Here is a 56,486-nt window from a genome sequence, read left to right as displayed (position 1 = left end):
GTCGACCACCAGCAGATGCACCGTGTTCGAACCCACGTCGAGGACACCGAGTCTCATGTACGGAACGCTACTGCCACCCGGCGCCTCCTCCGCCCCCGGAGCCCGGACCGGTACGGTCCCGCGCCGGGGGCCGGGCGGCTTACCCTGGACGCGTGCCAAAGACGAAAAAGGCGAAGACCGATAAATCGGCGGCTGCGGTGCCGGCGAAAGCAGCGAAGCCGAAGAAGCCGAAGAAGAAGGACTCGCGGTCCGACGAGAAGGGACTCGACTTCGCGCGCGCGTGGGTGGAGTTCCCGGATCCGGCGGACGGCGAACAGGTCTTCCGCTGTGATCTGACATGGCTGACCTCTCGCTGGAACTGCATCTTCGGAAGCGGCTGCCAGGGCATCCAGGCGGGCCGCGCGGACGACGGGTGCTGCACGCTGGGCGCGCACTTCTCCGACGAGGACGACGAGAAGCGGGTCGCGGAGCACGTGGCCAGGCTCACTCCGGACATCTGGCAGAACCACGCCGAGGGCACCGCCCACGGCTGGGTCCTGGAGGACGAGGAGGGCTCCCGGCAGACCCGCCCCTTCCAGGGCTCCTGCATCTTCCAGAACCGGCCCGGCTTCTCCGGCGGCATGGGCTGCTCGCTGCACATCCTGGCGCTGCGGGAGGACCGGGAGCCGCTGGAGACCAAGCCGGACGTGTGCTGGCAACTGCCGGTCCGGCGGACCTTCGAGTGGATCGACCGCCCCGACGACACGCGCGTGCTCCAGGTGTCGATCGGCGAGTACGACCGGCGGGGCTGGGGCCCGGGCGGCCACGACCTGCACTGGTGGTGCACCTCGGCGACCTCGGCGCACGGAGCGGGCGACCCGGTCTACGTCTCCTACCGGGCCGAACTGACCGAACTGATGGGCAAGGCCGGCTACGACCGTCTGGTCGAACTCTGCGAGCAACGTCTGTCCTCCCGGCTGCCCCTGCTGGCACCCCATCCGGCGGACCCCGCCTGAGCGGATGGCTGCCCGGCCGGCGCATCCCAACGCCCCGGCAGGGCTCGCCCCGCCCATGGGCCCACCACCGCGGCGCGCCCTGCCCATCGGTCCGCGCCCGGGTCCCCCGTCCGGGCCCTGTCCCAGTGCTGCGACCGGAAGGGTTCACCGGCTCGCGGCGTCCGGTGCGGCACCTCGCCGCGTTGCCGCAGCACCCGAGTACATCCGGTACGCGGGCGATGCTCCGCCCTGCGATGCACCGCACCGGACGCCGCGGGCTTTCCGGCAAACCCATCCGGCCACAGCACTAGCCGGCCGACGGGCTCGGGGCCTCGGTGTGCTCGGGGGGTGGTGTCGAGCCGGCCGGGCCGGACGGGGAGGGGGCCGTGGGTGTGGGGGCCGGGTCGGACGACGGCGGATCGCTCGGTGACGGGTGCGAGGGGGCCGTCGGCGTCGGGGTGGGGTGCGGGCCGGACGTCGGGGGCGGGGCGGTCGGGTGGCCGGTGGGGGCGGGGGCCGTGCCGTAGCCGTCGAGGGAGACCACGGCCCCGGCGGGCGCGATCGCCACGCGCGCGCTCCAGTGGCCGGACGGCTCGCGCAGTTGGTCGACGTACACCTTGATCGTCAGCGATTCGCCGGGCTCGAGCGTTCCCGACGCCCGGCTCAGGTACAGCCAGGACGCCCCGGTGGACGCGGACCAGTGGACCGGTTCGGGTCCCGACGCGGTCAGGGTGACGAGCGTGGTGTCGCCGGTTCCGGCGGCGGTCACCGTCAGGTGACCGGTCTCGTGCCCGGCGCCCGCGACGCTGACGACCTCCACGGAGACGTCCGGTCTGCCGCCCTCGCGGAAGGAGGCGCCCGGTCCGGGCCGGGCGTTGCCGGCGTTCTCGTAGCCGCCGCCCGCGGCCTCCCCGCCCAGGACGCCGGAATCGTGCGCCTCGTGCGCGGTGGCGGAGGGGCTGCCCGGGCCCTCGGCGGTCGGGGCGCCCCGGTAGGCGGCCCACAGGGCCAGTACCGGCGCGGCGACCACGGTGGCGACCACCGTGGTCGTGACGGCACGCGCGCGCAGCCGGTCCCTGCGGGCCGCGTGGTCCTTGGGGTCCATGGGGAAGCCCCGCCGGTCGAAGCGGGGAGCGGTGCCCCGCGCGCGCGGGTGGTGCGCCATCGCGATGTGCAGGGCCGCGCGGGGCGCCGCGAGGACGGGCAGCTCGGCGGGCGTGACCGTGGCCCCGGGCCACCTGCCGGGCATCGCGCGCTCGGCGGTGCGGCGGCAGCGCGGACAGTCGTCGACGTGGCGGACCAGCTCGCTCCGCAGCGCCGTACTGAGCACGAGCCGGCTGTCCCCGGTGAGGTGGGCCACACTCGGGCAGCTGCCGGTCTCGACGACGGCGAGCGCCGCGCGGGTGCGCTCCACCTCGCAGGCGGCGGAGGCGAGCAGTTCGCGGGCGGCGGCGGCGTCCATGCCGAGGACGGCCGCGACCTCGTGGGCCGAGAGGTGGTGACGTACGGCGAGTTCGAGCGCCTCGCGCTGCTCCGGGGTGGTGCCGGCGGCCTCCGGCCAGGCGAGCAGGGCGAGTTCGCGCCGCCGCTCCTCCTGGGCCCGGTCGGAGACGGGCAAAGCGGCGGACCGGGACGTCCGCTGCCGGTCGTCGCCGGGGCGGCCCGCGGCGTGTTGTGCGGCCTGCCGCCGCTGCTTGGCCTCGGCGAGCTTGCGCAGGCACGCCCAGCGGGCCAGCGCGTACAGCCAGGCCCGCCGCTCCCCCGCGCTCGCGGGCACGCGCTGCCCGCGCCGCTCGGCGAACACCAGCGCGTCCCCGAGCGCGGTGGTAGCCGCCTCGTGGTCGCACAGCACGGACAGGCAGTAGGTGAACAAGCCGTCGAGATAGGGGTCGTAGCGTGCGGGCGGACGCTGCGCCAACGTGCGCGCGGCAGCGCGGTCGCGCGCCTCGCGGTGCGCCCGGTGTGCACCGGTCGTGCGGGTCGAGGACTCCGGACTGCTGCTCATCACCCGTGCGACCGTAGGCGGCGGGGGATCGCTCGTTCCTGCGCCTTGAGCACATTTAATTCGTACGGGTGAAACGATCCCTCATAAGGGGACAGGAACCTTTCGTTCCATGGCTCGTTCGGGCGTCGGCCGCCCGGCGGTGACCCCGCCGTGGGCGTCCGGCGTCCGCGTTGTCAGTGCCGGCGGCTACGGTTTCGTGCATGGCTGCCCGTACGAAGACCACCAAGGACCGCCCGTCCTACCGCTGCACCGAATGCGGCTGGCAGACGGCCAAGTGGCTCGGCCGCTGCCCCGAGTGCCAGGCCTGGGGCACGATCGAGGAGTACGGCGCGCCCGCGGTCCGTACGACGGCGCCGGGCCGGGTCACCACCTCCGCCGTACCCATCGGCCAGGTCGACGGCCGTCAGGCCACCGCCCGCCCCACCGGTGTGCCCGAGCTCGACCGCGTCCTCGGCGGCGGGCTCGTCCCCGGGGCGGTCGTGCTGCTCGCGGGCGAGCCCGGCGTCGGCAAGTCCACGCTGCTGCTGGACGTGGCGGCCAAGTCGGCGAGCGACGAGCACCGCACGCTGTACGTGACGGGAGAGGAGTCCGCGAGCCAGGTCCGGCTGCGCGCCGACCGCATCGGCGCCATCGACGACCATCTGTACCTGGCCGCCGAGACCGACCTGGCCGCCGTCCTCGGCCACTTGGACGCGGTGAAGCCCTCGCTGCTCATCCTCGACTCGGTGCAGACGGTGGCCTCCCCCGAGATCGACGGCGCGCCGGGCGGCATGGCGCAGGTGCGCGAGGTGGCGGGCGCGCTGATCCGCGCCTCCAAGGAGCGCGGGATGTCCACGCTCCTTGTGGGACACGTCACCAAGGACGGCGCCATCGCGGGCCCGCGCCTGCTGGAGCACCTGGTCGACGTCGTCCTGCACTTCGAGGGCGACCGGCACGCCCGGCTGCGCCTGGTGCGCGGCGTCAAGAACCGCTACGGCGCGACGGACGAGGTCGGCTGCTTCGAACTGCACGACGAGGGCATCGTGGGCCTGACCGACCCCAGCGGCCTGTTCCTGACCCGCCGCGACGAGCCGGTTCCGGGCACCTGCCTGACCGTCACCCTGGAGGGCCGCCGTCCCCTGGTCGCCGAGGTCCAGGCGCTCACCGTCGACTCCCAGATCCCCTCCCCGCGCCGTACGACGTCGGGCCTGGAGACCTCCCGGGTCTCGATGATGCTGGCCGTGCTGGAGCAGCGGGGCCGGATCAGCGCGCTGGGCAAGCGGGACATCTACTCGGCGACGGTCGGCGGCGTGAAGCTGTCCGAGCCCGCCGCCGACCTCGCGGTCGCCCTCGCCCTCGCCTCGGCGGCGAGCGACACCCCGCTGCCGAAGAACCTGGTCGCGATCGGCGAGGTGGGGCTCGCGGGCGAGGTCAGACGGGTCACGGGCGTCCAGCGCAGGCTCGCCGAGGCCCACCGCCTGGGCTTCACGCACGCCCTCGTGCCGGGCGATCCGGGCAAGGTCCCGACGGGGATGAAGGTCCTGGAAGTGGCCGACATAGGGGAGGCGCTGCGGGTGCTGCCGCGCTCCCGTCGCCGAGAGGCCCCACGGGAGGAGGAGGACCGCCGGTAGACTTTGCCCTGGTCTCGCCCGTCCGTACGAACCGAGGGTGCGAAACGGGAGCGCCAGAAGAACCTGCGACCGGAGGAGTGCAGTGGCAGCCAACGACCGGGCAGCAGCTCCCGGAAAGTCCGGCGGGAGTTCCGGTGCCGATGGCCTGATGCGCGCCTCACTGAGCGCCGTGGCACCCGGTACGGCCCTGCGGGACGGTCTCGAGCGGGTACTCCGCGGCAACACCGGCGGGCTCATCGTGCTCGGCTCCGACAAGACCGTCGAGGCGATGTGCACGGGCGGTTTCGTCCTGGACGTGGAGTTCACGGCCACGCGGCTGCGGGAGCTGTGCAAGCTGGACGGCGGCATCGTGCTGTCCTCGGACCTGGGCAAGATCCTGCGGGCCGGCGTGCAGCTGGTCCCGGACCCGACGATCCCGACCGAGGAGACCGGCACCCGGCACCGCACCGCGGACCGGGTGAGCAAGCAGGTCGGCTTCCCGGTGGTCTCGGTCTCGCAGTCCATGCGGCTGATCGCCCTCTACGTCGACGGCCAGCGCCGGGTCCTGGAGGACTCCGCGGCGATCCTCTCGCGCGCCAACCAGGCCCTGGCCACCCTGGAGCGGTACAAGCTCCGCCTGGACGAGGTCGCGGGCACGCTGTCGGCGCTGGAGATCGAGGACCTGGTGACGGTCCGGGACGTCTCGGCGGTCGCGCAGCGCCTGGAGATGGTCCGCCGGATCGCCACCGAGATCGCCGAGTACGTGGTGGAGCTGGGCACCGACGGCCGCCTCCTGGCGCTCCAGCTGGACGAGTTGATCGCGGGCGTGGAGCCCGAGCGCGAGCTGGTCGTGCGGGACTACGTCCCCGAGCCCACCGCCAAGCGCTCCCGGACGGTCGACGAGGCCCTCGCCGAACTCGACGCGCTCAGCCACGCCGAGCTGCTGGAGATGTCCACGGTGGCCCGCGCCATGGGCTACACGGGCTCCCCCGAGACCCTCGACTCGGCCGTCTCCCCCCGCGGTTTCCGACTGCTCGCCAAGGTCCCGCGGCTGCCCGGCGCCATCATCGACCGCCTGGTCGAGCACTTCGGCGGCCTGCAGAAGCTGCTCGCGGCCAGCGTCGACGACCTGCAGACGGTGGACGGCGTCGGCGAGGCCAGGGCGCGGAGCGTCCGCGAGGGCCTGTCGCGGCTGGCGGAGTCGTCGATCCTGGAGCGGTACGTCTAGGACCTGGAGCGGTACCTCCGACGTCCAGGGCCCCCAGTGGTGCGTCCGGAGCCGCCTGCAGCCGTACGCCGGGAGCCTGCCGGGTGGTGGCACTGCCGGCGGCTCCCAGTGTGCTCAGTGCGCTCAGTCCGCCGACAGCACGAACGAGGTCTGCTGCTTCCCGTAGCCCGGCACCTTCGCCTCGACCAGGTACGTGCCCGTTCCGGCCGATCCCGCCGGGGGTGTCGCGCACTGGGGGGCGCTGGGCCTGCGGTCCCACTGCACCGTGTACGTGATGCTGCTGCCCGCCGGCACCCGGTACAGCAGGCTTCCGGCCGTCTTCGGGCAGTCGGCCGAGGACCAGTAGTCGTCGCTGCTGTCGGCCTTGCTGATCGTGACCACCGCGGACTTCGGCCCGAGGTCGACCTTGCAGTCGCTGCCGGAGGAGTTCTTCGCGGTCAGTTCGAACGTGGGCTTCGTACCGGGCCCGTAGGAGTTGTGCGCACTGCGCAGGCTCAATGTGACGGCGCCGGAGGTGCAGTTGGGCAGCGTGGTGTCGGCGGGCAGGGTGGCACCCGTACCGCCGCCCTGGGCGCCGTCGTCCGAGCCCCCGGCGGACCCGCCGGAACCCGAACCCGAGCCGGACCCGCCGCTCCCGCCGGAGCCACCGGCGCCGCCCGGGCCGGACCCGGAGCCGGACCCGCTGGAGTCCCCGCCGCCGGACTCGTCACGTCCGCCCGGGTGTTGGCTGATCGCGGGGCCGGACCCGGACGGGCCCGGCGTGATGGTCGAAGGCGTGGGATTCTTGGCGTCGGACCCGCCACCGTTGTTCTTGTGGCCTCCGCCGCCCAAGGTGACGATCCAGGTGATCAGCAGCGCCAGCAGGGCGACCACGGACAGCAGTACGACCCTCCGGCGCCAGTAGATGGAGGGGGGAAGCGGCCCAACGGGTTTGCGCAGAGATCCCACGGCCCAAACTGTACGAGAGATCGTCGCCGTGCCTTGCCCCACCCGCCGCTCCGACCACAACTTTTCCGGATCATCATTCCGGCAACGCCCTTGCGGGCGGCCCTTCTTGCGACGGCGTGACCATCCGGGCACCATCCGTCACCGCGCATCCCGGCGCAGACCATCCGCGCCGCATCCCGCTGCCTCCCACGGCGGCCCATCCCCACGTGGCAGGATCGGAAGCGTCATGACTGCGCCCACACTGCCCCCACACAGCAGCCCCACCGCCCCGGCCCCCGCCACCGACGCCCCCGGCACCCCCGGGACCTCCGGCGGCCCGCTCGGCCAGACCCTGCACACCCAGGTCATCGGCTGGTTCGACGACAACGCCCGCGACCTGCCCTGGCGACGTCCCGAAGCGGGCGCCTGGGGAGTGATGGTCAGCGAGTTCATGCTGCAGCAGACCCCGGTCAGCCGTGTGCTGCCGGTGTACGAGCAGTGGCTCGACCGCTGGCCCCGCCCGGCCGACCTCGCCAAGGAGGCGCCGGGCGAGGCCGTCCGCGCCTGGGGCCGGCTCGGCTACCCGCGCCGCGCCCTGCGCCTGCACGGCGCCGCGGTCGCCATAACGGAACGGCACGGCGGCGACGTACCGACCGCCCACGGGCAACTGCTCGCCCTGCCCGGCATCGGCGAGTACACGGCCGCGGCGGTCGCCTCCTTCGCCTACGGGCAGCGGCACGCCGTCCTGGACACCAATGTGCGCCGCGTGTTCGCCCGCGCGGTCACCGGCGTGCAGTACCCGCCGAACGCCACCACCGCCGCCGAACGCCGGCTCGCCCGCGCCCTGCTGCCCGAGGAGGAGCGGACCGCCGCGCGCTGGGCCGCCGCCTCCATGGAACTCGGCGCGCTGGTGTGCACGGCCAAGAACGAGTCCTGCCAGCGCTGCCCGATCGCCGCGCACTGCGCCTGGCGGCTCGCGGGCAAGCCCGAGCACGACGGGCCGCCGCGCCGGGGACAGACGTACGCCGGCACGGACCGCCAGGTCCGCGGCAAACTGCTGGCCGTCCTGCGCGAGGCCCACACGCCGGTTCCGCAGGCGGTGCTCGACCGGGTGTGGCACGAGCCGGTGCAGCGGGCCCGGGCCCTGGACGGGCTCGTCGCGGACGGTCTGGTGGAGCCGCTGCCGGGCGGGCTGTACCGGCTGCCGCTGACCTGACGACCGGTCACCTCACAGCCGGGTCACAGCTTCAGGGGGCGCCGCGGGCGTCCGTGTCACACATCCGCGCGCCGCCCAATGGGGCAAATCACCCCAAACAGGTACCAACTGGAGCGCCCCCTTACCCCGTTCCCGCTCCCGTTACACAACCGACGCACAGCCGAGGGCTAGCCGCAGGCTGCTTCGGACAACGCCGTGACAACCCCTCCGTACCTTCATTTGCGTGCCCGACAGGCACCGGACGGCTGCAGACCACAGCCGGTCCGCATCACAGGCTTTGAACCGGCAGCAGGCAGGTCGGAAAACGGGGATCGGAGGCGGTTGAACATGACGCAGGGCGAGGTGCTCGAGTTCGAGGAGTACGTGCGCACCCGGCAGGACGCGCTGCTGCGCAGCGCGCGCCGGCTGGTGCCGGACCCGGTCGACGCCCAGGACCTCCTCCAGACGGCGCTGGTGCGGACGTACGGCCGCTGGGAGGGCATCGCGGACAAACGGCTCGCGGACGCCTACCTTCGCCGCGTCATGATCAACACGCGCACCGAGTGGTGGCGGGCCCGCAAGCTGGAGGAGGTCCCCACCGAGCAGCTCCCGGACGCCTCGGTCGAGGACTCCACCGAGCAGCACGCCGACCGCGCGCTTCTTATGGACATCATGAAAGTTCTCGCTCCCAAGCAGCGCAGCGTCGTCGTGCTGCGACACTGGGAGCAGATGTCCACGGAAGAGACGGCCGCAGCCCTCGGCATGTCGGCGGGAACGGTCAAGAGCACGCTGCACCGGGCGCTCGCCCGGCTCCGCGAGGAGCTGGAGGCCCGCGACCTGGACGCACGCGCGCTGGAGCGTGAGGAGCGGGAGCGTTGCGCGGCCTGACCGGCCCCGGGCCCAGCCGGGCCCAAGACACCCTTCAGGCGGCGATCACGGCGGTGGCCGTGCTCGCCGCCCTCGCCCTTTTGGTGTCCGCCTGCGGCACCGGCGGCACCGGCGCCCGCGACGAGGGCCCGGCCCACGCCAGCTCGGTGGCGGGCGCGGCCACCACGCCCTCACCCAGCCCCACCGACACCCCCCAGCGGGTGGACGCGGTCCGGCTCATCCAGGAAGACCCGAAGGTCTCGGCCGCGGTCAAGCGCGGCCTCAAGCCCTGCGCGGCCGACGAGTATCCCGTCGACGTCTCCTACGGAGCCCTGACCGGCGGCCCCGTCGACGACATCGTCATCAACGTGCTGACCTGCGGGGACGCGGTGGGCGTGGGCGCCTATGTGTATCGCGAGCAGGGCGACAGGTACCAGAATGTCTTCAAGGCGGAGGAGCCCCCCGTCTACGCCGAGATCGACCGCGGCGACCTCGTGGTGACCAAGCAGGTGTACGAGAAGGGCGACCCGGTGTCGAATCCGTCCGGCGAGGACGTGATCACGTACCGCTGGACCGCGGGCCGGTTCACCAAGGAGTTCAGCACGCGCAACCAGTACAGCAAGGCCGTCGGAGGAGGGGCGACACCGGCCCCGGACAACTGAGCGCGAGAGAATTCCCCCGGCGTGAACCGATCGGGCCCGGCGATCCGATCCCATGGTGAACCGGTCACGAGTGAACGCAATCGGCGGCAGCCGCGTCCACACAGTGAGCACGTCATGCGAGGACGCCTACGCCGGGTGACCGCACGGCACCGAGAACGCACCACGAGAAGCACACGAGGACTGAGAGCACCGGGATGGCAGAGCAGACCCACGTCCTGTTCGTCGAGGACGACGACGTCATCCGTGAGGCCACACAGCTCGCCCTGGAGCGGGACGGCTTCGCGGTCACGGCCATGCCCGACGGCCTGTCGGGCCTGGAGGCGTTCCGGGCCGACCGGCCCGACATCGCCCTGCTGGACGTCATGGTTCCCGGCCTGGACGGCGTCAGCCTGTGCCGCCGCATCCGCGACGAGTCGACGGTGCCGGTGATCATGCTGTCCGCGCGCGCCGACTCCATCGACGTCGTCCTGGGCCTGGAGGCGGGCGCGGACGACTATGTGACCAAGCCGTTCGACGGCGCCGTCCTGGTCGCCCGGATCCGCGCGGTACTGCGCCGCTTCGGGCACGCCGGCGGCGACCGGGCCGAGGCCGCCTCCGCGGAGGTGGACGGCGGGGTGCTGACCTTCGGCGATCTGGAGGTCGACACCGAGGGCATGGAGGTGCGCCGGGCCGGGCAGCCGGTGGCGCTGACCCCGACCGAGATGCGGCTGCTCCTGGAGTTCTCCTCCGCACCGGGCACGGTCCTGTCCCGGGACAAGCTCCTGGAGCGCGTCTGGGACTACGGCTGGGGCGGCGACACCCGGGTCGTCGACGTCCATGTGCAGCGGCTGCGCACGAAGATCGGCCAGGACCGCATCGAGACGGTCCGCGGCTTCGGCTACAAGCTGAAGGCCTAGGCGGGTCGGGCCATGCGGGGGATCACGCGGCGTCTGCTCCCGGGGCGCCTGGAGCACGCGGACATCCGTACGGGACTGCGGTGGAAGCTCAGCGCGGCCATCGCGCTGGTGGGCGCGCTGGTGGCGGTCGCGCTGAGCCTGGTGGTGCACAACGCTGCCCGGGTGTCGATGCTGGACAACGCGCGCGACTTCGCGGACCAGCGGCTCGTGCTCGCCCAGAGCATCTACGAGCGCCCGGGCCGGAGGCCCAACTTCGCCGACGCCAAGATCGACGACCCGCTGCTGCCGGCCGCGCTGCGGGAGAAGGTCCGCGAGGGCCGGCGGGCCACCTATGTCTCCGACCACCGGGGCAACGTGCCGGACATCTGGGCGGCCGTGCCGCTCAAGGACGGGCATGTGCTGTCGCTGCACACCCACTTCACCGACCGCAGCACCAACATCCTCAAGGACCTCGACCAGGCCCTGGTCATCGGGTCCATCGCGGTCGTGCTCGGCGGCAGTGCGCTGGGTGTGCTCATAGGGGGTCAGCTCTCGGGCCGGCTGCGCAAGGCCGCGGCCGCCGCGAACCGGGTCGCCCGGGGCGAGGCGGACGTACGGGTGCGGGAGGCCATCGGCGGGGTCGTACGGGACGAGACCGACGACCTGGCACGCGCGGTGGACGCGATGGCGGACGCGCTGCAGCAGCGGCTGGAGGCGGAGCGGCGGGTCACGGCGGACATCGCGCACGAGCTGCGCACCCCGGTGACGGGACTGCTGACGGCCGCCGAGCTGCTGCCGCCGGGCCGCCCCACGGAGCTGGTTCTGGACCGCGCCAAGGCCATGCGCACGCTGGTGGAGGACGTACTCGAGGTGGCCCGGCTGGACGGCGCCTCCGAGCGGGCCGAGCTGCAGGACATCGTGCTCGGCGAGTTCGTCGCGCGGCGGGTGGCGGCCAAGGACCCGGACGTCGAGGTGCGGGTGGTGCACGAGTCGATGGTCACGACCGACCCGCGGCGCCTGGAGCGGGTGCTGTTCAACCTGCTCGCCAACGCCGCCCGGCACGGCAAGCCGCCGATCGAGGTGACCGTCGAGGGCCGGGTCATCCGGGTGCGGGACCACGGCCCCGGCTTCCCCGAGTCCCTGCTCGCCGAGGGCCCGAGCCGCTTCCGCACCGGCAGCGCTGACCGGGCGGGCCACGGCCACGGCCTCGGCCTGACCATCGCGGCCGGTCAGGCACGCGTGCTGGGTGCCCGCCTGACCTTCCGCAACGTACGGCCCGCCGGCGCCCCGGACCACATCCCGGCCGAGGGGGCGGTCGCCGTCCTGTGGCTGCCGGAGCACGCGCCGACGAACACGGGCAGCTATCAGATGCTGCCGGGGCGGTGACCCCGGTGGCGACCTGACCCCGGTGACGGCCCTCGGCCTGACGTTCAGGCCCTCGGGGGTGTCGGCGCGTCCGGGATCGCGCTGTCGTGCCGGGCCCGCGCCGGGCCTCGAATCCGCCTGAGAAGGCCGTACGCCCCGCCGGCTCCGGGATCCCCCTCTGCCCCGTTCCGGGCACGGCGAAGGCCCGCTCCAGGCACGGCGAAGGCCCCCGGGGCGGACCTTAGGTTCCAGCGACCGTCGCAACACCCCAGCTCAAGGGGTGCGATGTTCGAGATCCGCAAGACCCGGACGGTGGCTCAGACGGCCTCCGCCACGCCCTCACGGGCCACCGCGTCACTCGCGGCGTCCTGGTCCTCGGGCTTGGCCGGGGCCGGTCCCGCGCCCCTGAGCGGCACCTCCTTGACGAACAGCGCCGCGATCAGCGCGACCACCGCCACCACGGAACCCAGCAGGAACGCGGAGTGCGTACCGGCGGACACCGCGTGCTGGTATGCCTCGCGGGCCACCACCGGCAGCTTCTGCAGGCTCTTCGCGTCCAGCTGCGCGGACTGCTCGGTGATCTTGGAGCCCAGCGCGCCGGCCCGCTCGGACATGACGTGCTGGACCCGGTTGTTGAACAGCGCGCCCATGATCGCCACACCGAAGGACGAGCCGAGGGTACGGAAGAGGGTGGTGGACGAGGAGGCCACGCCCATGTCCTTCATCTCCACGCTGTTCTGCGCCACCAGCATGGTGATCTGCATCAGGCAGCCCATGCCCGCGCCCAGGACGGCCATGTAGAGACCGGAGGTCAGACGGGTGGTCCCGGTGTCCATCAGGGACAGCAGGTACAGCCCGGCGATCATCAGGACACCGCCGACGACCGGGAAGACCTTGTAGCGGCCGCTGTTGGTGGTGACCCGGCCGGCGATCAGCGACACGACCATCATCGCGCCGAGCATGGGCAGGAGCAGCAGACCGGAGTTGGTCGCGGAGGCGCCCTGGACCGACTGCTGGTACAGCGGCAGGAAGAGCACCGCGCCGAACATCACGAAGCCGGTGATGAAGCCGATCAGCGACATCAGGCTGAAGTTGCGGCTGCGGAAGATGTGCAGCGGCACGATCGGCTCGGCAGCCTTGGTCTGCCAGAACACGAACCCGACCAGCGCGGCCACGCCGATCGCGATCAGCTCCATGATCCGCGCGGAGGTCCAGGCGTACTCCGAGCCGCCCCAGGTGGTGACCAGCACGATGGAGCTGATGCCGACGGTGAGCAGCGCGGCGCCCAGGTAGTCGACCCGCGCCTGCGCGCGCTTCTTCGGCAGGTGCAGTACGGCACTGATCGCGACGAGGGCCACCGCGCCGAGCGGCAGGTTGATGTAGAAGGCCCAGCGCCAGCCCCAGTTGTCGGTGATGGTGCCGCCGACCAGCGGGCCGCCGATCATCGCCAGCGCCATGACGCCGGCCATCATGCCCTGGTACTTGCCGCGCTCCCGCGGCGGGATCAGGTCACCGATGACGGCCATCACGCCGACCATCAGACCGCCCGCGCCCAGGCCCTGAATCGCGCGGAAGCCGATCAGCTCGCCCATGTTCTGCGCCATGCCGCTCAGTGCGGAACCGGCCAGGAAGATCACGATCGAGGTCATGAAGGCGCCCTTGCGCCCGTACATGTCGCCGAGCTTGCCCCACAGCGGAGTGGACGCGGCGGTCGCGAGGGTGTACGCGGTCACCACCCAGGACAGGTGCTGGAGGCCGCCGAGCTCGCCGACGATCGTCGGCATCGCGGTGCCCACGATCATGTTGTCGAGCATCGCGAGCATCATCGCGATCATGAGGGCGAGCAGGACGACCCGCACGCTCCTCGGCTTCTTGCCGGCTTGCCCGGCGCCCGTCTCCGCCATCGCCGTGTCCGCCATCGCTCCCACTCCCCCAGCCATGCCTACTTACTTGCCGCCCGGCAAGCTGACTACACTCCGGAAGGTAGACCTCTTACTAGCCGGGCGTCAAGTAAGTTTTACTGACCGGTCGACAGGTAAGTTTTCTGGTAGCGCGAGGAGTACGAGGATGGGCGGCACCATGGACGGCACCAAGCAGCAGCGCCGCGGAAACACCCGCCAGCGCATCCAGGACGTGGCGCTCGAACTCTTCGCCGAGCAGGGCTACGAGAAGACCTCCCTGCGCGAGATCGCCGAGCGCCTGGACGTCACCAAGGCGGCGCTCTACTACCACTTCAAGACGAAGGAAGAGATCCTCGTCAGCCTCTTCGAGGACCTGACGCAGCCGATCGAGGAACTGATCGAGTGGGGCCGGCGGCAGCCGCACACCCTGGAGACCAAGCAGGAGATCGTCCGCCGCTACGGGCAGGCACTCTCCGGCGCGGCGCCGCTGTTCCGCTTCATGCAGGAGAACCAGGCGACGGTGCGGGAACTGCGCATCGGGGACACCTTCAAGGACCGGATGCTCGGGCTGCGGGAGATCATCATCGACCCGGAGGCGAGCCTGGCCGACCAGGTCCGCTGCATCAGCGCGCTCTTCACACTGCACGCCGGGATGTTCGTGATGCAGGACCTCGAAGGCGACCCCGAGGACAAGCGCAAGGCCGTGCTCGAGGTCGCCATCGATCTGGTCACCCAGGCACACCGGGGCACGCACGGGCCCTGACGACGGCACACCGCCGCCCCGCTGGACTCACCGGGGCGGCGGTGTGGTGCGCACAGCGACCGTCGGGCCGTCGTTCAGACCGTCAGGCCGTGGGCGCGCAGGAAGGCGACCGGGTTGACGGCCGAACCGTAGTTCGGGGTGGTGCGGATCTCGAAGTGCAGGTGCGGACCGGTGGTGTTGCCGGTGTTGCCCGACAGGGCTATGTGCTGACCGGTGGCGACGACCTGGCCGACCTTCACGTCGATGCGGGAGAGGTGGGCGTACTGGGAGTACGTCCCGTTGCCGTGCTTGATGACGATGGCGTTGCCGTAGGCGGGGCCGTCGCCGCCGCCGTTGGGGCCGGCCTTGACGACCGTTCCGCCGTGCGCGGCGACGACCTCGGTGCCGACCGGCACCGCGAAGTCCTGGCCGCTGTGCTTGTGCATCCAGTGGCTGCCGGCCTGGTCGAAGCCGGCGGTGAGGGTGTAGTGCTTCACCGGGTCGACCCAGGCGGCGGCCGACTTGGCGACGGTGGCGGTGGGGGCCGCCGCGGTCTCGGCGGCGGACGCTACTCCCGCGCCCATGGCGGCCGCGACCCCCAGGCCGGCGGCCAGGACGGCGGCACGGGTACGGAGCTTGGTCGCACGGGCGGAACGGGACGTGGCGCGCTGGAACATCGAAACCTCTGGGGGTGGGGGACATGAGGACCACCCGGAGGCTTGTGCCTTCGCCGGGCGGGCCATCCCTTGGTAGCCCAACCGGACATTGCGCCTCAAACACCCCTACTACGACGGAAAGTAGTAAATGGTGAGCGTGTTCTACGTCTCTTGACAGCCCACCCATCTGGGACAAATTGCCTGTAAACACCCCATGACCGACCGCCCTCTTGAGCGAAATGTCCGATTTCTTATTTCTCATCCCCCACTAAGTGGGCTAGTACCGGACAAATCGCCTGTGCGCCATGTCACCGATGGACGCGATGGGCGCCCCCTGCCGTGTGACGGACGCCATGTGGTCCGCGTCTCAACACAGTTACCGTCAAGTAATCATCCGGTTCCCTTCCCGCCACCGTGCCGCACGAGCATGCTCACAACAAAGCCCGCAGCGTTACGGACGCGAGAGGACCCCCCACCCATGACCAGAGGCACCTGGACGCGCCGCCTCGGCACCACCGCCGTCGCCACGTTCGCAGCCACGGCGCTGGCCGTGCCCGTCGGCGCGCAGGCCACGACGGACACCACGGCCGCCGTCACGACGGGAACCGCCGCCACGGCCACCGCCACAGCGTCCGGGAAGGTCGACTACGCCACCTGGCAGAAGGACTGCCAGGCCGTGATGGACCAGGCCCTGCCCTATCTGCAACAGCGCATCGCGAACGCCGGGCCGGGCGAGAAGCAGGCCATCGTGTTCGACGTCGACAACACGACCCTGGAGACCGACTTCGGTTTCAGCTACCCCCAGCCGGCCAACAAGCCCGTGCTGAAGGTGGCGCAGTACGCCCAGGAGCACGGCGTCTCGCTGTTCTTCGTCACGGCCCGCCCCGGCATCATCGAGGAGCCGACGGAGTTCAACCTCGAGTACGACGGTTACGACGTCGACGGCCTCTCCGTCCGCGGCCTGTTCGACCTGTTCAAGAACGTCGCCGACTACAAGACCGCCAGGCGCGCCGCCATCGAGGCCAAGGGCTACACGATCATCGCGAACATCGGCAACAGCGCCACCGACCTCTCCGGCGGCCACGCGGAGAAGACCTTCAAGCTGCCGGACTACGACGGGCAGCTGTCCTGACGAAGCGCACCGCAAAAGGGGCTGCCCCGGGACTCAGGTCCCGGGGCAGCCCCCTTCGGTTCAGGCCGAGCGCGGCGGTCAGGCGTCCTTGCTCAGGTTCGGCCCGGCTCCGCCGGCCGCCTGCTCGATCGGCGGGACGTCCGGCAGGGCCGACTTCTCCTCACCCCGGAAGGTGAAGGTCTTGGTCTCGCCCTCGCCCTCGGTGTCCACGACCACGATGTGACCGGGGCGCAGCTCGCCGAAGAGGATCTTCTCCGAGAGCGAGTCCTCGATCTCGCGCTGGATCGTCCGGCGCAGCGGCCGGGCGCCCAGGACGGGGTCGTAGCCCTTCTTGGCCAGCAGCTCCTTGGCGGACTGGGAGAGCTCGATGCCCATGTCCCGGTCCTTCAGGCGCTCGTCCACCTTGCCGATCATCAGGTCGACGATCCGCAGGATGTCCGCCTGGGTGAGCTGCGGGAAGACCACCACGTCGTCGACGCGGTTGAGGAACTCGGGGCGGAAGTGCTGCTTGAGCTCGTCCGACACCTTGTTCTTCATGCGCTCGTAGTTGGTCTTCGTGTCACCCGAGGCCGCGAAGCCCAGGTTGAAGCCCTTGGAGATGTCCCGGGTGCCGAGGTTGGTCGTCATGATGATGACCGTGTTCTTGAAGTCCACGACCCGGCCCTGGGAGTCGGTCAGGCGGCCGTCCTCCAGGATCTGCAGCAGCGAGTTGAAGATGTCCGGGTGGGCCTTCTCCACCTCGTCGAAGAGGACCACCGAGAACGGCTTGCGGCGCACCTTCTCCGTCAGCTGGCCGCCCTCCTCGTAGCCCACGTAACCGGGGGGCGAACCGAAGAGACGGGAGACCGTGTGCTTCTCGCTGAACTCCGACATGTCAAGGGAGATCAGCGCGTCCTCGTCGCCGAAGAGGAACTCCGCGAGCGCCTTGGACAGCTCGGTCTTACCGACACCGGACGGGCCGGCGAAGATGAACGAGCCACCCGGACGCTTCGGGTCCTTCAGACCCGCGCGCGTACGGCGGATCGCCTTCGACAGCGCCTTGACGGCGTCGTTCTGGCCGATGACCCGCTTGTGCAGCTCCTCCTCCATGCGGAGCAGGCGGCTGGACTCCTCCTCGGTCAGCTTGAAGACCGGGATGCCGGTGGCCGTGGCGAGGACCTCGGCGATCAGCTCGCCGTCGACCTCGGCGACGACGTCCATGTCGCCGGCCTTCCACTCCTTCTCCCGCTTGGCCTTCGCGGCCAGGAGCTGCTTCTCCTTGTCGCGCAGGGAGGCGGCCTTCTCGAAGTCCTGCGAGTCGATCGCGGACTCCTTGTCCCGGCGGACGGCGGCGATCTTCTCGTCGAACTCGCGCAGGTCCGGCGGCGCGGTCATCCGGCGGATGCGCATCCGGGAACCGGCCTCGTCGATCAGGTCGATCGCCTTGTCCGGCAGGAAGCGGTCCGAGATGTACCGGTCGGCCAGGGTGGCGGCCTGGACCAGCGCCTCGTCGGTGATGGAGACGCGGTGGTGCGCCTCGTAACGGTCGCGCAGGCCCTTGAGGATCTCGATCGTGTGGGGCAGGGACGGCTCGGCGACCTGGATGGGCTGGAAGCGGCGCTCCAGGGCCGCGTCCTTCTCCAGGTGCTTGCGGTACTCGTCCAGGGTGGTGGCACCGATGGTCTGCAGCTCACCGCGGGCCAGCATCGGCTTCAGGATGGAGGCCGCGTCGATGGCGCCCTCGGCGGCACCCGCACCGACCAGCGTGTGGAGCTCGTCGATGAACAGGATGATGTCGCCGCGGGTGCGGATCTCCTTGAGCACCTTCTTCAGGCGCTCCTCGAAGTCACCGCGGTAGCGGGAGCCGGCGACCAGGGCGCCGAGGTCCAGGGTGTAGAGGTGCTTGTCCTTGAGGGTCTCGGGCACCTCGCCCTTGACGATGGCCTGAGCGAGGCCCTCGACGACGGCGGTCTTGCCGACGCCGGGCTCACCGATCAGCACCGGGTTGTTCTTGGTACGGCGGGAGAGCACCTGCATGACCCGCTCGATCTCCTTCTCGCGCCCGATGACCGGGTCGAGCTTGGACTCACGAGCGGCCTGGGTGAGGTTCCGGCCGAACTGGTCGAGGACCAGGGACGTCGAGGGGGTGCCCTCGGCAGGGCCGCCGGCGGCGGCGGTCTCCTTGCCCTGGTAACCGGAGAGCAGCTGGATCACCTGCTGCCGCACCCGGTTGAGATCAGCGCCCAGCTTGACCAGGACCTGGGCGGCGACGCCCTCGCCCTCACGGATCAGGCCGAGCAGGATGTGCTCCGTGCCGATGTAGTTGTGGCCCAGCTGAAGGGCCTCGCGGAGCGACAGCTCCAGGACCTTCTTGGCACGGGGGGTGAAGGGAATGTGCCCGGACGGGGCCTGCTGGCCCTGGCCGATGATCTCCTCCACCTGCTGGCGGACCGCCTCGAGCGAAATCCCGAGGCTCTCAAGGGCCTTGGCGGCGACACCCTCACCCTCGTGGATCAGGCCCAGGAGGATGTGCTCGGTGCCGATGTAGTTGTGGTTGAGCATCCGGGCTTCTTCCTGAGCCAGGACGACAACCCGCCGCGCGCGGTCGGTGAACCTCTCGAACATCGTTAATCGCTCCTCAGAGCGGTCAGGCAGTGGGGGGAACTTCCCCTCCCTGTCCTTCCGCAGCTTAGTCCCGCAAGCGGGGACCGCTCATTCCAACTGCCGACACCGTCGATGGCCTCCTGACCCCGAACGCCGACATCTGCTCCAACCCGATGGTGCGAGACGATGTTCCCGCAGGCCAGGCAGTTACCCCAGTCGCCAGTACGCCGATGGCGAACGTGAGACTCCTTTGCCCGGGTGCGGCCTGCGTGTCGCCCCCTCCCACTAGGGATGTCTTACCCGTACGGACTGACACTCCATGCCGCGCACCCCGGTTCCCTCCGCTATGGGCGAACAACCTTGCGCCCCCTCCCACCCCCGCACGCCCCCGCGTTCGATACTCTGCGAACTCGAACAGCAACCCAGCGTAACCTGCGGCCGTTTTCGGCGGTTGCGCTTGGCATGGTCGGCAGCCTCTCCACGGTTCCTCTCCCGATTCCTCTTCCACGCCAGCCGCCCGATCCCGACGACCGGGCGCGGCACTGGTACGAGAACGAACTGGGATGGACGACGGTGCCCGGAGCGCCGGTACGACTTGTCGTGGGCCGCCGCTTCGACGTCCTGGACCTGCCGGTAGAGGCGGGGCGGGCGGCGCTGCGCCACCTGGAGCCCGGCTCCCCGGTGGCCGTGCAGGCGGACCGGATGCGGCTGCTGGTGGCCGCGGGCAGCGCGGAGGAACTGCCCGGGCTGCTCGAGTGGCTCGAGTGGGGGGCGCTGGACCTGGACCTGGTGGCGCTGGGCGCGGGCACGCTGATGGACGCGCCGCCGCCTCCCGGAACGGGGGCGGCCGGAGCGCGGCCGCTTCCCCGGGGCAGCCGGGGTTCACAGGGGGCCGCCGTATGGCTGCGGCCCCCCGAGCCTGGGTGCGAGGTCGAGGCCTCGCTGCCGACGCTGTCGGCCGCGGGGAGCCTTGGGGGCGTCCCCGATCTCGTGCGACTGGTGGCCACGGCCGCGACACAGTGCCACCGGGCCCGGCTGCTGCGCGCGTGCGCCCAGCCGCTCGCTTTCTCCTAGGCCTTTTCGCCGGCCGTGCGTCAGCCGTTGGCCTTCTCGTAGGCCTCGCGGATGGACGCGGGAACACGGCCGCGGTCGTTGACCTCGTAGCCGTTCTCCTTCGCCCAGGCGCGGATCTGCGCGGTGTCCTGGCTGCCGCCCGCAGAAGCACGTGCCTTTCCACGGCCGCCAGAAGCGCGGCCTCCGGTACGACGGCCACCCTTGACGTACGGCTCGAGAAGGCCACGGAGCTTGTCCGCATTGGCGGTGGTGAGATCGATCTCGTACGTCTTGCCGTCCAGCGCGAACGTCACGGTCTCGTCCGCCTCGCCGCCGTCGAGGTCGTCGACAAGAAGGACCTGAACCTTCTGTGCCACCGGATTTCCTTTCATCGATAACGTGAGGGCCGGGGCTGCTCGGCGTCCGCCGTTTCGCCATCCCCTGTTATATGCAGTACTGCAGTACGTCGGAAAGCAAACCGCTTTTGCGGGAAAAACACAAACCCCTGGGGAGAGACCGGCCTCTCACCGCGACCGGAAACATGCGCGTTTCGGACATAGGGAACGCGGGCATGGCCGGCCGGGCGGAATACGGCTTGCACCGGCTTGCCGATGCGGATGCCCGGCGGTCCTTGACGATCACAGATGCAGAAGCATCCGGCTGTTGCCCAAGGTGTTCGGTTTCACTCGTTCGAGACCGAGGAACTCCGCGACGCCCTCGTCATAGGAACGCATCAGCTCCGCGTAGACATCGGTGTCGACGGGCGTCTCGCCGATCTCCACGAAGCCGTGCTTCCCGAAGAAGTCGACTTCGAAGGTCAGGCAGAAAACGCGGCGAACACCGAGCCAGCGCGCGGTCTGCAGCAACTTCTCCAGCAACTGGTGGCCGACGCCGGCGCCCTTCAGCCCCGGCTTCACGGCGAGAGTGCGCACTTCCGCCAGGTCTTCCCACATGACGTGCAGCGCGCCGCAGCCGACGACCTCGGCGTTGTCGTCCCGTTCGGCGACCCAGAACTCCTGGATGTCCTCGTAAAGCGTCACCGTCGCTTTGTCGAGCAGGATGCGCTCGCGGGCGTAGGCGTCCAGCAGCCGGCGCACGGCCGGAACATCGCTGGTCCTGGCCCGCCGGACGGTGACGGCTTTTGCGGTGGCTTCGGGACGCTCTGCGGACATGGGCGGACGCTATCGCCCGCGGCCGCCCTGCGCTGAGCCGGGGTTCTCGTCATGGGTTTCGGCGGCTCGGGCGGTATCCGGGCCGAGGGTATCCGGGACTTCGCCCGTCACTTCGCCGCCGGTCACTTCGCGCGTCACTTCGCCGGCGTCTTCGGCGCCGCCGTCGGTTCCGGCTTCGGTTCCGGCTTCGGTTCCGGCTTCGGTCGCGTCTTCGGTCGCGTCTTCGGTCGCGCCTTCGGGGGTCGCTTCGGTGATGCCCGTGGTGGTGCCTTCGACGATCCGCACCGCGTCCCGCAGTGCCTGCCGCTGTTCGTCGCTCATCATCCCGAAGAAGGCAACGAGGGCGGCCGCGGCGTTGTCGCTCTGGGACCAGGCGTCGTTCATCAGTGCGGCCGCATAGGCGGCCCGGGTGGAGACCGCCTCATATCGATAGGCCCGGCCCTCGGCTTCGCGGCGCACCCAGCCCTTCTGATGGAGGTTGTCCAAAACGGTCATCACCGTGGTGTACGCGATGGACCGCTCCCGCTGAAGGTCTTCCAGGACTTCTCGAACGGTCACCGGGCGGTTCCACTTCCACACCCGCGTCATGACCGCGTCTTCGAGTTCTCCCAATGGGCGAGGCACAGCTCAGAACAATAGTGGGAGATGTCCACAATGGCGTGCCGGACGGGCACTTTCAGCAACAAACGCGAACAAAAGGGGCGTACGGCTCCCTGGCACGGTGGGCCCGTGCGGAAGCCGTACGCCGGGTCAGGCGTCGGTGGGTGCGGTGCCGCCGGTGGCCTGCGGGCCGCTCTGCGCACGCGCGATGGCGGCGTCGACGGCCGCGTCCTCCTTGGCCTTGGCGGCCCCGCCCTGGGTCTTCACGATCACCCTGACCAGAGCGACGAAGAACACGGCCATGACGACCGGCGGGACGAGTGCGGAGACGTAGTCCATGGCTCCAGAGTAGCCAGGGCGGCGGGACGAACAGGGGCGGGGTGGCCCGGGCGCTACACGGCGGCGAGTCGCTTCCGCACGCTTCCGGACGGCGGGGCGGGCTTGCGGCGCGGGAACACCTCGCCCGGCGTGGGGATGGGGCGCCGGGCCGGCTTAGGGGTTCCCGGGGCGGGCGCCGGGCCGGGCTGCGCCGGGGCCGGACGCTCGGCGGGCTTCGGCGCCGGCTTCTTGGCGGGCTCCTTGCCGGAATCGCCGTCCTCGGCCGTCCGGGCCGTCTGGACCGCCCGGACGCCCGGCAGACCACCGAGGAGCCCCTGGAACGGCTGGACGCAACGAGCGGGCCGGACCGGCTGGACGGGCCGCAAGGGGCCGCGGGAGGCCGGAACCGTGGGGACGGGGGCCTGGGCGGGGTCGGGGTCGGGGTCGGGGAACGGGCCCGGGGCGGGAAGGGCGCCGGGGACGGCTGAGGTGGCCGGAACGGCCGGCGGGTCGGATGCGGCCGGCGGGTCGGACACGGCCGGCGCGGCAGGCGTCCGGCAGCGGCGCAGGAGCGCGGCCGCGGTCGGGTTGCCGCGCAGGGCACGCAGGGCGGCGAGGTCGTCGGGGCCGGGCTCGTGACCGGCCTCCAGCGCCTCGGACAGGAGCGCGAAGTACCCGGCGGCCGTGCCGGGGAGGGCGTCGCGGTACCGGGCGAGGTCGGCGACCAGGAACGCACGCAACCGGGCACCCTCGCGCATCGCCTCGTCGAGCGACTCTGCGAGCCGGAGACAGTCCTGCACGTCCTCGGTGCGGACGGGACGGGAATGAAGGGCGAGGGCGAGGGCGCGGCGGAGCACACGCAGCTCCTCCGCGCCGAACGCCATGCCGCCGCGGGTTCCGTATGGCGTGGGCATAGGGGCGACGATACGCGCTAATCAGACAAATTCGACATAAGCGCGGGCGTGGCGTGCGGTGTGGCGTTCGCGTGCGTGTGCGTGTGCGTGTGCCGGCCGCACCCCGGACGTCTCACATGCGCGAGACGTTCCGCTCGTAGACCAGCCGCAGTCCGATGAGCGTGAGCCACGGCTCGTGCTCGTCGATCACGGAGGACTCCCCGAGCACCATCGGCGCCAGCCCGCCCGTCGCGATCACCGTCACGTCGTCCGGGTCGCCGGCCAGCTCCCGGGCCATGCGGCTCACGACCCCGTCGACCTGCCCGGCGAACCCGTAGACGATGCCCGCCTGCATGGCCTCGACCGTGTTCTTGCCGATCACGCTGCGCGGCCGGGCCACCTCGATCTTCCGCAGCTGCGCGCCCTTGACGCCGAGGGCGTCGACGGAGATCTCGATGCCGGGGGCGATGACGCCGCCGACATACTCCCCGCGCGCGGACACCGCGTCGAACGTCGTAGCCGTACCGAAGTCCACGACGATCGCGGGACCGCCGTAGAGCTCGACGGCCGCGACCGCGTTGATGATGCGGTCCGCGCCGACCTCCTTGGGGTTGTCGGTGAGGATCGGCACACCCGTCTTGACGCCCGGCTCCACCAGGACGGCCGGCACGTCGCCGTAGTAGCGCCGCGTCACCTCGCGCAGCTCGTGCAGCACCGACGGCACGGTCGCGCAGATCGCGATGCCGTCGATGCCGTCGCCCAGCTCGTCGCCGAGCAGCGGGTGCATGCCCATCAGGCCCTGCAGGAGCACGGCCAGTTCGTCGGCCGTGCGGCGGGAGTCCGTGGAGATGCGCCAGTGTTCGACGATGTCCTCCCCGTCGAACAGGCCGAGGACCGTGTGCGTGTTGCCGACGTCGATCGTCAGGAGCATGGCCGCTACTCCGCCTCGCGCAGGTCCAGGCCGATGTCCAGGATCGGCGAGGAGTGGGTCAGGGCCCCCACGGCCAGGTAGTCGACGCCGGTCTCGGCGTACGCCCTGGCGTTGTCCAGGGTGAGCCGGCCCGAGGCCTCCAGCAGCGCGCGGCCGTCGACGATCGCCACGGCCTCCTCGCACTCGCCGGGCGTGAAGTTGTCCAGCAGGATCAGGTCGGCGCCGGCGTCGACGACCTCGCGCAGCTGGTGCAGGGTGTCGACCTCGACCTCGACGGGCACCTCCGGGAAGGCCTCCCGTACGGCCTTGAAGGCCGCTGCGACGCCGCCGGCGGCCACCACGTGGTTGTCCTTGACCAGGGCCGCGTCGGAGAGCGACATGCGGTGGTTCGCGCCACCGCCGCACCGGACGGCGAACTTCTCCAGGGAGCGCAGGCCCGCGGTGGTCTTGCGGGTGTCGCGCACCTTGGCCTTGGTGCCCTCCAGTGCGTCCGCCCACGCGCGCGTGGCGGTCGCGATGCCGGACAGGCGGCACAGCAGGTTCAGCGCGCTGCGTTCGGCGGTCAGCAGGTCGCGCGTGCGCGTGGTGACCGACAGCAGCTTCTGCCCGGGCTGCACCCGGTCGCCGTCGTCGACGTGCCGCTCGACCTCGAACTCGTCGGCGCAGACGACCGAGAGCACGGCCTCGGCGACGCGCAGACCGGCCACCACGCCCGCCTCGCGGGCGGTGAAGTCGCCGGTGGCGACGGCGGTCTCGGGGATGGTCGCGACCGTCGTCACGTCCACGCCGTGGTCCAGGTCCTCCTGGATGGCGACGTTGGCGATGTCCTCGACCTCCACGGGGTCGAGTCCGGCGTCGGCCAGGAGCTGGGCGAGCGCGGGGTCGAGCCCGCACTCCAGGTACTCCTCGTCGGCGTCCGCGCCGCAGGCGCAGCCGTCGCCGCCGCAGCAGCCGCCGTTCGAGGCGAGGGGAAGGTCTTCGGTGCTCACTTGTGTCACTGCTCCTGGGGACGCCGGGGCGCGGGGGCCCCGGGGCGGGTCGGGGGGAAGTCCGCGGTGTCCGTGGTGTGCACGGCGAATTCAGCGGATGCGGCGCGATGGGGGCGCCCCGAGGCGTCAGGCACCGGGGGAACCTCGTTGGAGGGATGATGGCGGGAGACGGGCGCGAGGCCCGGGTTCAGCCGTACGACGATGTGGCGGCGCCAGTGCACGTCGTCGCGCTCGGCGTGGTCCTCGCGCCAGTGGCAGCCGCGGGTCTCCTCGCGCAGCTGGGCGGCGGCGACCAGGACGCGGGCCACGCACAGGAGGTTGGTGGCCTCCCAGGTGTCGACGCCGGGTTCGGCGGTCTTGCCGTTCTCGTCGAGGGCGCCACGGGCCTCGGTGTGCAGCAGCCGGAGCTGCCCGGCGGCCTTCTCGAGGGACTCGGCCGAGCGCAGCACGCCCGCGCCCTCCGTCATGATCCGCTGGATCGTGAACCGGGCCTCGGGGGCCAGCAGGGGGTCCGCGGGCTTCTCGGAGTACGGAACGGGCTGCGGCACGCGCGCCTGCAGGCCGTTCTCCGACTGCTCCCGCGCGATGTCCACGGCGATGCGCTCGGCGTAGACAAGGCCCTCCAGCAGGGAGTTGGAGGCGAGCCGGTTGGCACCGTGCACGCCGGTGCAGGCGACCTCGCCGCACGCGTACAGGCCGGGCACGGTGGTGCGGCCGTGGGAGTCGGTGCGCACGCCCCCGGAGGCGTAGTGGGCGGCCGGGGCCACGGGGACGGGCTCGGTGACGGGGTCGATGCCGTTGGCCCGGCAGGCGGCCAGGATCGTCGGGAAGCGGTGCTCCCACATGTCCGCGCCGAAGTGCCGGGCGTCGAGGAACATGTGCTCGGCGTCCTGCTCCTGCATCCGGCGCATGATGCCCTTGGCGACGATGTCCCGGGGCGCCAGTTCGGCCAGTTCGTGCCGGCCCACCATGAAGCGCACGCCGTCGGCGTCGACCAGGTGGGCGCCCTCGCCGCGCACCGCCTCGGAGACCAGGGGCTGCTGGCCCTCGGCGTCCGCGCCGAGGAAGAGCACGGTCGGGTGGAACTGCACGAACTCCAGGTCGGAGACCTCCGCGCCCGCGCGCAGGGCGAGGGCGACGCCGTCGCCGGTGGACACCGAGGGGTTGGTGGTGGCCGAGAAGACCTGGCCCATGCCGCCGGTGGCGAGTACCACGGCGGGCGCGCGCACGGCGCCCACGCCGTCGTGCTGGCCCTCGCCCATGACGTGCAGGGTCACGCCGGCGGTACGGCCCTCGGCGTCCGTGAGCAGGTCCAGGACGAGCGCGTTCTCGATGGTGCGCAGGCCACGCGCGCGTACCGCCTCCACGAGCGCGCGGGAGATCTCCGCGCCGGTCGCGTCGCCGCCCGCGTGGGCGATGCGGCGGCGGTGGTGGCCGCCCTCGCGGGTGAGCTGGATGTCTCCCCCGTCGTCGGTGTCGAAGTGCGCGCCGGTGGAGATGAGCCGCCGTACCGCGTCGGGGCCCTCGGTGACGAGGATCCGTACGGCCTCCTCGTCGCACAGGCCCGCGCCGGCCACCAGGGTGTCGTCCAGGTGCTGCTCGGGGGTGTCGCCCTCGCCGAGGGCCGCGGCGATGCCGCCCTGGGCCCAGCGGGTGGAGCCGTCGTCGAGGCGGGCCTTGGTGACGACGACCGTCGTCAGGCCGGCGGCCTCGCAGCGCAGGGCCGCGGTCAGGCCGGCCACGCCGGAGCCGACGACCACGACGTCCGCTGAGATGGACCACCCGGGCGCGGGCGCGTGCAGTCGTATGCCTGTGCTGGTCACGAGGCGGCTCCGAAGTTTCCGAAGGTGAGGGGCAGGTTGTCGATCAGCCGGGTGGTGCCCACCCGGGCGGCGACGGCGAGGACGGCCTCGCCGGTGAAGTCGTCGTCGATCTCGGTGAAGTCCGACGGGGCGACGAGCGCCAGGTAGTCGAGTTCGAGAGGCGGGTCGAGACGGGCCGCCTCGTCCAGGACGAGGCGGGCGGCCGCGCGGACGGCGGCGGCCGCACCGGGGGACGCCTTGGCGACGGCGGCGGCGTCGGCGGCGGCGCGGGACTCCCCGAGCGCGCTGAGCGCCTCGGCACGCGCACGCGTGGAGGGCACTTCGCGGGCCCTCGCGCGCAGCGCCTCCTGGGCCGCGTGCCGGTCACGGCCCGCGAACAGGGCCTGGGACAGGGCGAGGGCGGTGCGCCGCTCCCGGGCCGAGAGGTAGCGGTTGCGGCTGGACAGGGCCAGGCCGTCGTCCTCCCGCACGGTCGGTACGGCGACGATCTCCACGCCGAAGTCGAGATCGCGCACCATGCGGCGGATCAGGGCGAGCTGCTGGGCGTCCTTCTGGCCGTACAGGGCCACGTCGGGGCGGGTGAGGTGCAGCAGCTTGGCGACCACGGTGAGCATGCCGTCGAAGTGGCCGGGGCGCGAGGCGCCCTCCAGGCGTTCGCCCATGGGCCCGGCGGTGATGCGGACCTCGGGCTCGCCGCCCGGGTAGACCTCCTCGGCGGCGGGGGCGAACACGGCGTCGGCACCGGCCTGTTCGGCGACCTTGAGGTCGGCGTCCAGGGTGCGCGGATAGCGGTCCAGGTCCTCGCCCGCCCCGAACTGCAGCGGGTTGACGAAGACGGTGACGACGACCTCGCCCTCGCGGCCCGCGATCTCGCGGGCCGCCCGGATCAGGGTGGCGTGGCCCTCGTGCAGGGCGCCCATGGTCATCACGACGGCACGGCGGCCGGTGCGCACGCGCGCGTGCAGCTCGTCGGCGGTGCGCAGCAGAACTGTGGTCATCGGGCGTCTCCGTTCCCGGGCGCCGGTGTCACCGGGCGGCCCTCCGGTGCGTCGGCCGGCGCCACCCGGCTCGTCGGGTGCCCGACGCGTGCGGGGCCCGCCGGGCTTCCGGCGTCCGCGGGACCTGCCGGGTTCCCGGCAGGTGCGCGCACCACCCCGCTCGTCGCGTGCGCAGCGCGGGTCATCGGCCCTCTCCTTCGCCGCCGTCGGTGCGGTCGGCGCTGTCGCCGCCGTCCGTGCGGTCGGCGCTGTCGGTGCCGTCGGTGCCGCCGGCGGGGCCGGCGGGGCCGGCGGGGCCGGGGCCGCCCTCGCTGTCAGTGCCGGGGCTGCCGCCGGTGCGGTCGGTGCGAGCCCCGCCGGTTCCCCCGGCCCTGTGCCCCTCACGGGTTCCGGCGGCCCCCGCCGCCCCGTCCGCGAGGACATCCAGCAGGTCCTCGGCCAGCTCGGGCACCAGCAGGCCGTGGGCGAGCGCGCGGTCGGCGGTGGCGCGGGCCATCGCCAGATAGCCGGCCACGGTATGCGGGGCGTGCCGGCGCAGCTCGGTGACATGGGCGGCGACCGTGCCCGCGTCCCCGCGCGCGACGGGGCCGGTCAGGGCCGCGTCGCCGGAGCGCAGGGCGTTGTCCAGGGCGGCGCCGAGCAGTGGGCCGAGCATCCGGTCGGGGGCCACGACGCCCGCCGCGCGCAGCAGCTCCATGGACTGGGCGACCAGCGTCACCAGATGGTTGGCGCCCAGCGCGAGCGCCGCGTGGTAGAGCGGCCGCATCTCCTCGGCGATCCACTCCGGCTCGCCGCCCATCTCGATGACCAGCGCCTCGGCGGCCATCCGCAGCTCCCCGGGAGCGGTGACCCCGAAGGAGCAACCGGCCAGGCGCTGCACGTCCACCTGCGTGCCGGTGAAGGTCATCGCGGGGTGCAGGGCCAGCGGCAGCGCGCCCGCGCGCAGGGCGGGGTCCAGCACCTTCGCGCCGTACCGTCCGGAGGTGTGCACGAGAAGCTGTCCGGGCCGCACGGCGCCGGTCCCGGCGAGGCCCTCGACCAGCCCGGGCAGGGCGTCGTCGGGGACGGTCAGGAGCACCAGGTCGGCCCGCTGGAGCACCTCGGCGGGCGGCACCAGGGGGACCTCGGGGAGCATCAGCCCGGCGCGCCGTCTGGAGGCGTCGGAGACCCCGGAGACGGCCACCGGACGGTGCCCGGCGAGCTGGAGGGACGCGGCGAGCGCGGGGCCCACCCGGCCGGCGCCGACGACGCCGACGGTGAGCCGCGCGGGACGGTCCCTGGGGTCTGGCTGTTGGCTTGTACTCACGCGACGGTGGCCTTCCCGTTCCAGTCCGCTCCGGGTACCGGACGATTTCTCGTCATGTTAACGCTATCGGTCCGGGCGGGGTTCGGCCGTCCACAGGCTGTGGGGTACCGCACTCCTCGCGGCACCGGAAACCGCGGCACCCGAGATCGCGGCACCGGAAATCCGTGTGCCGGGCCCGGCCGGCACACGCGATGATCCGGAACATGAGCGATACGGCGGAGCAGGGCGCAGGACAGGAAGAGCGGGTCCCGGACGAGGAACGGCGCGAGCGGCTTCGCGAGCGGCTTCGCGAACGGCGCACAGGCGCGTACCGGAGCGCGGAGCGTGTGCTCGCGCGCCCTGGGTACCTGGGGACGCTACGGGAGCGGCTCGCGCTCCTGGACGGTGCGGCGGACCTCTACGACCTCGACGAGTCGTCGGACATGTACGGCAACGGCGTCGTCGAGGCCCTCGAGGAGAAGGTCGCCCACCTGCTCGGCAAGGAGGCCGCCGCCTTCTTCCCGACCGGCACGATGGCCCAGCAGGTCGCGCTGCGCTGCTGGGCGGGCCGCACCGGCAACCCGGCGGTCGCGCTGCACGCCCTGGCCCATCCCGAGGTGCACGAACGGCATGCCTTCAGCCAGGTCGCCGGTCTGCGCCCGGTACGGGTGACGAGCGAGCCGCGGCTGCCGACCGCCGAGGAGGTGCACGGCCTCGACGAGCCCTTCGGGGCGCTGATGCTCGAACTGCCCCTGCGGGACGCCGGTTTCCTCCTGCCCTCCTGGGAGGAGCTGGTGGCGGTCGTGGAGGCAGCACGCGAGCGGGACGCCGTGGTGCACTTCGACGGGGCCCGCCTGTGGGAGTCCACCGTCCACTTCGGCCGTCCGCTGACGCAGATCGCGGACCTCGCCGACAGCGTCTACGTGTCGTTCTACAAGTCCCTCGACGGCTACGGCGGCGCGGCGCTCGCGGGCCCGAAGGAGCTGGTCGAGGAGGCCAGGGCCTGGCGGCACCGCTACGGCGGCAACGTCTTCCAGCAGTTCCCGACGGCCCTGTCGGCCCTGGCCGGGCTCGAGCGGGAGCTGCCCCGCCTGCCCGGCTACGTGCGGCACGCGCGCGTGGTGGCCGCCGCCCTGCGCGAGGGGTTCGCGGCGGCCGGGCTGCCCTGGACGCGTCTGAACCCGGCCGAACCGCACACCAACGAGTTCCAGGTCTGGCTGCCTTACGACCCCGACATCCTCGCCCGGGCCGCGATCCGGACGGCCGAGGAGACGGGGACGATGCTCTTCGCGGCCGGCTGGGAGGCCAGGGGGCCGGGGCTCGCCTTCACCGAGGTCCATGTGCGGGCCGCCGGCCTGGAGTGGACGGCGGACGACGTGCGGGCGGCGGTCGCGGAGTTCGCCGCCCGGCTGAGGCAGGACGCGGGCGAGGAGGTCAGCGAGTAGCCCGCGGCCGCGGGCGCGCCCACCGGCCCAGGGACCGGCGCAGCCGGCCCTGGGCCGGGCGGCCCGCCAGTACCGCCCGCAAGCGCCGGTGGTCGCGCAGTCCGCGCACCACCTGCCGGTCGTGGGCGCCGGGCGCGGGCGGGGCGGGCTCGCCGTGCTGCCGGGCGCGGTGGACGTCGAGGGCGTACTGCTGGGTGATGCTCATGCCGTCCCAGGTTGCGCCAGTGCGCCGCCGAAGTCCCGTCGATCGACGGCCGCCGTCAAACGACGGCCGCGTTGTCAGTGGGGGCGTGCACCATGGGGGCATGAGCGTGCGCATCGACATCGCGGGGCTGCGGCCGGAGAGGGTCGCCGTCGTGACCTCCCCCCTGGCCGAGCTGTGCATGGCGCTGCACGCGCTGTCCGAGCCGGGGCACCACCCCGGGCTGCAGGGCTGGGTGACAGGCGTGACCGCCCGGCTGGACTCGCACCTGGCGGACCGGATGTGCGAGGCCGACTTCCTGTGGCGGGCGACGTTCTCGGACCTCTTCCTGCCGTACGCGGGCGTGCCCGGCGGGACCGCCCTGCCCGGCCAGAACCTCGCCGAGGAGCTGGACCTGCTCGACAAGCTGTCGGACGAGCAGTTCGTGGACGCGGCCCTGGAGTTCACCTGTGCCCTGCCGTACGGCGCTCCGGGCCCCGGCCCGCTCGCCGACTCCGCGCTGCGCCGCCGCGCCCTGGAGCTGGCCGCCGCGCGCGGGCCGCAGCAGGTGCGCTTCAGCGAGCGGCTGCTGGCCGACCCGCCGCGCATCCGGGCCTGGCTGCGGCAGTTCCTCCAGGACTGCGACGAGGCGTTCTTCGCCGAGACCTGGTCCCGGCTGCGGCACCAGCTCGCGGCCGACGCCCGCCACAAGACGGAGCTGCTGCGCCGCAAGGGCCTGGCCGAGGCGCTGGCGGCGGTGTCCCCGGCGGTCGCCCTGGACGAGGCGGCCGACCGGATCACGGTCGACAAGCTCGGCGAGGGCCGTACGGCCACGGCGGACGGCGGCCTGCTGCTCGTCCCCACGAGCCTCGGCTGGCCCCATCTGATGGTCCTGCACCGCTACGGCTGGCAGCCGGTGCTGCACTACCCGGTGGGCTCCCCGGAGCTGACCTCGCCGCCCTCGGTGGAGCAGCTGACCCTGCGGATGACCGCCCTGTCCCACCCGGTGCGGATGCGGCTGTGCCGCAGCCTGGCGCGCAGTGCGTTCACCACCGGCGAGCTGACCCAGGTGCACGGCATGACCGCGCCCGAGATATCCCGGCACCTGAGCGTGCTCAAGAAGGCGGGTCTGGTCAGCACCCGGCGCCGGGGGCGGTATGTCTACCACCAGCTGGACGTGGCGATGGTGGCCCGGCTGGGCAGCGACTTCCTCGAGGGGATACTGCGCTGACGGCTTGGCGCGTCCGGGTCGGTCGAACCGGATGTGCCGGACGCCGATCCGACGGATCGCCGCCCCCGAAGGGGCCGTTGATCCACAGGAGCATGCGGAGACCCTACCGACGCCACCGGCACCCGCGCGGGCGGTCAGCCGTGTCCGCCGGCCCGGACGAGCCCCGTCTCGTAGGCGAGGACCACGACCTGTACCCGGTCCCTGAGGCCCAGCTTGGTCAGGATGCGGCCCACGTGGGTCTTCACGGTCGCCTCGGACAGCACCAGCCGGGCGGCGATCTCGCCGTTCGACAGGCCCTGCGCGACCAGGATCATGACCTCGCGCTCGCGCTCGGTGAGCCGCTCCAGCTCCTTGTGCTGGGGCTCCTTGCCGGCGGTGGGCAGCATCGGCGCGAACCGGTCGAGCAGCCGGCGGGTGGTGGAGGGCGCGACGACGGCATCGCCGCTGTGCACGGCACGGATCGCGGCGAGCAGGTCGCCGGGCGGCACGTCCTTGAGCATGAATCCGGAGGCGCCCGCCTTCAGCCCGGAGAAGGCGTACTCGTCGAGGTCGAAGGTGGTCAGTATCAGCACCTTCGGCGGGTCGGGCTCGGAGCAGATGCGGCGGGTGGTCTCCACGCCGTCCAGCTTCGGCATGCGCACATCCATCAGCACCACGTCGACGGCGGTCGCGCGGAGCACCTGGAGGGCCTCGACGCCGTCGCCCGCCTCGGCGACGACCTCCATGTCCGGCTGGGCGGCGAGCACCATCCGGAATCCGGTGCGCAGCAGCACCTGGTCGTCGACGAGCATCACGCGGATCGTCATCGGGGTCCTCTCGTTCGTCATCGGCGGGTGCCGTTCGTTGTCCGGTCGGGTGCGGTTCGTCATCGGCGGGTCGGGTTCTTCCTCACCAGCGCGCCCGGCGGAGGCGTGACAGGCGTCAGCAGGGACGTGCATCGGCGTCAGTGCGCCGGTTTGAGCGGCAGCAAGGCGCTGATGCGGAAGCCTCCACCGGGGCGGGGGCCCGCGTCCAGCGTGCCGCCGACCATGCCGACGCGTTCCCGCATGCCGATCAGGCCGTGGCCCCGGCCGTCGGCGCCGCCCTCCTCGTACAACTCGTGCGGGGCACCCTTGCCGTCGTCCTCGACGAGCAGGCCGAGACCGTCGTCGAAGTAGACCAGGCGCACGCTCGCACCCGCGTTCGGCCCGCCGTGCTTGCGGGTGTTGGTGAGGGCCTCCTGCACGATGCGGTACGCGGTGAGCTCGACCCCGCTGGGCAGCGGGCGCGGGGTCCCCTCGACCTTGAAGTCCACGGGCAGTCCGGAGCCCCGGCACTGCTCGACGAGATCCTCGATCTGCTCCACGTCGGGCTGCGGCACGTACTCGCCGCCCTCCTGGTGCTCGCCGGTGCGCAGCACGCCCAGCAGGCGGCGCATCTCGGCAAGGGCCTGGCGGCCGGTTGAGGAGATGGTCTCCAGGGCCTTCTTCGCCTGGTCGGGCGCCGCGTCCAGGACGTAGGCGGCGCCGTCGGCCTGGACCACCATCACGGACACGTTGTGCGCGACCACGTCGTGCAGCTCGCGCGCGATCCGGGCGCGCTCGGCGGCGACCGCCACCTTGGCCTGCGCCTCGCGCTCCTTCTCCAGACGGGCGGTGCGCTCCTCCAGCTGCGCGAAGTAGGCGCGACGGGTGCGCATGGAGTCACCGAGCACCCAGGCGAGGGCGAAGGGCACCGTCTGGAAGACGGCTATCGCGACGTTGCCCACGGCGCTCGAGTGCTGCTGCGGCCAGCGGATCTGCGCGAGAGTCGCCGCGCACAGCCCGCCCACCAGGGCGAACCGGGAGGCCCAGCGGGCGCCGATGGCGGCGACCGTGTAGATGATCACCAGCATGGCGAAGTTGGCGACCGTCGTCTCGACGTCCAGCACCAGCTGCGCCACGCCCGTCGCCGCCGCCAGCAGCAGCATCTTCTCCGGCATCCGGCGGCGCAGTGCGACGACCGCGCCCAGCACGACGGACACCGCGAGTGCGGCACCGAGCGATCCGTGGTGGTCCGGCGCCCCGTTGACGCTCGATACGCTCACGCCGGAGATCCCGAGCAGGACGAGGGCCCAGGAGCCGTCGACCCACATCGGGTGCCTGCGGAGGAAGTCATAGAGGCGCTGCACGTAACCCAGAGTAGGGAAGCGAGATAGGTGCAGGGGTCAACCGGAGGACCGATCCGCGCTCGGCCCTCGTACTCCCCAAGGTGGAGGCTGTGATCACCTGTGCGCCTAGTCTGGCGGGGTGGCGGACGACACAGAGGGCGACGCGGCGGGCGGCGCGGCCGGCGGCGTGACGGACGACTCGGCGAACGGCGGGGCGGACGACTCGGCGAACGGCAGGGCGGGCGGCACCGCGGCCGACGCGGAGGACGAGTGGCGCGGCTGGCGGGCCGCGGCCGAGGAGGCGCTGTACGGGCCGGACGGCTTCTACCGGCGTCCCGAGGGACCGGCCGGTCACTTCCGTACGTCCGTGCACGCCTCGCCGCTGTTCGCGGGGGCCGTGGCGCGGCTGCTGTGCCGGGTCGACGGGGCGCTGGGACGCCCGGCCAACCTCGACTTCGTCGACATGGCGGCCGGGCGGGGCGAGCTGGCCGCCGGGGTGCTGGCCGCGCTGCCCGCCGAGGTGGCCGCACGCGCGCGCGTGCATGCCGTCGAGATCGCCGGCCGCCCGGAGGGTCTGGACCACCGGATCGAGTGGCGGGCCGAGCCCCCGCGCGGGATCACCGGACTGCTGTTCGCCAACGAATGGCTGGACAACGTGCCGGTGGAGGTGGCGGAGGTGGATTCCGCCGGCGTCACGCGGCGCGTTCTGGTACGGCGGGACGGCACCGAGCGGCTCGGTGGGCCGGTGGCGGGTGCCGAGGCAAAGTGGCTGGCGCGTTGGTGGCCGCTGCCCGCCGAGCAGGGCCTGCGCGCGGAGATCGGACTGACCAGGGACGCCGCCTGGGCCGAGGCTGTCTCCCGCGTGGAGCGGGGCCTCGCGGTCGCCGTCGACTACGCGCACACCGCCGGGGCGCGACCGCCGTTCGGTACTCTCACCGGCTTCCGGGAAGGACGCGAGACCGCTCCCGTTCCGGACGGATCGTGCGACATCACGGCGCACGTCGCCCTGGACGCGTGCGCCGCGTACGTGCCCCCGGGCGCCCGTCTCCTGACCCAGCGCGATGCCCTGCGCGCCCTCGGTGTCACCGGCGCACGCCCCTCGCTCACCCTCGCCTCGACGAGCCCCGCGGAGTATGTACGCGCCCTCGCGCGCGCCGGTGAGGCCGCCGAGCTCACCGCGGCGGGGGGACTCGGCGACTTCGGCTGGCTGCTGCAGCCGGCCGGCGTCCCGGCAGGGGACGCGGCGGCCCTATTTGTCGATGTCCCCGACCACGAAGAACATTGACCCCAGGATCGCCACCATGTCCGCCACCAGCGTCCCCGGCAGCAGCTCGGCGAGCGCCTGGATGTTGTTGTACGAGGCCGAGCGCAGCTTCAGCCGGTACGGCGTCTTCTCGCCCTTGCTGACCAGGTAGTAGCCATTGATGCCGAGCGGGTTCTCGGTCCACGCGTACGTGTGCCCCTCGGGCGCCTTGAGGACCTTGGGCAGCCGCTGGTTGATCGGGCCGGGCGGCAGCCCGGCCAGCCGGTCCAGGCACGCGTCGGCGAGGTCGAGCGCGTTGTGGGTCTGCTCCAGCAGGCACTCGAAGCGGGCGAGACAGTCGCCCTCCCGCCGGGTGACCACCTTGAGGACGTCCTGCAGCTCCCCGTACCCCAGGTACGGCTCGTCGCGGCGCAGGTCGAAGTCGACGCCCGAGGCGCGCGCGATCGGGCCGCTCACGCCGTAGGCGTGCACGGCCCCGGGCGTGAGCTCGCCCACGCCCCGCGTACGCCCCCGGAAGATCTCGTTGCCCAGCACGAGGTCGTCGAAGACGTCCATGCGTGAGCGGACGGCGGCGACGGCGGCACGCGCGCGCCTGGCCCACCCGGCCGGCAGGTCCTCCTTGAGGCCGCCGACCCGGTTGAACATGTAGTGCATCCGTCCGCCGGAGACCTCCTCCATGACGTTCTGGAGGACCTCCCGCTCCCGGAAGGCGTAGAAGACCGGCGTGATGCCGCCCAGCTCCAGCGGATAGGAGCCGAGGAACATCAGATGGTTGAGCACCCGGTTCAGCTCCGCGAGCAGCGTGCGCGTCCACACCGCGCGCGGGGGGACCTCCATGCCGAGCATCCGCTCCACCGCGAGGACCACGCCCAGCTCGTTCGAGAAGGCCGACAGCCAGTCGTGACGGTTGGCGAGCATGATGATCTGCCGGTAGTCACGCGCCTCGAAGAGCTTCTCCGCACCGCGGTGCATATAGCCGATCACCGGCTCCGCGCGTGTGATGCGCTCGCCGTCCAGCACCAGCTTCAGCCGCAGCACACCGTGCGTGGACGGGTGTTGGGGCCCGATGTTGAGCACCATGTCGGTGCTCTCCGCGGCGCCGCCGATCCCGACCATGGTCTCCGTCGTAGGAGTCATGTGCACAGTCTCCCCTACGTACGCTTGCCCCATGGAAACGGGGAGCCTGGGAAGCGAACGGACGACCGGGGGTGAGCCGGCCTGGACCGCGCTGCCGCCGGGCCTGCTGCGGATGCGACGGCTGCTGCTGGTGGTGTGGCTGAGCCTGCCGGCCCTGGCGGCGGGGCTGCTGCCCGGACTGCTGGCCGGTCCGGCCTGGTCGGCCTTCGCGCTGCTGCCGCTGGCGCTGATGGCCTGGGGCTGGGTGCTGCTCGGCCGCAACTGGCGCTCCTGGCGGTACGCCGAGCGCGCCGACGACCTGCTGATCAGCCGGGGCGTGCTGTGGCACGAGGAGACCGTCGTGCCGTACGGGCGGATGCAGCTGGTCGAGGTCACCTCCGGGCCCGTCGAGCGGCACTTCGGGCTGGCCACCGTCCAGCTGCACACGGCAGCCGCCGCGACCGACGCGACCATTCCCGGCCTCCGTCCGGCCGAGGCCGAACGGCTGCGCGACCGGCTCACCGAACTCGGCGAGGCCCGATCGGCGGGACTGTGACGGCGGCGGGGGGCGAGGAGGCCGTAGCGAGGGACCTCGGGGGCGGGCCGGCCGCACAGGGGCGTCACGGCGACGGGCGTCACGGCGAGGAGCCCCGCAGCGAGCTGTCTTCCGGCGCCGGACCCGGCGCCGGACCCGTCAGCGAAGAGCGTTCCGGTGACGCGCCCGCCGGCGCGGGCGCCGTGCGCGACGAGCGGCCCGTGATCGAACGGCGGCTGCACCCCGTGACACCCCTCAGGCGGGCGTGGGCGCCGGTCGCCGTGCTCGCGGGCTGGGCCGCGCACGACCCCGACCAGGCGCAGCACCAGCTGGCGCGGCTGACGACGACCACGCTGCTGATCGGACTGGCGGTACTCGTCCCGGCGGCCGCCCTCCACGGCTTCCTGTCCTGGTGGTTCACGCACTTCGCGGTGACCGGCAGCGAACTGCGCATCCGCACCGGCCTGTTGTTCCGCCGCACCGCGCACATCCGGCTGGAGCGGATCCAGGCCGTCGACGTCACCCGGCCGCTGCTCGCACGGGTCGCGGGCGTCGCGAAGCTCAAGCTCGACGTCATAGGGACGGCCAAGAAGGACGAACTCGCCTTCCTCGGCGAGGACGAGGCCAGGGCCCTGCGGGCCGAACTGCTCGCGCGGGCGGCCGGCTTCGCCCCCGAGACCGCGCACGAGGTCGGTGAGGCTCCCGCGCGCGAGCTCGTGCGCGTCCCCCCGCGCATGATCGCGGTGTCGCTGCTTCTGATCGGCGCGACCTGGACGTCGCTGACCGCCGCGATCGTCGTACCGCCACTGCTGTGGCTGGCCACCCACAGCCTGTGGACGGTGCTCGCGACCGCGGTGCCGTTGCTGGGCGGGGCCGTGACGGGCAGCGCGGGGCGCTTCATGAGTGCGTACGACTGGACGGTGGGCGAGTCGCCCGACGGACTGCGGATCGACCGGGGGCTGCTAGACCGCACCCACGAGACGGTGCCGCCCGGGCGGGTCCAGACCGTACGGATCGTGGAGCCGCTGCTGTGGCGGCGGCGCGGCTGGGTACGGGTCGAACTGGACGTGGCCGGGTCGTCGAACTCGGTGCTGCTTCCGGTCGCCCCGCGCGAGGTCGCCGAGTCGTTGATCGCACGAGTACTCCCGCAGGCGGTGCCGGGGACCTCCGCGCCGGTACGACCGCCCCGGCGCGCCCGGTGGTGTGCACCGGTGCGGTGGCGGGGGTACGGAATCGCCGTCACCGACACGGTGTTCGCCGCGCGGTACGGGCTGCTGCGGCGCCGGATCGCACTGGTGCCGCACGCCAAGGTGCAGAGCGTGCGCCTCACGCAGGGGCCGTGGAAGCGCGCGTGGGGCGTCGCCGACGTGCACGTGGACACCGGGGCCGACAAGACGGTGACGGCCCGCCTGCGGGACGCACAGGAGGCCGCGGAACTGCTCCGGGCGCAGGCGGACAGGTCGCGCACGGGGCGCAGGAGCGCGCGGCCGGACCGGTGGATGGCTTAGGGCCCCTCTTCCGGACCGGGCCCCGGCCACCCTCCGGACAAGCGGGACGGGCGCGGCACCTGGTGCCGCGCCCGTGGTGCAGGTCGCTGTTCCGTTCCCGTGCTCCCGGGTACCGCGGTCCCGGGATTCGAAGTCCCGGAGTCCCGTGGTCCCGTGGCCCGCACTCAGGAGGCCGCGGTCCGCAGGCCCTGTATGTCGATCTGTTCGGTCTCGTCGTGAGCCGTCAGGTCGATGACCTGGCCCACGGCCCGGGAGTGGGCGTCGGCCGGCTTGTACTGCGACTCGGCGTCGGCCTTGTGCAGGGCGAGCGCCTCCTGGCCCACGACGTCGGCGAGGTCCTCGTTCTGGACGGCCTCCAGGGCGGCGGACGGCGATCCCTTCTGCGTACCGAAGAAGTCGAACCCGCCCTCGACCACCGGACGGCGCGCGGGCGCGGCCGGGACGACGGCCACCGCGGTCGGCACGGTGAAGTGCCCAGAGGGCTGCTGCACGGCCTTGGCCGGCTCGGCGGCCGGATCGGCCGGCTCCGTCGCTTCGACGGACTCGGTCACTTCGGCCGGCCCGATCGCTTCGCCGGGCTCCGTCGTGGGGGCGGCGGCCGCGTGCTCGTGCGCGTCGGCCGCCTCGGGCTGCCCCTGCGGTTCGTCCTCCCGCGCGGGGGACGCCTCGGCGCCACCGTCCCTCCCGGGGCCGGGCTCCTTGGCGGACTCCGCCTCGGCGTCCGCCGCCGCGTCGGCCTTGGTGACCGCGTCGGCCTTCGTGACCGCGTCGGCCTTCGTGACCGCCGGCTCGGCCTTCGGCGCCTCCGCCTTCTTCGCCTCCGCCTCCGGCGTCCCGTCGCCGTCCGCGCCGAACCGCGAGAGCGCGGCGTTGGCGCGCAGGAACAGCTGGGACCCCTCCGGGGAGAACACGGCGGGAGCCACGGCCGCCGGTTCCTCCTGCGCGGGCCCGGCATCCGCGGCCTCGGTGCTCGCGGTCTGTGCCTCCGCGGGCTCCGTGGTCTGCACGGGCTCCGTGGTCTCCACGGGCTCCGTGGCCTGCGGGGCCTTTGGGGCCGCCGCGTCGGGGTCCGCGTTCCGGTCGGCCGCCGCGGGCGGCAGGGCGGGGGCGTCGGAGACGTTCTCTATCTCCAGCAGGCGGCGGCCCTCCAGGGCGCTGGCGCGCTCGGTCTCCGCCGTGGCGTACCGCCGCAGCAGCGCCGCGTGCTCGTTGCGCAGCCCCGCCAGCTCCGCCCGCTTCGCCCGCAGCTTCTGCTCGAGCCGGACGCGCAGTTCACGCGACTCCTCGAGGTCGGTCTCGAGTTCGGCGACCCGTTCCTCGAATCGCCACTCGTCGCTCGCACGCGCGCGTGCGAGGTCGGCGACCTGCCTGCCCGCCTGTGTGTCCCAATGGCGCATGACGACCGCGCCGATGACGGCCGTCGCCGCGGCGGCCGCGGCGAGCGAGCGCAGCACCATCGGCGCCGAGAACACCCAGGGGCCGAGGGCGCACACAACGGAGACGCCGGCGATCGCCGTGGGAGGCAGCAGCCTGTGCAAGGGCGGGGAATGGCGGTGACGTCCACGTGGCATGGCCAGAAACTTACCGCGCGTAGGCGAATCGTGGTGGCCCGCCCCGCAAAAAGACAGCCATGTCCGAACCTCTTTTCACAAGATCGTTTTCAGCGGTCCGTCAGCCGTCCGCTGATCCACTGCAGCGTCGGGGGAATCTCCCGCCGCCAGGTGTTGAAGTTGTGCCCGCCACTGCTGAGGATGATCGACGAGATCCGGGTCTTGCCGGTCGCCTTCACCGCGTCGATGAGCTTGAGCGTGGCCTTGTAGTTGCCCTCGCCCACCTTGCTGCTGGTGACCAGCAGCGAAGTGTCGGGCGCCGGCAGGTGCTTGACGCTCCACAGCAGGTCGGCACGATTCTGCAGATTCTTGTTCCCGTGGAACAGATCGCCCGTCGTGGGGTCGATCGGCGACTTGTAGTACGCGGAGAGTCCCGCCCCGGCGGCGTATGTCTCGGGGTGGTGAATGGCGAGCTTCAGGGCGCAGTAACCGCCCGTGGAGTCACCGACGATGCCCCAGCCGCTCGGCTTCTTCGCGACCCGGTAGTGGGCGAGGACGGCGTCGGGCAGATCCTTGGCGAAGAACGACTCGGTCTGCGGGCCGCCTGGAATGTCCACGCACTCCGTGTCCCGCGGCGGCGCCAGCGTCGGCCGGAGCATCACCAGGATCATCGGCTGCATCCGCCCGCTCTTGGCGAGGTCCTGGGCCGTGCGCGGGTACTGCAGCTTGCTCACCAGCGCGTGGGCGGTGCCCGGGTAGCCGGTGAGGACCACGGCGGCGGGGAACGTACGCGTGCGGTACTGCGGCTGGAAGTACTCCGGCGGCAGGTAGACGTACGCCGGCGTGGCGATGTGGGTCGTACGGCCCACGATGTCGACCTTCTGGATCTGGCCGGCGATCTGCGGCCGCGTCCCGTTCGACATCTTTATCCGCTCCGTGCCGACCACCTGCAGAGGGCCGCTGGTGGCGCCGTTGGCCGAGTTGTCGACGACGACGCCCTGGTCGGTCTCCTGACCGAACAGGTCCGCCCAGCTGGCGTAGAAGCCGAACGCCTGGTTGGCGGCGAGGCCGACGCAGGCGAAGATCGCGGCCTGGGTGGCCAACAGGATGCCTACCCGTCCGCTGACGGCCCGCCAGTTGCGCCGCGCCAGACGCGGCCAGAGCCACACCGTGGCGACGAACAGCAGCACGGCGAACAGCACCGCCAGTACCAGCACTTTTTTGCTCGTGAGACCCATGGGCTCTTTCCTGCCTGCACTTCCCGCCCGGGCCGCCGCCGCTCCATTGGCGAAGACTTGCCCCGGCCTTTCCCTGGCCTTTGACCCGACTTTCCGGTGGGGAGTGAACCTCCCTCCCCCAGACACCGTCCTAGAGGGCGCAATGTCGCCGGATGCCCGGGATCGGCACCGGATTCAAGGTCTCTCGCAGAACTACGGGATGCGATGTCTGTCAGGATAGATGGGGAATTGTCGGACGGGGTTCCGAGCCGATCGAGCCGGGTGCGGCGCATACTCCGCGGCCCGCGCCCCGCGGCCGTCCCCGTGCTGGTCGGCTGGGCCTGCACTCTCGTGGGCCTCCTGGACATTGCCGCGGGCGTGTTTCCGCGCTTCCGGCACAGCCGTATGCACGCCATGGCCGAGGTGCTGCCGGGCTCGTTCGGCCCGTTCGCCGCGGCCCTCTCACTCAGTGCGGGCGTGCTGTTGCTGCTGCTCGCGCACGGCATCAAGCGGCGCAAGCGCCGGGCGTGGCGTGCGGCCGTGGCACTGCTGCCGGCCGGCGCGGCGGCGGAGTTCGTCTACCGGCACTCGGTGGTCGGCCTGGTCATCTCGCTCGCGCTGCTCGCGCCGCTGCTGATTCACCGCAACGAGTTCGCCGCACTGCCGGACCCGCGCAGCCGTTGGCGGGCGCTCGCCAACTTCGTGCTGATGAGCGCGGGTTCGCTCGCCCTCGGCATGGTCATCGTCAGCGTCCACTCCAACCGCATGGTCGGCAACCCGAGCGTGGCGGACCGGCTGACCCACGTGGTCTACGGCCTGTTCGGCTTCGAGGGCCCGGTCGACTACCAGGGCAACACCTCCTGGACGGTGGCCTTCTCCCTCGGCGCGCTCGGCTGGCTCACCGCGGTCACCACCATCTACCTCGCCTTCCGCCCCGAGCACCCGGCCGCGCGCCTGACCGAGGAGGACGAGAGCCGGCTGCGCACCCTGCTTGCCAAGCACGGCGCGCGCGACTCCCTCGGCCACTTCGCGCTGCGCCGCGACAAGGCGGTCGTCTTCTCCCCCAGCGGCAAGGCGGCGGTGACCTACCGCGTCGTCTCCGGCGTGATGCTCGCCAGCGGCGACCCCATCGGCGACGTCGAGGCCTGGCCGGGCGCCATCGAACGCTTCATGGACGAGGCCAGGGCCCACTCCTGGACGCCCGCGGTCATGGGCTGCTCCGAGACCGGCGGCGAGGTGTGGACCCGGGAAACCGGGCTGGACGCCCTGGAACTCGGCGACGAGGCGGTGGTCGACGTCGCGGATTTCTCGCTCGCCGGACGCGCGATGCGCAACGTCCGTCAGATGGTCAAGCGCATCGAGCGGGCCGGCTACGAAACGCGGGTGCGGCGCATCCATGACCTCGGCGAGGCCGAGCTGGAGCGCATCCGGCGGGCCGCCGAGGACTGGCGCGGCACCGACACCGAGCGCGGCTTCTCCATGGCGCTCGGCCGCATCGGCGACGCCGCCGACGGCGACTGCCTGATCGCCACCGCACACAAGCAGGACGACGAGCCGGGCGAGTACGGCGATCTGAAGGCGATCCTGCACTTCGTGCCCTGGGGCACCGACGGCGCGTCCCTGGAGCTGATGCGGCGCGACCGCTCGGCCGACCCCGGCATGAACGAACTGCTGATCGTCGCCACACTCCAGGCCGCCCCGAAGCTCGGCGTCAAGCGGATCTCGCTGAACTTCGCGATGTTCCGCTCGGCGCTGGCGCGCGGCGAGAAGATCGGCGCGGGTCCGGTGCTGCGCGCCTGGCGGGGGCTGCTGGTCTTCCTCTCGCGCTGGTTCCAGATCGAGTCGCTGTACAAGTTCAACGCCAAGTTCCAGCCCCGCTGGGAGCCGCGGTTCGTCGTCTACCGCGCCTCCGCCGACCTGCCCCGCATCGGCTTCGCCGCCATGCAGGCGGAGGGCTTCGTCAACTTCGCCCTGCCGATGCCGCGCTTCCTGCGCCGCCGCCGCAGCGCCGTCCAGCGCCCGTGCGCGCACGCGGTCGCCGAACAGGACGTCCGCGCGGCGTGACCCCGGACAGGCCCGGACGGAAGCCCTTTTGCCCCCCTCCAGCCCAGGGGCTTCCGCCCGGGCCGCGATCGTCACGACCGCGCTCCGGCCCTCCTTCGCCCTCTCGCTCCCGCTCGCACTCACCCCCGCACTCGCACTCACCCCCGCACTCGCCCCCGCACTCGCACTCGCCCCGAATGCTCCCCTCAGGCGCAGGAACGTTCCGTCCTCCCCCGTCCGCACCCGGCGTCTCCGCTCGGGTCGAAGACGTTGCGGCCTGGCCCGGGGCCTACGCTGAACGTATGAGCAACCAGAGCGGGCGCGGCCGAGTGGCGGGCCTTCCGGCATGGGACCGCTGCGCGGTCATGGGAGTCGTGAACGTGACCCCCGATTCCTTCTCCGACGGCGGCCGCTGGTTCGACACGACCGCCGCTGTCAAGCACGGCCTCGACCTGGTCGCCGAGGGCGCGGACCTGGTGGACGTCGGCGGCGAGTCCACCCGGCCCGGTGCCACCCGCGTCGACGAGGCCGAGGAGCTCCGGCGTGTCGTCCCCGTGGTGCGCGGCCTCGCCTCCGAAGGCGTCACGCTCTCGGTCGACACCATGCGCGCCCGCGTCGCCGAGCAGGCGCTCGCGGCGGGCGCCGCCCTCGTCAACGACGTCAGCGGCGGCCTCGCCGACCCTGCCATGATCCCCGTGGTGGCGGACGCGGGCGCCCCCTTCGTCGTCATGCACTGGCGTGGCTTCCTGCAGGGCGGCAACGTCCAGGGCGTGTACGAGGACGTCGTGGCCGAGGTCACCGAAGAACTGCACGCGCGTGTGGAGGCCGTTCTGGAGGGCGGCATCGCCCCCGACCGCATCGTCGTCGACCCCGGCCTCGGCTTCTCCAAGGAGGCCGGACACGACCTGTCGCTCCTGGCCCACCTCGACCGCCTGCTGCGCCTCGGCCACCCTGTCCTGGTCGCCGCCTCGCGCAAGCGGTTCCTGGGCCGGGTCCTGGCCGGCCCCGAGGGCGCACCGCCGCCCGCGCGGGAGCGCGACGCCGCCACGGCGGCCGTCTCCGCGCTCGCGGCGCAGGCGGGCGCGTGGGCGGTACGCGTGCACGAGGTGCGCGCGACGGCGGACGCGGTACGGGTCGCGCGCGCGGTGGAGGGGGCGCGCGCCGGCGGGAGCGCTCCGCGTCCCCGCGAAGGAGCCCGGTGAGCGCCCCGCACACCGACGTCGAGCAGGTCGAGGCCGCCAACACCGCCTTCTACGAGGCGATGGAACGGGGCGACTTCGAGGAGCTGTCCTCGCTCTGGCTCACCCCGTCCGACCTGGGCGTCGACGAGGAGTACCACGATCCGGCAGACAGCGGCGTGATCTCCTGCGTGCACCCCGGCTGGCCGGTGCTCACCGGCCGCGGCGAGGTGCTCCGCTCCTACGCCCTGATCATGGCGAACACCGACTACATCCAGTTCTTCCTCACCGACGTCCATGTCTCGGTCACCGGTGACACGGCCCTGGTCACCTGCACCGAGAACATCCTCAGCGGGGGCCCGGCGCCCGACGACGGCGACGAGCTGGGCCCGCTCGTCGGACAGCTCGTCGTCGCCACCAACGTGTTCCGGCGCACGCCCCTTGGCTGGAAGCTCTGGTCCCACCACGCCTCCCCCGTTCTGGCCGAAAACGATGGTGAAGAGGACGACGACACTCCCGGCTGAGTGGGTAGACGGGCGGCACAGGCGGAACAGGCGCCGGGAAACAGCGGCCCGGACGTGTCCGGAATCACGGGCCCGGGGGCCGGGGCGGGCCACCGACCCATGAGTGGCCGGGTTCTCCAGGGGAAACGCGGGGTGAAACCTGCCGGTCCCGGCTCGCACCCCCGTGCCCGCGGCCCGGCTTTGTCAGTGCCCGCAGGTAGATTCGTTCCGGGGCCGGTGTACCGTCCGCACGCGGTAGGGACCGGCCGTGACCGACGATTGCAGGAGTGATTCGCGTGGATCGTGTCGCGCTGCGCGGCCTGAGGGCCCGCGGGCACCACGGTGTGTTCCCCAAGGAGCGCGAGGAGGGCCAGATCTTCCTCGTGGACCTCGTCCTGGGACTGGACACCCGTGCAGCCGCGGCCGACGACGACCTGGCGAAGACCGTGCACTACGGCATCGTGGCCGAGGAGGTCGTGGCCGTGGTGGAGGGCGAGCCCGTGAACCTCGTCGAAACGCTCGCCGAGCGGATCGCCCAGGCCTGCCTGAAGCACGAAGGGGTCCAGGAGGTCGAGGTCTGCGTGCACAAGCCGGACGCCCCGATCACCGTCCCCTTCGACGACGTGACCGTCACCATCACCCGGAGCCGAGTATGACGCGACCGACCACCATGGGTCACAGCGACCCGACCGTCCAGCCGGTACCCGCCTCCGTCGTCGAACAGGTCGACGCCGCCGACACCACCCTGCAGAACCCCAAACGGGCCGTGATCTCGATCGGCTCCAACCTCGGCAACCGCCTGGAGACCCTCCAGGGCGCCGTCGACGCCCTCGAGGACACCCCCGGCGTCCGCATCAAGGCGGTCTCCCCGGTCTACGAGACGGAGCCCTGGGGCGTCGAACCCGGTACCCAGCCGTCGTACTTCAACGCGGTGGTGGTGCTGAAGACGACCCTGCCGCCGTCCTCCCTCCTGGAACGGGCGCACGCCATCGAAGAGGCCTTCAACCGGGTCCGGGACGAGCGCTGGGGCCCGCGCACCATCGACGTCGACATCGTCGCCTACGCCGAAGTCGTCTCCGACGACCCGCGCCTCACGCTCCCTCACCCCCGTGCCCACGAAAGGGCCTTCGTCCTCGCGCCGTGGCACGACGTCGATCCCGGGGCACATCTCCCGGGCCGCGGCCCCGTGGCCGACCTCCTGACCGCCGTCACCCGGGAGGGTGTCGAACCGCGCGCGGATCTGGAACTCCGGCTGCCCGAGTAGTCGTTAAGGTCAAGACGACGCTACGGCACGACCGGGCCCGAGACCGGGCCGGGCCGAACCGCCGAGAACCGGCCACAGTCCGGGGGAGCTGAAGGGACACCGTGAAAGAGCTGCGGATCAGGGTGCTGGCCGGCGTGTTCGTGGTCGCCGGAGTGCTCTCCTGGGCGGGCGCCCGCCTGTGGAACTCGGTGGGGACACTCCCCAGTGTCCCTCTGGCCGCCCCCATCGTCCTCGCCCTGATCGCCGCGGTCCTGCTGTCCACGGCGCTCCCGCTGCGCGCACGTCTGAGGGCCCAGCGCGAGCGCCGCCCCGGCGCCAAGGGCGTCGACCCCCTGATGGCCGCCCGTGCCGTCGTCTTCGGCCAGGCCAGCGCCCTGGTGGCCGCCCTCGTCGCCGGCATGTACGGCGGCACGGGCGTCTTCCTCCTGGAGCTCCTCGACATCCCCGCCCGCCGCGACCAGGCCATCTACGCCGGCCTCTCGGTCCTCGCCGGCATCGCCGTCATAGCGGCCGCCCTGTTCCTCGAGCGCGTCTGCAAACTCCCCGAGGACGACGACGAGAACCACAGCGGCGCCGAGCCGGTGGCCTGAGCCACCGGCCACCTCACCCGCGCCGCGATCCGCAGCGGCGCGATCTGCAGCGGCGCGATCTGCAGCGGCGCGATCTGCAGCGGCGCGCCATGATCCGGATCAGCGCGCCATGATGAGGCTCATCGCCTCGTTCCGCGTCGCCGCGTCGCGCAGCTGACCGCGCACCGCCGAGGTGATGGTCTTCGCACCGGGCTTGCGGATGCCCCGCATCGACATGCACATGTGCTCGCACTCCACGACGACGATCACGCCGCGCGGCTCCAGGATCTCCATCAGCGAGTCCGCGATCTGCGTGGTGAGGCGTTCCTGCACCTGCGGACGGCGGGCGTAGACGTCCACGAGCCGGGCCAGCTTGGACAGCCCCGTGATCTTCCCGCTGGTGGACGGGATGTAACCGACGTGCGCAACTCCCCTGAAGGGGACGAGATGGTGTTCGCAGGTCGAGAACACCTCGATGTCCTTCACGAGGACCATCTCGTCGTGCCCCAGGTCGAACGTCGTCGTCAGGACGTCCTCGGGCTTTTGCCACAGGCCGGCGAATATCTCCTTGTACGCCCGCGCCACGCGCGCCGGGGTCTCACTGAGGCCCTCGCGGTCCGGGTCCTCTCCGACCGCGATGAGGAGCTCGCGTACGGCGTTCTCGGCACGCTTCTCGTCGAACTCACCGAGGGTGCCCTCGCCGTCCAGCGTCACGGGGTCGGTCATGTGAAGCCTCGTTCCTGTGTGTCTCAGCTGCGGACATGCGAAATGCCGCGCCCCCCAGGCTAGAACCAGGGGGGCGCGGCATCCATTCCGGGGCCTGTGAGGTCCGTCAGCTGTCGGGACGGTCCTCCTGGGCCTGCTGCTCCTTCGCGGGGGCGGGCTCCGTCGCCGTGGACTTGACCGTGCTGATCGCCGCCGTCGCACCGTTGGCGCCGTTGGTCAGGGCCAGCTCCTTCGGGGAGAGCACCGGCGGGCGGGTGGACGGGGTACGGCGGGAGGAGCCGGTCCAGGCGGGCCTCGGCGGGCGCTTGACGACCGGGGCGAAGATCTCGGCGATCTCCTCCTTGCCCAGGGTCTCCTTCTCCAGGAGGGCCAGCACGAGGTTGTCGAGGACGTCGCGGTTCTCGACCAGGATCTCCCAGGCCTCGTTGTGCGCGTTCTCGATGAGCTTCTTGACCTCCTCGTCCACCAGCGCGGCGACCTCTTCCGAGTAGTCTCGCTGGTGAGCCATCTCACGGCCGAGGAACGGCTCGGTGTTGTCGCCGCCGAACTTGATCGCACCGAGCCGCTCGGTCATGCCGTACTGCGTGACCATCGCGCGGGCCGTGGAGGTGGCCTTCTCGATGTCGTTCGCCGCGCCCGTGGTGGGGTCGTGGAAGACGAGCTCCTCGGCCGCGCGGCCGCCCAGCATGTACGCCAGCTGATCCAGCATCTCGTTGCGCGTGGTCGAGTACTTGTCCTCGTCCGGGAGCACCATCGTGTAGCCGAGGGCACGGCCGCGGGACAGGATCGTGATCTTGTGGACCGGGTCGGAGTTCGGCGAGGCCGCCGCGACCAGGGCGTGACCGCCCTCGTGGTACGCGGTGATCTTCTTCTCCTTGTCCGACATGATCCGGGTCCGCTTCTGCGGGCCCGCGACCACGCGGTCGATCGCCTCGTCCAGCATGTGGTTGTCGATCAGCTTCTTGTCGCTGCGGGCCGTGAGCAGCGCCGCCTCGTTGAGCACGTTCGACAGGTCCGCGCCGGTGAAGCCGGGGGTGCGGCGGGCGACCGCCGACAGGTCGACGTCGGGCGCGACCGGCTTGCCCTTCTGGTGGACCTTGAGGATCTCCAGACGGCCCTGCATGTCGGGGCGGTCGACGGCGATCTGGCGGTCGAAGCGGCCGGGGCGCAGGAGGGCCGGGTCGAGGATGTCGGGGCGGTTGGTGGCGGCGATGAGGATCACGCCGCCCTTGACGTCGAAGCCGTCCATCTCGACGAGCAGCTGGTTCAGGGTCTGCTCGCGCTCGTCGTGACCGCCGCCGAGGCCGGCGCCGCGGTGGCGGCCGACCGCATCGATCTCGTCGACGAAGACGATCGCCGGGGCGTTCGCCTTGGCCTGCTCGAACAGGTCACGGACTCGGGAGGCACCGACACCGACGAACATCTCGACGAAGTCGGAACCGGAGATCGAGTAGAAGGGCACGCCCGCCTCGCCCGCGACGGCACGCGCGAGCAGCGTCTTGCCGGTGCCGGGCGGGCCGTAGAGCAGGACGCCCTTGGGGATCTTGGCCCCGACGGCCTGGAACTTGGCCGGCTCCTGGAGGAACTCCTTGATCTCGTGCAGTTCCTCGACGGCCTCGTCCGCACCGGCGACGTCCGAGAAGGTCGTCTTGGGGGTGTCCTTGGTGATGAGCTTGGCCTTGGACTTGCCGAAGTTCATGACCCGGGAGCCGCCGCCCTGCATCTGGTTCATCAGGAACAGGAAGACGACCACGATGAGGACGAAGGGGAGCAGGGAGAGCAGGACGCCGACGAAGGGGTTCTGCTTGGACGGCGAGACGGTGTAGCCGTCCGGGATCTGCTTGTCCTGGTACTTGGTCTGCAGCGTGTTGGCGATGGTCACGCCCTGGTCGCCGATGTAGCTCGCCTGGATCTTCGAGCTGCCGTCGACCTTCTGGCCGTCCTTGAGCTCGACCTTGATGGTCTGCTCGTCGCCGGTGGTCAGCTTGGCCTGCTGGACCCGGTTGTCATTGATCGCTGCCACGACCTGGCCTGTGTCCACCGTCTTGTAGCCGCCGGACGAGCCGACGACCTGCATCAACACGACCACGGCAAGGACGGCCAGCACGATCCACATGACCGGCCCACGGAAGTATCGCTTCACGTCCATCCATACGGAGCGGTGCCGCCCCGTCCCTCCTGCCATAGTGAGTTTGATAAGACAGTTCTTCTGACGGTACCCCAGCATTGTGGCTCGAAGCCGCACGGGAGAGCTGGCGTTCCCGTCTGCATGCTCCAACGGCGTCAGGCCCGCCGGGGTTCCCGATCAACGTACGGGGGTTGCGCCCTTCGGGGTCAGCCGCCGTAGACGTGGGGGGCGAGCGTACCGACGAACGGCAGGTTCCGGTACTTCTCGGCGTAGTCCAGGCCGTAGCCGACGACGAACTCGTTGGGGATGTCGAAGCCGACCCACTCCACGTCGATGGCGACCTTCGCGGCCTCCGGCTTGCGCAGCAGCGTGCACACCTTGAGGGAGGCGGGCTCGCGCGAGCCGAGGTTGGAGATCAGCCAGGACAGGGTCAGGCCCGAGTCGATGATGTCCTCGACGATCAGGACGTGCTTGCCCTTGATGTCGGTGTCGAGGTCCTTGAGGATCCGCACGACGCCGGAGGACTGGGTGCCCGCGCCGTACGAGGACACGGCCATCCAGTCCATGGTGAGCGGGGTGGACAGCGCACGCGCCAGGTCCGCCATGACCATGACCGCCCCCTTGAGGACGCCGACGATCAGCAGGTCCTTGCCCGCGTACTCCGCGTCGATCTTCGCGGCCAGCTCTGCCAGCTTCGCGTCGATCTCTTCCTTGGTGATGAGCACCTGCTTGAGGTCGGCACCCATGTCTTTCGCGTCCACCCGCATCACTTTCGGTCGGTCGTCCCACCGGCCTCGCCCGGACCTGAGGGGCCCGCGTCAGCGGGCCGGTGGGGGGTCCGGATTCAGCCTTGCCGAATCACCAGTCTGCCACCCTGCCGCTGGGCGACGACTTTGCCCGGGAGGTTGATGGCCCCCTGACCGCGCCAGCCGGTGATCAGCCGGTCGACTTCCTCGATGTGGCGGGCGAACAGCGAACCGGCCGGGGCACCGGCGTCGATGGCGGCGCGGCGCAGGATCCGGCGGCGCACGGCGGGGGGCAGCACGTAGAGCTTGGCGCACTCCAGGCGGCCGGCGGCGTCGCGGACGGACTCCTCCGCCTGGCTGGCCCAGGCGTCGAGGGCGTCGGCGTCGTCGCGGGAGAGCTGGGCGGTGCGGGCGAGGGCCTCGACGACGCCCTTGCCGAGGGCCTTCTCCAGGGCGGGCAGGCCCTCGTGTCGCAGCCGGGAGCGGGTGTAGGCGGGGTCGGCGTTGTGCGGGTCGTCCCAGACGGGCAGGGACTGGACCATGCAGGCCTTGCGGGCGGTCTGCCGGTCGATGTGCAGGAACGGGCGGCGGTAACGGCCGCCGGCCCCCGAGACCGCGGCCATTCCCGACAGGGAGCGGATGCCGGAGCCGCGGGCGAGACCGAGCAGCACCGTCTCGGCCTGGTCGTCACGGGTGTGGCCGAGCAGGATCGCGTCGGCCCCGTGGCGTTCGGCGGCGGCGTCCAGTGCGGCGTAGCGGGCGTCGCGGGCGGCGGCCTCGGGCCCGCCGTCGCGGCCCACGGTCACGGAGACGGCCTCGACCGGGTCCAGGCCGAGTTCGCGCAGCCGCTGGGCGACCTCGTCGGCGCGCAGGTCGGAGCCGGACTGCAGGCCGTGGTCGACGGTGACGCCGCCCGCGCGGATGCCGAGCTTGGGGGCTTCGAAGGCAAGGGCGGAGGCGAGCGCCATGGAGTCGGCGCCGCCGGAGCATGCCACGAGCACGAGCGGCGAGGGCGCACGCTCGTGCGGGGCGGTGGCAGCGGCCGGCGGGAGTTGCGGGGCAGGGGGTGCCTGCCGGGCACCGCGCGTCGTGCGGTTCGGCGTCGGCACGCCGTACGGCGGCTGTCCGGGGAACTGCCCGACCCGCGACCCCGGCGAGGCGTGCGGGGCCTGCGCGGAGTGCGGTGGCTGCGTGGAGTGCGGGGCGTGCCGCGGCTGCGCGCCGCGGGGCGCATGCCCGGCGTGCGCGGTCTGCAGCTCGGGGTGGCGCAGCTCGGCGTCGTGCGAGGTCTGCTCGTCGAGGATGTCGTGGAGGACGCGGCGTACCGCCAGGCGTATCGCCGCGACCGCAGGATGGGGACCCATGTCCGGTTCCCTTCACGGAGTATTCGGGGGGTGAGCCCGAAGTCGGTCACTCAGAGTGTGTAGATGGTGACAGAAACGGGCGGTTCCCCGAGCATTGCACGCCTACGCATGCCTCACGGTCCCTCGGACGGGTGATTGAAGGAGCGTTTGCCTGCCGTCGGCCGGATTCGGTTCACGACGTCCTCATGCGCTTCACGACTCGGCCCTGCGGTGCACCCGGGCGACCCAGTCCGCCGGTTTGGCGATCTCCGCCTTGGTGGGGAGGGTGTTGGGCGAGGTCCACACCCGGTTGAAGCCGTCCATGCCGACCTCGTCGACGACCGCCCGCACGAAGCGCTCGCCGTCCCGGTACTGGCGCAGCTTGGCGTCCAGGCCGAGCAGCTTGCGCAGGGCCGTGTCCAGGCGCGAGGCGCCCTTTGCGCGGCGTTGCTGGAACTTCTCGCGGATCTCCGCCACGGTCGCGACGACGTCCGGGCCGACCCCGTCCATCACGTAGTCGGCGTGGCCCTCCAGGAGGGACATCACGGCGGTGAGGCGGCCGAGGATCTCCCGCTGGGCCGGGGACTGCACCAGCTCCACCAGGGAGCGGCCGCCGTCGTCCGCCTCGCCCTCGGGGCGGCCGCCGGCCAGCGACTGGGCGGCCTCCCGGATGCGCTCCAGGAAGGCCATGGGATCGACGTCGGTCTCCGCCAAGAAAGACTGGATTTCGCCCTCGAGGTGGTCGCGCAGCCAGGGCACCGCGGTGAACTGCGTGCGGTGCGTCTCCTCGTGCAGGCACACCCAAAGGCGGAAGTCGTGGGGTTCCACGTCGAGTTCCCGCTCGACGTGGACGATGTTGGGGGCGACGAGCAGCAGCCGGCCACCGCCGTTCTCCCCCGTGGGCAGATCGCGGCCGGCCGGGGCGAATGTCTCGTACTGGCCGAGGACGCGGGAGGCGAGGAAGGACAGCAGTATTCCGAGCTCGACCCCGGTGACCTTGCCGCCGACGGCGCCGAGGACCGCGCCGCCGGTGCTGCTGCCGCGCCGCTCCTGCATCTTGTCCAGCAGCGGCCTGAGGATCTCCCGGAACCCGGCGACGTTGGCGCGTACCCAGCCGGGGCGGTCGACCACGAGGACGGGGGTGTCGTGGGTCGCGTCGGTACCCAGACGAGTGAAGCCCCGGACGTGTTCCTCCGAGGCCCTGGCGTGCCGGCGCAGCTCCGCGACGACGGCCCGGGCCTCGTCGCGGCTCACCTCGGGGCCAGGACGTACCAGCCGGGTCGCGGTCGCGACCGCGAGATTCCAGTCGACCATCCCGGAAGATGCAGCACCACCGATGCTCGTCATGCGTCAACGGTACGTGAGCGCTGCCGCTGGGGGCAGGGCGGCGAAGGCCCGGCGGGCACGGAGCCGCGTGCCGGTTGCGGGTCGCCCGTCGCTGCCGCTACCGGCAGCCGCAGTTCGCCAGTGCCGTCGCCGTCCTGTCCAGGGCCGCCTGGGCCGCCTCGGGGCCGGTCGTGTTCTCCGTCAGGAACGCGAAGGCCAGCAGGTGGCCGTCCCGGTCGACGACCGTTCCGGCCAGCGCGTTGACGCCGGTCAGGGTGCCCGTCTTGGCCCGTACGACCCCTGCCGCGCCGTCCGAGGTGTAGCGGTCGGCCAGGGTGCCGGTGAAGCCGGCCACGGGCAGTCCGGTGAGCACCGCTCGGAGTTCGGGATGGGCCGGGTCGCCGGCCTTGCGCAGCAGGGAGGTGAGCAGGTCGGCGGTGAGCCTGTCGGCGCGGTTCAGGCCGCTGCCGTCGTGGAAGGCCGCGCCGGTCAGCGGCAGGCCGAGCCTGGTCAGCTGGGCGGCGATCGCGGCGGCACCGCCGTCGAAGTCCGGCCGGCCGCCGGTCGCCGCGGCCGTCTGCCGGGCGAGGGCCTCGGCGATGTCGTTGTCGCTGTTGGTGAGCATGCGTTCGACCACGTCGGACAGCGGTGGCGAGGAGACGGCCGCGAGGGTCTCCGCACGGCCGGTCGCCTTGGAGAGGCCGGGCGCAGTGGTGCGGATGCCGTGGGCGGACAGCAGCCGGGCGAAGGTGCGGGCCGCGTCGGCCGCCGGATCGATCGCCCGCGGGGCCGGTCCCCGGGCCGAGCCGTCGGTGCGGGCCTCGTCGGCCATCAGGGCGCTGACCGGGGCGAGGTTGTCGTTGACGCCGATGGGGTGCAGCTCGGGGCCGGCGTACAGGGTGGTGTCGTAGGACAGCGTCACCCGGCTCAGGCCGCGCCTGGTCAGCGCGGCCGCCGTGTCGTCGGCGAGGGTGCGCAGGCTCGCCCAGCCCCGGGCGTTCTCGCGGGCGGTGAGCGTGGGGTCGCCACCGCCGACCAGGACGAGCTCCCCGGTGTCGGGTTCCAGTGCGGCGCGGGTGGTGAGGCGGTGGTCGGCGCCGAGGGCGGACAGGGCGGCGACGGCGGTGGCGATCTTGGTGGTGGAGGCGGGGGTGAACGATTCGCCGGCGCCCTGGCCGTAGAGCCGCCGGCCGGTGGCGACGTCGACGACGGCCGCGGAGTGCCGGGTGCCGAGCTCCGTGCCGCTCAGCAGCGGGTCGAGCACGGCGGCGAAGGCGGGTCCGCCGGACGCCGACTTCACGGTGTTGCCGGTGGTGCCGAGGCCCACCAGCACGGGGGCGGCGCTGGGCGCGGGCTTCGGCCCGCCCTCGGCCGTGTCGGACGTATCGGACGTATCGCCGCGACGGCCGTGATCTGTGCCACCCGCGCGCTCCAGGGCGGCGGCCCGGTCGCGCTCGGCCGTACGCTGACCCGAGGAGTCCCAGGGACCGGCGGCGGTCACCACACCGGCGGTCAGCACCAGCCCGGCGGTGGCGGCGCCGGCGGTGAACTGCCAGGTCTTCGGCCTCGCCGGCCGCGGTCCGGTGGCCTGTGCAAGCCTCGCGACCAGCGGTTTCACGTCTCGCGCGGCCCGTGCGAGACGCGGTCCGGCGGCCCGCGCGAGGCGTGCCAGACGCGGTCTCGCGGCCCGCCAGGCCCTCAGCTCCGGCACGACCACCAGCCCCTTTCGCGATCACACACGTGCGTGAGGGACACTTAACCACCAGAACTATGTGCTGATCATGGAGGAGCCACCGGTGGAGTTCGACGTCACGATCGAGATCCCGAAGGGTTCGCGGAACAAGTATGAGGTGGACCACGAGACCGGTCGTATCCGCCTGGACCGTCGACTCTTCACTTCGACCAGCTACCCGGCCGACTACGGCTTTGTCGAGAACACCCTCGGCGAGGACGGGGACCCGCTGGACGCGCTGGTCATCCTGGACGAGCCGACCTTCCCGGGCTGCCTCATCAAGTGCCGTGCGATCGGCATGTTCCGGATGACGGACGAGGCCGGCGGCGACGACAAGCTGCTGTGCGTGCCGGCGTCCGACCCGCGGGTGGAGCACCTGCGGGACATCCACCACGTGTCGGAGTTCGACCGCCTGGAGATCCAGCACTTCTTCGAGGTCTACAAGGACCTGGAGCCCGGCAAGTCGGTCGAGGGCGCCAACTGGGTCGGCCGCACCGACGCCGAGGCGGAGATCGAGCGTTCGGTCAAGCGCTTCCAGGAGCACGGCGGTCACTGACCCCCACGCCGCGAACGGGTCGCACCGCCCCTGCGGGGGCGGTGCGACCCGTTCGTGTACGGGTGCGTCCGTCTGCGCATACTGAGGCTTACGGAAGGTGTCGTTCAGGGAGCGTTGCCCAGTGACGGATGCGGAGGACCGCAAGCCGCAGTCGGACGAGGCGAGGAGCGCGTTCACGCCGCCGAGGGGGACCTCGGTGACGCAGGTGACGCAGGTGATCCCGGTGCCGCCGTCCCCGGCGGTCGACGGTGAGTCGTCGACGACGTCCGAGTTCGCCGTCCCCGAGGGGCTGGCGGTGCCCAGGGCCGGGAGCGAGTCGGAGGCCACCTCCGAGTTCGCCCTCCCGGAGGGCCTGGAGGTCTCCGAGCCGCCGGCCGCGGAGCCCGAGGGGTCCGCGTTCAGCCCGCCGAGCACCTACAGCACCCGGCAGCCCCCGGCCGCCTTCACCCCGCCGGGCGGCATCCCCGTGGTCAGCCTGACCAAGGACGTCCCCTGGCAGGACCGGATGCGCACCATGCTGCGCATGCCGGTGGCCGAGCGTCCGGCGCCCGAGACGGTGCACAAGGCGGAGGAGGGCGGCCCGGCCGTCCCACGCGTGCTCGACCTGACCCTGCGCATCGGCGAGCTGCTGCTCGCGGGCGGTGAGGGCGCCGAGGACGTGGAGGCGGCGATGTTCGCCGTCTGCCGCTCCTACGGCCTGGACCGCTGTGAGCCGACCGTCACCTTCACCCTGCTGTCGATCTCGTACCAGCCGTCCCTCGTGGACGACCCGGTCACGGCGTCCAGGACGGTACGGCGCCGGGGGACCGACTACACGCGCCTCGCGGCCGTCTTCCGGCTCGTCGACGACCTGAGCGACCCGGAGACCCATGTCTCCCTGGAGGAGGCCTACCGGCGGCTGGCGGAGATCCGCCGCAACCGGCACCCCTATCCCGGCTGGGCGCTGACCGGGGCCGCCGGACTGCTCGCGGGCGCAGCCTCCGTGCTGGTCGGCGGCGACCTGCTCGTGTTCGTGGCGGCCGCGCTCGGCGCGATGCTCGGCGACCGGCTGGCCTGGCTGTGCGCGGGGCGCGGGCTGCCGGAGTTCTACCAGTTCACGGTGGCCGCGATGCCGCCGGCCGCGCTCGGCGTCGCACTGACGGTGGCGCACGTGGACGTGAAGGCGTCCGCGGTCATCACCGGTGGGCTGTTCGCGCTGCTGCCCGGGCGGGCGCTGGTGGCGGGCGTCCAGGACGGCCTGACCGGCTTCTACATCACAGCCTCCGCGCGCCTGCTGGAGGTCATGTACTTCTTCGTCGGCATCGTCACCGGGGTGCTGGTGGTGCTGTACTTCGGCGTGAAGCTGGGCGCCCAGCTCAACCCCGACGCGGCGCTGGGTCTCAACGAGCAGCCGCTGGTGCAGATCGTCGCGTCCATGCTGCTGTCGCTGACCTT

52 protein-coding genes (2 of these 52 cut by a window edge) are annotated in these 56,486 nt (G+C 72.1%); 24 read left to right on the top strand and 28 right to left on the bottom strand.

Annotated features, from left to right (window positions below):
* Positions 1–57, bottom strand: partial view of a Ppx/GppA family phosphatase gene (locus ACH4UM_RS33865; protein WP_398187908.1) — the start only. It extends 870 nt beyond the left edge of the window; 57 of the gene's 927 nt are visible here — the first part of the coding sequence; its start codon is at positions 55–57; its stop codon lies off the left edge, out of view.
* Positions 58–152: 95 nt separating this feature from the next.
* Between ACH4UM_RS33865 and ACH4UM_RS33860 the strand changes: the two genes are divergently transcribed.
* Positions 153–995 carry a hypothetical protein gene (locus ACH4UM_RS33860; RefSeq protein WP_398187905.1) on the top strand — a complete coding sequence of 281 codons (843 nt, stop codon included), beginning with the start codon at positions 153–155 and terminating at the stop codon, positions 993–995.
* A gap of 286 nt (positions 996–1,281) precedes the next feature.
* Here the strand turns inward: ACH4UM_RS33860 and ACH4UM_RS33855 are convergent, their stop codons facing one another.
* On the bottom strand, positions 1,282–2,979 hold the full coding sequence (locus ACH4UM_RS33855; protein ID WP_398187902.1) for a hypothetical protein: 1,698 nt from the start codon (positions 2,977–2,979) through the stop codon (positions 1,282–1,284).
* Between the two features lie 200 nt (positions 2,980–3,179).
* On the opposite strand from ACH4UM_RS33855, the gene radA reads away from it, so the two are divergent.
* Both radA and disA read left to right on the top strand, forming a co-directional pair.
* On the top strand, positions 3,180–4,589 hold the full coding sequence (gene radA / locus ACH4UM_RS33850) for a DNA repair protein RadA (RefSeq protein WP_398187899.1): 1,410 nt from the start codon (positions 3,180–3,182) through the stop codon (positions 4,587–4,589).
* Positions 4,590–4,671: 82 nt separating this feature from the next.
* Positions 4,672–5,796, top strand: coding sequence for a DNA integrity scanning diadenylate cyclase DisA (disA, locus tag ACH4UM_RS33845; protein WP_398187897.1), 1,125 nt, complete (start codon positions 4,672–4,674; stop codon positions 5,794–5,796).
* Positions 5,797–5,919: 123 nt separating this feature from the next.
* On the opposite strand, the gene ACH4UM_RS33840 is transcribed toward disA, so the two are convergent.
* Positions 5,920–6,744, bottom strand: coding sequence for a hypothetical protein (locus ACH4UM_RS33840; protein ID WP_398187895.1), 825 nt, complete (start codon positions 6,742–6,744; stop codon positions 5,920–5,922).
* A 226-nt stretch (positions 6,745–6,970) separates the two neighbouring features.
* On the opposite strand from ACH4UM_RS33840, the gene ACH4UM_RS33835 reads away from it, so the two are divergent.
* The 5 genes from ACH4UM_RS33835 to cseC all read left to right on the top strand — a co-directional run bounded on the left by ACH4UM_RS33835 (position 6,971) and on the right by cseC (position 11,708).
* Positions 6,971–7,939, top strand: a complete 969-nt coding sequence (locus ACH4UM_RS33835; RefSeq protein WP_398187893.1) for an A/G-specific adenine glycosylase — start codon at positions 6,971–6,973, stop codon at positions 7,937–7,939.
* Positions 7,940–8,266: 327 nt separating this feature from the next.
* Positions 8,267–8,806, top strand: a complete 540-nt coding sequence (locus tag ACH4UM_RS33830; protein ID WP_389830379.1) for a SigE family RNA polymerase sigma factor — start codon at positions 8,267–8,269, stop codon at positions 8,804–8,806.
* The gene (locus ACH4UM_RS33825; RefSeq protein WP_398187891.1) at positions 8,794–9,447 is read left to right on the top strand and encodes a hypothetical protein; all 654 of its coding nucleotides are present in this window, start codon (positions 8,794–8,796) and stop codon (positions 9,445–9,447) included. Before ACH4UM_RS33830 ends, ACH4UM_RS33825 begins: the two co-directional genes overlap by 13 nt.
* 194 nt (positions 9,448–9,641) lie before the next feature.
* Positions 9,642–10,343 (top strand): two-component system response regulator CseB, encoded by a 702-nt coding sequence (gene cseB, locus ACH4UM_RS33820; protein WP_398187888.1) that lies wholly within the window; start codon positions 9,642–9,644, stop codon positions 10,341–10,343.
* Between the two features lie 12 nt (positions 10,344–10,355).
* A complete protein-coding gene (gene cseC, locus ACH4UM_RS33815) occupies positions 10,356–11,708 on the top strand; it encodes a two-component system sensor histidine kinase CseC (RefSeq protein WP_398187885.1) in 1,353 nt (450 codons plus the stop codon).
* A gap of 296 nt (positions 11,709–12,004) precedes the next feature.
* Here the strand turns inward: cseC and ACH4UM_RS33810 are convergent, their stop codons facing one another.
* Positions 12,005–13,606, bottom strand: a complete 1,602-nt coding sequence (locus ACH4UM_RS33810; RefSeq protein ID WP_398187882.1) for an MDR family MFS transporter — start codon at positions 13,604–13,606, stop codon at positions 12,005–12,007.
* A gap of 148 nt (positions 13,607–13,754) precedes the next feature.
* Between ACH4UM_RS33810 and ACH4UM_RS33805 the strand changes: the two genes are divergently transcribed.
* On the top strand, positions 13,755–14,351 hold the full coding sequence (locus ACH4UM_RS33805) for a TetR/AcrR family transcriptional regulator (RefSeq protein ID WP_398187879.1): 597 nt from the start codon (positions 13,755–13,757) through the stop codon (positions 14,349–14,351).
* Positions 14,352–14,425: 74 nt separating this feature from the next.
* On the opposite strand, the gene ACH4UM_RS33800 is transcribed toward ACH4UM_RS33805, so the two are convergent.
* The gene (locus ACH4UM_RS33800) at positions 14,426–15,007 is read right to left on the bottom strand and encodes a M23 family metallopeptidase (RefSeq protein ID WP_398187876.1); all 582 of its coding nucleotides are present in this window, start codon (positions 15,005–15,007) and stop codon (positions 14,426–14,428) included.
* A 457-nt stretch (positions 15,008–15,464) separates the two neighbouring features.
* Here ACH4UM_RS33800 and ACH4UM_RS33795 point away from each other — a divergent pair, with 457 nt between their 5' ends.
* The gene (locus ACH4UM_RS33795) at positions 15,465–16,118 is read left to right on the top strand and encodes an HAD family acid phosphatase (protein WP_398187874.1); all 654 of its coding nucleotides are present in this window, start codon (positions 15,465–15,467) and stop codon (positions 16,116–16,118) included.
* 78 nt (positions 16,119–16,196) lie between these two features.
* Here ACH4UM_RS33795 and ACH4UM_RS33790 read toward each other — a convergent pair whose 3' ends face one another.
* Positions 16,197–18,722 carry an ATP-dependent Clp protease ATP-binding subunit gene (locus ACH4UM_RS33790; protein WP_398187872.1) on the bottom strand — a complete coding sequence of 842 codons (2,526 nt, stop codon included), beginning with the start codon at positions 18,720–18,722 and terminating at the stop codon, positions 16,197–16,199.
* Between the two features lie 441 nt (positions 18,723–19,163).
* On the opposite strand from ACH4UM_RS33790, the gene ACH4UM_RS33785 reads away from it, so the two are divergent.
* Positions 19,164–19,775 (top strand): SCO3374 family protein, encoded by a 612-nt coding sequence (locus ACH4UM_RS33785; protein WP_398187869.1) that lies wholly within the window; start codon positions 19,164–19,166, stop codon positions 19,773–19,775.
* A 20-nt stretch (positions 19,776–19,795) separates the two neighbouring features.
* Here ACH4UM_RS33785 and ACH4UM_RS33780 read toward each other — a convergent pair whose 3' ends face one another.
* The 10 genes from ACH4UM_RS33780 to ACH4UM_RS33735 form a co-directional block, all read right to left on the bottom strand.
* Positions 19,796–20,131, bottom strand: a complete 336-nt coding sequence (locus ACH4UM_RS33780; protein WP_398187866.1) for an Lsr2 family protein — start codon at positions 20,129–20,131, stop codon at positions 19,796–19,798.
* A 261-nt stretch (positions 20,132–20,392) separates the two neighbouring features.
* Entirely contained in the window at positions 20,393–20,926 is a 534-nt protein-coding gene (locus ACH4UM_RS33775; RefSeq protein WP_398187863.1) for an amino-acid N-acetyltransferase, read from the bottom strand.
* Between the two features lie 9 nt (positions 20,927–20,935).
* Positions 20,936–21,514 carry a BlaI/MecI/CopY family transcriptional regulator gene (locus ACH4UM_RS33770; protein WP_398187957.1) on the bottom strand — a complete coding sequence of 193 codons (579 nt, stop codon included), beginning with the start codon at positions 21,512–21,514 and terminating at the stop codon, positions 20,936–20,938.
* A gap of 162 nt (positions 21,515–21,676) precedes the next feature.
* On the bottom strand, positions 21,677–21,865 hold the full coding sequence (locus tag ACH4UM_RS33765; protein ID WP_398187860.1) for a hypothetical protein: 189 nt from the start codon (positions 21,863–21,865) through the stop codon (positions 21,677–21,679).
* A gap of 53 nt (positions 21,866–21,918) precedes the next feature.
* Positions 21,919–22,758 (bottom strand): hypothetical protein, encoded by an 840-nt coding sequence (locus tag ACH4UM_RS33760; RefSeq protein WP_398187857.1) that lies wholly within the window; start codon positions 22,756–22,758, stop codon positions 21,919–21,921.
* A gap of 112 nt (positions 22,759–22,870) precedes the next feature.
* Complete coding sequence (locus ACH4UM_RS33755; protein ID WP_398187854.1) at positions 22,871–23,668, bottom strand: type III pantothenate kinase; 798 nt, start codon at positions 23,666–23,668, stop codon at positions 22,871–22,873.
* Between the two features lie 5 nt (positions 23,669–23,673).
* Entirely contained in the window at positions 23,674–24,657 is a 984-nt protein-coding gene (gene nadC, locus ACH4UM_RS33750) for a carboxylating nicotinate-nucleotide diphosphorylase (RefSeq protein ID WP_398187852.1), read from the bottom strand.
* Positions 24,658–24,662: 5 nt separating this feature from the next.
* Positions 24,663–26,480, bottom strand: a complete 1,818-nt coding sequence (locus ACH4UM_RS33745; protein ID WP_398187850.1) for an L-aspartate oxidase — start codon at positions 26,478–26,480, stop codon at positions 24,663–24,665.
* Complete coding sequence (gene panC / locus ACH4UM_RS33740) at positions 26,477–27,478, bottom strand: pantoate--beta-alanine ligase (protein ID WP_398187847.1); 1,002 nt, start codon at positions 27,476–27,478, stop codon at positions 26,477–26,479. Before panC ends, ACH4UM_RS33745 begins: the two co-directional genes overlap by 4 nt.
* Before the next feature lie 181 nt (positions 27,479–27,659).
* Positions 27,660–28,784, bottom strand: a complete 1,125-nt coding sequence (locus tag ACH4UM_RS33735; RefSeq protein WP_398187844.1) for a Rossmann-like and DUF2520 domain-containing protein — start codon at positions 28,782–28,784, stop codon at positions 27,660–27,662.
* Positions 28,785–28,987: 203 nt separating this feature from the next.
* Here ACH4UM_RS33735 and ACH4UM_RS33730 point away from each other — a divergent pair, with 203 nt between their 5' ends.
* On the top strand, positions 28,988–30,208 hold the full coding sequence (locus ACH4UM_RS33730; protein WP_398187841.1) for a threonine aldolase family protein: 1,221 nt from the start codon (positions 28,988–28,990) through the stop codon (positions 30,206–30,208).
* On the opposite strand, the gene ACH4UM_RS33725 is transcribed toward ACH4UM_RS33730, so the two are convergent.
* A complete protein-coding gene (locus ACH4UM_RS33725) occupies positions 30,198–30,413 on the bottom strand; it encodes a hypothetical protein (RefSeq protein WP_398187838.1) in 216 nt (71 codons plus the stop codon). The two genes, ACH4UM_RS33730 and ACH4UM_RS33725, sit on opposite strands and share 11 nt — an antisense overlap.
* Positions 30,414–30,513: 100 nt before the next feature.
* Between ACH4UM_RS33725 and ACH4UM_RS33720 the strand changes: the two genes are divergently transcribed.
* Positions 30,514–31,620: a DUF5937 family protein gene (locus tag ACH4UM_RS33720; RefSeq protein WP_398187835.1), complete on the top strand. Its 1,107-nt coding sequence runs from the start codon at positions 30,514–30,516 to the stop codon at positions 31,618–31,620.
* Positions 31,621–31,754: 134 nt separating this feature from the next.
* Here the strand turns inward: ACH4UM_RS33720 and ACH4UM_RS33715 are convergent, their stop codons facing one another.
* Together ACH4UM_RS33715 and ACH4UM_RS33710 are read right to left on the bottom strand one after the other, a co-directional pair.
* Complete coding sequence (locus ACH4UM_RS33715; RefSeq protein WP_398187954.1) at positions 31,755–32,426, bottom strand: response regulator; 672 nt, start codon at positions 32,424–32,426, stop codon at positions 31,755–31,757.
* A 137-nt stretch (positions 32,427–32,563) separates the two neighbouring features.
* Positions 32,564–33,769: a sensor histidine kinase gene (locus ACH4UM_RS33710; protein WP_398187832.1), complete on the bottom strand. Its 1,206-nt coding sequence runs from the start codon at positions 33,767–33,769 to the stop codon at positions 32,564–32,566.
* 283 nt (positions 33,770–34,052) lie between these two features.
* On the opposite strand from ACH4UM_RS33710, the gene ACH4UM_RS33705 reads away from it, so the two are divergent.
* A complete protein-coding gene (locus ACH4UM_RS33705; protein ID WP_398187951.1) occupies positions 34,053–35,033 on the top strand; it encodes an SAM-dependent methyltransferase in 981 nt (326 codons plus the stop codon).
* On the opposite strand, the gene ACH4UM_RS33700 is transcribed toward ACH4UM_RS33705, so the two are convergent.
* On the bottom strand, positions 34,998–36,149 hold the full coding sequence (locus tag ACH4UM_RS33700) for an NADH-quinone oxidoreductase subunit D (protein WP_398187829.1): 1,152 nt from the start codon (positions 36,147–36,149) through the stop codon (positions 34,998–35,000). The genes ACH4UM_RS33705 and ACH4UM_RS33700 overlap by 36 nt on opposite strands.
* Positions 36,150–36,180: 31 nt before the next feature.
* Here ACH4UM_RS33700 and ACH4UM_RS33695 point away from each other — a divergent pair, with 31 nt between their 5' ends.
* Positions 36,181–36,684 (top strand): PH domain-containing protein, encoded by a 504-nt coding sequence (locus tag ACH4UM_RS33695; protein WP_398187826.1) that lies wholly within the window; start codon positions 36,181–36,183, stop codon positions 36,682–36,684.
* A 182-nt stretch (positions 36,685–36,866) separates the two neighbouring features.
* A complete protein-coding gene (locus ACH4UM_RS33690) occupies positions 36,867–38,171 on the top strand; it encodes a PH domain-containing protein (protein ID WP_398187948.1) in 1,305 nt (434 codons plus the stop codon).
* Positions 38,172–38,335: 164 nt separating this feature from the next.
* Here the strand turns inward: ACH4UM_RS33690 and ACH4UM_RS33685 are convergent, their stop codons facing one another.
* Both ACH4UM_RS33685 and ACH4UM_RS33680 read right to left on the bottom strand, forming a co-directional pair.
* Complete coding sequence (locus tag ACH4UM_RS33685; protein ID WP_398187823.1) at positions 38,336–39,742, bottom strand: hypothetical protein; 1,407 nt, start codon at positions 39,740–39,742, stop codon at positions 38,336–38,338.
* 89 nt (positions 39,743–39,831) lie between these two features.
* Positions 39,832–40,959, bottom strand: a complete 1,128-nt coding sequence (locus ACH4UM_RS33680) for an alpha/beta hydrolase (protein ID WP_398187820.1) — start codon at positions 40,957–40,959, stop codon at positions 39,832–39,834.
* A 204-nt stretch (positions 40,960–41,163) separates the two neighbouring features.
* Here ACH4UM_RS33680 and ACH4UM_RS33675 point away from each other — a divergent pair, with 204 nt between their 5' ends.
* The 6 genes from ACH4UM_RS33675 (at position 41,164) to ACH4UM_RS33650 (ending at position 46,516) form a co-directional block, all read left to right on the top strand.
* Positions 41,164–43,002, top strand: a complete 1,839-nt coding sequence (locus ACH4UM_RS33675) for a phosphatidylglycerol lysyltransferase domain-containing protein (RefSeq protein WP_398187817.1) — start codon at positions 41,164–41,166, stop codon at positions 43,000–43,002.
* 281 nt (positions 43,003–43,283) lie between these two features.
* On the top strand, positions 43,284–44,183 hold the full coding sequence (folP, locus tag ACH4UM_RS33670) for a dihydropteroate synthase (RefSeq protein WP_398187814.1): 900 nt from the start codon (positions 43,284–43,286) through the stop codon (positions 44,181–44,183).
* Entirely contained in the window at positions 44,180–44,683 is a 504-nt protein-coding gene (locus ACH4UM_RS33665) for a nuclear transport factor 2 family protein (protein WP_398187811.1), read from the top strand. The genes folP and ACH4UM_RS33665 overlap by 4 nt, the downstream gene beginning before the upstream one ends.
* Positions 44,684–44,958: 275 nt before the next feature.
* Positions 44,959–45,318, top strand: a complete 360-nt coding sequence (gene folB, locus ACH4UM_RS33660; RefSeq protein ID WP_398187808.1) for a dihydroneopterin aldolase — start codon at positions 44,959–44,961, stop codon at positions 45,316–45,318.
* Positions 45,315–45,926 (top strand): 2-amino-4-hydroxy-6-hydroxymethyldihydropteridine diphosphokinase, encoded by a 612-nt coding sequence (gene folK / locus ACH4UM_RS33655; RefSeq protein WP_398187806.1) that lies wholly within the window; start codon positions 45,315–45,317, stop codon positions 45,924–45,926. Before folB ends, folK begins: the two co-directional genes overlap by 4 nt.
* Positions 45,927–46,027: 101 nt before the next feature.
* On the top strand, positions 46,028–46,516 hold the full coding sequence (locus ACH4UM_RS33650; RefSeq protein ID WP_398187803.1) for a DUF3180 domain-containing protein: 489 nt from the start codon (positions 46,028–46,030) through the stop codon (positions 46,514–46,516).
* A gap of 99 nt (positions 46,517–46,615) precedes the next feature.
* On the opposite strand, the gene folE is transcribed toward ACH4UM_RS33650, so the two are convergent.
* From folE to dacB, 6 genes are all read right to left on the bottom strand, one after another.
* On the bottom strand, positions 46,616–47,221 hold the full coding sequence (folE, locus tag ACH4UM_RS33645) for a GTP cyclohydrolase I FolE (protein WP_398187800.1): 606 nt from the start codon (positions 47,219–47,221) through the stop codon (positions 46,616–46,618).
* A gap of 106 nt (positions 47,222–47,327) precedes the next feature.
* Positions 47,328–49,370: an ATP-dependent zinc metalloprotease FtsH gene (gene ftsH / locus ACH4UM_RS33640; RefSeq protein WP_398187796.1), complete on the bottom strand. Its 2,043-nt coding sequence runs from the start codon at positions 49,368–49,370 to the stop codon at positions 47,328–47,330.
* 185 nt (positions 49,371–49,555) lie between these two features.
* The gene (gene hpt, locus ACH4UM_RS33635) at positions 49,556–50,116 is read right to left on the bottom strand and encodes a hypoxanthine phosphoribosyltransferase (RefSeq protein ID WP_141315294.1); all 561 of its coding nucleotides are present in this window, start codon (positions 50,114–50,116) and stop codon (positions 49,556–49,558) included.
* Between the two features lie 77 nt (positions 50,117–50,193).
* On the bottom strand, positions 50,194–51,459 hold the full coding sequence (tilS, locus tag ACH4UM_RS33630) for a tRNA lysidine(34) synthetase TilS (protein ID WP_398187792.1): 1,266 nt from the start codon (positions 51,457–51,459) through the stop codon (positions 50,194–50,196).
* Between the two features lie 192 nt (positions 51,460–51,651).
* On the bottom strand, positions 51,652–52,785 hold the full coding sequence (locus ACH4UM_RS33625) for a zinc-dependent metalloprotease (RefSeq protein ID WP_398187789.1): 1,134 nt from the start codon (positions 52,783–52,785) through the stop codon (positions 51,652–51,654).
* A gap of 97 nt (positions 52,786–52,882) precedes the next feature.
* Positions 52,883–54,481, bottom strand: a complete 1,599-nt coding sequence (gene dacB / locus ACH4UM_RS33620; RefSeq protein ID WP_398187786.1) for a D-alanyl-D-alanine carboxypeptidase/D-alanyl-D-alanine-endopeptidase — start codon at positions 54,479–54,481, stop codon at positions 52,883–52,885.
* A gap of 79 nt (positions 54,482–54,560) precedes the next feature.
* Here dacB and ACH4UM_RS33615 point away from each other — a divergent pair, with 79 nt between their 5' ends.
* Both ACH4UM_RS33615 and ACH4UM_RS33610 read left to right on the top strand, forming a co-directional pair.
* Positions 54,561–55,052, top strand: a complete 492-nt coding sequence (locus ACH4UM_RS33615; RefSeq protein ID WP_392192442.1) for an inorganic diphosphatase — start codon at positions 54,561–54,563, stop codon at positions 55,050–55,052.
* 121 nt (positions 55,053–55,173) lie between these two features.
* Positions 55,174–56,486, top strand: partial view of a threonine/serine exporter ThrE family protein gene (locus ACH4UM_RS33610; protein WP_398187783.1) — the 5' portion only. 430 nt of this gene lie beyond the right edge of the window; the window shows 1,313 of its 1,743 coding nt (coding positions 1–1,313); the start codon lies at positions 55,174–55,176; its stop codon lies off the right edge, out of view.

It is taken from the genome of Streptomyces sp. NPDC020801 (assembly GCF_044334385.1).
In the GTDB taxonomy this organism is placed as follows: Bacteria; Actinomycetota; Actinomycetes; order Streptomycetales; family Streptomycetaceae; genus Streptomyces.
The sequence above is the reverse complement of the archived record's forward strand: the minus strand, read 5'-3'. Positions and strand labels throughout refer to the sequence as shown.

Bases quoted from the DNA above. Each gene is read 5' to 3' on its own strand.
- ACH4UM_RS33855 (WP_398187902.1), bottom strand. From the start codon at position 2,979: ATGAGCAGCAGTCCGGAGTCCTCGACCCGCACGACCGGTGCACACCGG.
- radA (WP_398187899.1), top strand. From the start codon at position 3,180: ATGGCTGCCCGTACGAAGACCACCAAGGACCGCCCGTCCTACCGCTGC.
- ACH4UM_RS33835 (WP_398187893.1), top strand. From the start codon at position 6,971: ATGACTGCGCCCACACTGCCCCCACACAGCAGCCCCACCGCCCCGGCC.
- ACH4UM_RS33830 (WP_389830379.1), top strand. From the start codon at position 8,267: ATGACGCAGGGCGAGGTGCTCGAGTTCGAGGAGTACGTGCGCACCCGG.
- cseB (WP_398187888.1), top strand. From the start codon at position 9,642: ATGGCAGAGCAGACCCACGTCCTGTTCGTCGAGGACGACGACGTCATC.
- cseC (WP_398187885.1), top strand. From the start codon at position 10,356: ATGCGGGGGATCACGCGGCGTCTGCTCCCGGGGCGCCTGGAGCACGCG.
- ACH4UM_RS33810 (WP_398187882.1), bottom strand. From the start codon at position 13,606: ATGGCGGACACGGCGATGGCGGAGACGGGCGCCGGGCAAGCCGGCAAG.
- ACH4UM_RS33805 (WP_398187879.1), top strand. From the start codon at position 13,755: ATGGGCGGCACCATGGACGGCACCAAGCAGCAGCGCCGCGGAAACACC.
- ACH4UM_RS33800 (WP_398187876.1), bottom strand. From the start codon at position 15,007: ATGTTCCAGCGCGCCACGTCCCGTTCCGCCCGTGCGACCAAGCTCCGT.
- ACH4UM_RS33795 (WP_398187874.1), top strand. From the start codon at position 15,465: ATGACCAGAGGCACCTGGACGCGCCGCCTCGGCACCACCGCCGTCGCC.
- ACH4UM_RS33790 (WP_398187872.1), bottom strand. From the start codon at position 18,722: ATGTTCGAGAGGTTCACCGACCGCGCGCGGCGGGTTGTCGTCCTGGCT.
- ACH4UM_RS33785 (WP_398187869.1), top strand. From the start codon at position 19,164: ATGGTCGGCAGCCTCTCCACGGTTCCTCTCCCGATTCCTCTTCCACGC.
- ACH4UM_RS33775 (WP_398187863.1), bottom strand. From the start codon at position 20,926: ATGTCCGCAGAGCGTCCCGAAGCCACCGCAAAAGCCGTCACCGTCCGG.
- ACH4UM_RS33770 (WP_398187957.1), bottom strand. From the start codon at position 21,514: ATGACGCGGGTGTGGAAGTGGAACCGCCCGGTGACCGTTCGAGAAGTC.
- ACH4UM_RS33765 (WP_398187860.1), bottom strand. From the start codon at position 21,865: ATGGACTACGTCTCCGCACTCGTCCCGCCGGTCGTCATGGCCGTGTTC.
- ACH4UM_RS33760 (WP_398187857.1), bottom strand. From the start codon at position 22,758: ATGCCCACGCCATACGGAACCCGCGGCGGCATGGCGTTCGGCGCGGAG.
- ACH4UM_RS33755 (WP_398187854.1), bottom strand. From the start codon at position 23,668: ATGCTCCTGACGATCGACGTCGGCAACACGCACACGGTCCTCGGCCTG.
- panC (WP_398187847.1), bottom strand. From the start codon at position 27,478: ATGACCACAGTTCTGCTGCGCACCGCCGACGAGCTGCACGCGCGCGTG.
- ACH4UM_RS33730 (WP_398187841.1), top strand. From the start codon at position 28,988: ATGAGCGATACGGCGGAGCAGGGCGCAGGACAGGAAGAGCGGGTCCCG.
- ACH4UM_RS33725 (WP_398187838.1), bottom strand. From the start codon at position 30,413: ATGAGCATCACCCAGCAGTACGCCCTCGACGTCCACCGCGCCCGGCAG.
- ACH4UM_RS33720 (WP_398187835.1), top strand. From the start codon at position 30,514: ATGAGCGTGCGCATCGACATCGCGGGGCTGCGGCCGGAGAGGGTCGCC.
- ACH4UM_RS33715 (WP_398187954.1), bottom strand. From the start codon at position 32,426: ATGACGATCCGCGTGATGCTCGTCGACGACCAGGTGCTGCTGCGCACC.
- ACH4UM_RS33700 (WP_398187829.1), bottom strand. From the start codon at position 36,149: ATGACTCCTACGACGGAGACCATGGTCGGGATCGGCGGCGCCGCGGAG.
- ACH4UM_RS33695 (WP_398187826.1), top strand. From the start codon at position 36,181: ATGGAAACGGGGAGCCTGGGAAGCGAACGGACGACCGGGGGTGAGCCG.
- ACH4UM_RS33685 (WP_398187823.1), bottom strand. From the start codon at position 39,742: ATGCCACGTGGACGTCACCGCCATTCCCCGCCCTTGCACAGGCTGCTG.
- ACH4UM_RS33680 (WP_398187820.1), bottom strand. From the start codon at position 40,959: ATGGGTCTCACGAGCAAAAAAGTGCTGGTACTGGCGGTGCTGTTCGCC.
- ACH4UM_RS33675 (WP_398187817.1), top strand. From the start codon at position 41,164: ATGTCTGTCAGGATAGATGGGGAATTGTCGGACGGGGTTCCGAGCCGA.
- folP (WP_398187814.1), top strand. From the start codon at position 43,284: ATGAGCAACCAGAGCGGGCGCGGCCGAGTGGCGGGCCTTCCGGCATGG.
- folK (WP_398187806.1), top strand. From the start codon at position 45,315: ATGACGCGACCGACCACCATGGGTCACAGCGACCCGACCGTCCAGCCG.
- folE (WP_398187800.1), bottom strand. From the start codon at position 47,221: ATGACCGACCCCGTGACGCTGGACGGCGAGGGCACCCTCGGTGAGTTC.
- ftsH (WP_398187796.1), bottom strand. From the start codon at position 49,370: ATGGACGTGAAGCGATACTTCCGTGGGCCGGTCATGTGGATCGTGCTG.
- hpt (WP_141315294.1), bottom strand. From the start codon at position 50,116: ATGCGGGTGGACGCGAAAGACATGGGTGCCGACCTCAAGCAGGTGCTC.
- tilS (WP_398187792.1), bottom strand. From the start codon at position 51,459: ATGGGTCCCCATCCTGCGGTCGCGGCGATACGCCTGGCGGTACGCCGC.
- ACH4UM_RS33625 (WP_398187789.1), bottom strand. From the start codon at position 52,785: ATGACGAGCATCGGTGGTGCTGCATCTTCCGGGATGGTCGACTGGAAT.